Source organism: Streptomyces sp. BE303 (assembly GCF_036290945.1).
In the GTDB taxonomy this organism is placed as follows: Bacteria; Actinomycetota; Actinomycetes; order Streptomycetales; family Streptomycetaceae; genus Kitasatospora.
The window spans coordinates 1-56665 of record NZ_JAQYWZ010000593.1 but is presented as its reverse complement, the minus strand read 5'-3'; the positions used below and the strand labels follow the sequence as shown (position 1 = coordinate 56665).

The 56665-nt window shown below is 72.7% G+C and carries 48 protein-coding genes and 1 pseudogene (1 of these 49 cut by a window edge); 22 read left to right on the top strand and 27 right to left on the bottom strand.

Annotated elements, in window-relative coordinates; translation table 11 throughout:
- Both PUR56_RS13225 and PUR56_RS13220 read left to right on the top strand, forming a co-directional pair.
- Positions 1 to 255, top strand: the 3' portion of a protein-coding gene (locus tag PUR56_RS13225; protein WP_329879781.1) for a VOC family protein. Its footprint begins 165 nt before the window's first position; the window shows 255 of its 420 coding nt (coding positions 166-420); its start codon lies beyond the left edge, outside the window; it ends in the stop codon at positions 253 to 255.
- 132 nt (positions 256 to 387) lie between these two features.
- Positions 388 to 822, top strand: coding sequence for a YdeI/OmpD-associated family protein (locus PUR56_RS13220; RefSeq protein WP_329949047.1), 435 nt, complete (start codon positions 388 to 390; stop codon positions 820 to 822).
- 45 nt (positions 823 to 867) lie between these two features.
- Here PUR56_RS13220 and PUR56_RS13215 read toward each other — a convergent pair whose 3' ends face one another.
- Positions 868 to 1725 carry an alpha/beta fold hydrolase gene (locus tag PUR56_RS13215; RefSeq protein WP_329949046.1) on the bottom strand — a complete coding sequence of 286 codons (858 nt, stop codon included), beginning with the start codon at positions 1723 to 1725 and terminating at the stop codon, positions 868 to 870.
- A gap of 100 nt (positions 1726 to 1825) precedes the next feature.
- Between PUR56_RS13215 and PUR56_RS13210 the strand changes: the two genes are divergently transcribed.
- Positions 1826 to 2236: a winged helix-turn-helix transcriptional regulator gene (locus PUR56_RS13210; protein WP_329949045.1), complete on the top strand. Its 411-nt coding sequence runs from the start codon at positions 1826 to 1828 to the stop codon at positions 2234 to 2236.
- A gap of 443 nt (positions 2237 to 2679) precedes the next feature.
- On the opposite strand, the gene PUR56_RS13205 is transcribed toward PUR56_RS13210, so the two are convergent.
- A complete protein-coding gene (locus PUR56_RS13205; protein WP_329949044.1) occupies positions 2680 to 3753 on the bottom strand; it encodes a peptidase in 1074 nt (357 codons plus the stop codon).
- Positions 3754 to 5113: 1360 nt separating this feature from the next.
- On the bottom strand, positions 5114 to 5989 hold the full coding sequence (locus PUR56_RS13200) for an alpha/beta fold hydrolase (protein ID WP_329949043.1): 876 nt from the start codon (positions 5987 to 5989) through the stop codon (positions 5114 to 5116).
- A 47-nt stretch (positions 5990 to 6036) separates the two neighbouring features.
- On the opposite strand from PUR56_RS13200, the gene PUR56_RS13195 reads away from it, so the two are divergent.
- Complete coding sequence (locus PUR56_RS13195) at positions 6037 to 6639, top strand: TetR/AcrR family transcriptional regulator (protein WP_329949042.1); 603 nt, start codon at positions 6037 to 6039, stop codon at positions 6637 to 6639.
- Between the two features lie 472 nt (positions 6640 to 7111).
- Here the strand turns inward: PUR56_RS13195 and PUR56_RS13190 are convergent, their stop codons facing one another.
- The gene (locus PUR56_RS13190; protein ID WP_329949041.1) at positions 7112 to 8017 is read right to left on the bottom strand and encodes a phosphotransferase family protein; all 906 of its coding nucleotides are present in this window, start codon (positions 8015 to 8017) and stop codon (positions 7112 to 7114) included.
- Between the two features lie 289 nt (positions 8018 to 8306).
- On the opposite strand from PUR56_RS13190, the gene PUR56_RS13185 reads away from it, so the two are divergent.
- The gene (locus PUR56_RS13185) at positions 8307 to 9176 is read left to right on the top strand and encodes a hypothetical protein (protein WP_329949040.1); all 870 of its coding nucleotides are present in this window, start codon (positions 8307 to 8309) and stop codon (positions 9174 to 9176) included.
- 295 nt (positions 9177 to 9471) lie between these two features.
- Here PUR56_RS13185 and PUR56_RS13180 read toward each other — a convergent pair whose 3' ends face one another.
- Both PUR56_RS13180 and PUR56_RS13175 read right to left on the bottom strand, forming a co-directional pair.
- Positions 9472 to 10449: a hypothetical protein gene (locus PUR56_RS13180; protein ID WP_329949039.1), complete on the bottom strand. Its 978-nt coding sequence runs from the start codon at positions 10447 to 10449 to the stop codon at positions 9472 to 9474.
- Between the two features lie 647 nt (positions 10450 to 11096).
- A complete protein-coding gene (locus PUR56_RS13175) occupies positions 11097 to 12083 on the bottom strand; it encodes an alpha/beta fold hydrolase (protein ID WP_329949038.1) in 987 nt (328 codons plus the stop codon).
- Positions 12084 to 12269: 186 nt separating this feature from the next.
- On the opposite strand from PUR56_RS13175, the gene PUR56_RS13170 reads away from it, so the two are divergent.
- Positions 12270 to 12887: a helix-turn-helix domain-containing protein gene (locus PUR56_RS13170; RefSeq protein WP_329949037.1), complete on the top strand. Its 618-nt coding sequence runs from the start codon at positions 12270 to 12272 to the stop codon at positions 12885 to 12887.
- Here PUR56_RS13170 and PUR56_RS13165 read toward each other — a convergent pair whose 3' ends face one another.
- Positions 12888 to 13814, bottom strand: coding sequence for a LysR family transcriptional regulator (locus PUR56_RS13165; protein ID WP_329949036.1), 927 nt, complete (start codon positions 13812 to 13814; stop codon positions 12888 to 12890).
- A gap of 115 nt (positions 13815 to 13929) precedes the next feature.
- On the opposite strand from PUR56_RS13165, the gene PUR56_RS13160 reads away from it, so the two are divergent.
- The 5 genes from PUR56_RS13160 to PUR56_RS13140 all read left to right on the top strand — a co-directional run bounded on the left by PUR56_RS13160 (position 13930) and on the right by PUR56_RS13140 (position 17576).
- Positions 13930 to 14742: an inositol monophosphatase family protein gene (locus PUR56_RS13160; protein WP_329949035.1), complete on the top strand. Its 813-nt coding sequence runs from the start codon at positions 13930 to 13932 to the stop codon at positions 14740 to 14742.
- Positions 14743 to 14791: 49 nt separating this feature from the next.
- Positions 14792 to 15436 (top strand): NADPH-dependent F420 reductase, encoded by a 645-nt coding sequence (locus PUR56_RS13155; protein WP_329879769.1) that lies wholly within the window; start codon positions 14792 to 14794, stop codon positions 15434 to 15436.
- Positions 15437 to 15635: 199 nt separating this feature from the next.
- The gene (locus tag PUR56_RS13150; protein ID WP_329949034.1) at positions 15636 to 16283 is read left to right on the top strand and encodes a dihydrofolate reductase family protein; all 648 of its coding nucleotides are present in this window, start codon (positions 15636 to 15638) and stop codon (positions 16281 to 16283) included.
- A 4-nt stretch (positions 16284 to 16287) separates the two neighbouring features.
- Entirely contained in the window at positions 16288 to 17172 is an 885-nt protein-coding gene (locus PUR56_RS13145) for an alpha/beta fold hydrolase (RefSeq protein WP_329949033.1), read from the top strand.
- A 242-nt stretch (positions 17173 to 17414) separates the two neighbouring features.
- Positions 17415 to 17576: a hypothetical protein gene (locus PUR56_RS13140; protein ID WP_329879766.1), complete on the top strand. Its 162-nt coding sequence runs from the start codon at positions 17415 to 17417 to the stop codon at positions 17574 to 17576.
- A gap of 279 nt (positions 17577 to 17855) precedes the next feature.
- Here the strand turns inward: PUR56_RS13140 and PUR56_RS13135 are convergent, their stop codons facing one another.
- Positions 17856 to 18182, bottom strand: coding sequence for a YkvA family protein (locus tag PUR56_RS13135; protein ID WP_329879765.1), 327 nt, complete (start codon positions 18180 to 18182; stop codon positions 17856 to 17858).
- A gap of 204 nt (positions 18183 to 18386) precedes the next feature.
- Positions 18387 to 19727, bottom strand: coding sequence for a transcriptional regulator (locus PUR56_RS13130; protein ID WP_329949032.1), 1341 nt, complete (start codon positions 19725 to 19727; stop codon positions 18387 to 18389).
- 326 nt (positions 19728 to 20053) lie between these two features.
- On the opposite strand from PUR56_RS13130, the gene PUR56_RS13125 reads away from it, so the two are divergent.
- On the top strand, positions 20054 to 21340 hold the full coding sequence (locus tag PUR56_RS13125) for a L,D-transpeptidase (RefSeq protein ID WP_329949031.1): 1287 nt from the start codon (positions 20054 to 20056) through the stop codon (positions 21338 to 21340).
- Positions 21341 to 21819: 479 nt separating this feature from the next.
- Here the strand turns inward: PUR56_RS13125 and PUR56_RS13120 are convergent, their stop codons facing one another.
- A complete protein-coding gene (locus PUR56_RS13120; protein ID WP_329949030.1) occupies positions 21820 to 23058 on the bottom strand; it encodes an FAD-dependent monooxygenase in 1239 nt (412 codons plus the stop codon).
- A 123-nt stretch (positions 23059 to 23181) separates the two neighbouring features.
- On the opposite strand from PUR56_RS13120, the gene PUR56_RS13115 reads away from it, so the two are divergent.
- Positions 23182 to 23886, top strand: a complete 705-nt coding sequence (locus PUR56_RS13115) for a TetR/AcrR family transcriptional regulator C-terminal domain-containing protein (protein WP_329949029.1) — start codon at positions 23182 to 23184, stop codon at positions 23884 to 23886.
- 156 nt (positions 23887 to 24042) lie between these two features.
- Here PUR56_RS13115 and PUR56_RS13110 read toward each other — a convergent pair whose 3' ends face one another.
- A complete protein-coding gene (locus PUR56_RS13110; protein WP_329949028.1) occupies positions 24043 to 25473 on the bottom strand; it encodes an amidase in 1431 nt (476 codons plus the stop codon).
- Between the two features lie 108 nt (positions 25474 to 25581).
- On the opposite strand from PUR56_RS13110, the gene PUR56_RS13105 reads away from it, so the two are divergent.
- The 4 genes from PUR56_RS13105 to PUR56_RS13090 all read left to right on the top strand — a co-directional run bounded on the left by PUR56_RS13105 (position 25582) and on the right by PUR56_RS13090 (position 29888).
- Complete coding sequence (locus PUR56_RS13105; protein ID WP_329949027.1) at positions 25582 to 26184, top strand: TetR/AcrR family transcriptional regulator; 603 nt, start codon at positions 25582 to 25584, stop codon at positions 26182 to 26184.
- A gap of 235 nt (positions 26185 to 26419) precedes the next feature.
- Positions 26420 to 26806, top strand: coding sequence for a hypothetical protein (locus PUR56_RS13100; protein ID WP_329949026.1), 387 nt, complete (start codon positions 26420 to 26422; stop codon positions 26804 to 26806).
- Between the two features lie 396 nt (positions 26807 to 27202).
- Entirely contained in the window at positions 27203 to 27958 is a 756-nt protein-coding gene (locus PUR56_RS13095) for a DUF4230 domain-containing protein (RefSeq protein ID WP_329949025.1), read from the top strand.
- Positions 27959 to 28472: 514 nt separating this feature from the next.
- The gene (locus PUR56_RS13090) at positions 28473 to 29888 is read left to right on the top strand and encodes a DUF7507 domain-containing protein (protein WP_329949024.1); all 1416 of its coding nucleotides are present in this window, start codon (positions 28473 to 28475) and stop codon (positions 29886 to 29888) included.
- Positions 29889 to 29982: 94 nt separating this feature from the next.
- Here the strand turns inward: PUR56_RS13090 and PUR56_RS13085 are convergent, their stop codons facing one another.
- A complete protein-coding gene (locus PUR56_RS13085; RefSeq protein ID WP_329949023.1) occupies positions 29983 to 31497 on the bottom strand; it encodes a peptidoglycan DD-metalloendopeptidase family protein in 1515 nt (504 codons plus the stop codon).
- A 478-nt stretch (positions 31498 to 31975) separates the two neighbouring features.
- On the opposite strand from PUR56_RS13085, the gene PUR56_RS13080 reads away from it, so the two are divergent.
- Entirely contained in the window at positions 31976 to 32482 is a 507-nt protein-coding gene (locus PUR56_RS13080; protein WP_329949022.1) for a DUF6624 domain-containing protein, read from the top strand.
- Between the two features lie 51 nt (positions 32483 to 32533).
- Here the strand turns inward: PUR56_RS13080 and PUR56_RS13075 are convergent, their stop codons facing one another.
- The 7 genes from PUR56_RS13075 to PUR56_RS13045 form a co-directional block, all read right to left on the bottom strand.
- A complete protein-coding gene (locus PUR56_RS13075; RefSeq protein WP_329949021.1) occupies positions 32534 to 33241 on the bottom strand; it encodes a hypothetical protein in 708 nt (235 codons plus the stop codon).
- Complete coding sequence (locus tag PUR56_RS13070) at positions 33238 to 33858, bottom strand: SigE family RNA polymerase sigma factor (protein WP_329879752.1); 621 nt, start codon at positions 33856 to 33858, stop codon at positions 33238 to 33240. Before PUR56_RS13070 ends, PUR56_RS13075 begins: the two co-directional genes overlap by 4 nt.
- A gap of 229 nt (positions 33859 to 34087) precedes the next feature.
- Positions 34088 to 35416, bottom strand: coding sequence for an MFS transporter (locus PUR56_RS13065; RefSeq protein ID WP_329949020.1), 1329 nt, complete (start codon positions 35414 to 35416; stop codon positions 34088 to 34090).
- An 81-nt stretch (positions 35417 to 35497) separates the two neighbouring features.
- Positions 35498 to 36124 carry a pyridoxamine 5'-phosphate oxidase family protein gene (locus PUR56_RS13060; protein WP_329879750.1) on the bottom strand — a complete coding sequence of 209 codons (627 nt, stop codon included), beginning with the start codon at positions 36122 to 36124 and terminating at the stop codon, positions 35498 to 35500.
- 508 nt (positions 36125 to 36632) lie between these two features.
- Positions 36633 to 40328, bottom strand: a complete 3696-nt coding sequence (locus tag PUR56_RS13055) for a BTAD domain-containing putative transcriptional regulator (protein WP_329949019.1) — start codon at positions 40326 to 40328, stop codon at positions 36633 to 36635.
- 338 nt (positions 40329 to 40666) lie between these two features.
- On the bottom strand, positions 40667 to 41056 hold the full coding sequence (locus PUR56_RS13050; protein WP_329879748.1) for an ATP-binding protein: 390 nt from the start codon (positions 41054 to 41056) through the stop codon (positions 40667 to 40669).
- A 321-nt stretch (positions 41057 to 41377) separates the two neighbouring features.
- On the bottom strand, positions 41378 to 41548 hold the full coding sequence (locus tag PUR56_RS13045; RefSeq protein ID WP_191293723.1) for a hydrophobic protein: 171 nt from the start codon (positions 41546 to 41548) through the stop codon (positions 41378 to 41380).
- A gap of 132 nt (positions 41549 to 41680) precedes the next feature.
- Here PUR56_RS13045 and PUR56_RS13040 point away from each other — a divergent pair, with 132 nt between their 5' ends.
- A complete protein-coding gene (locus tag PUR56_RS13040) occupies positions 41681 to 41854 on the top strand; it encodes a CsbD family protein (RefSeq protein WP_329949018.1) in 174 nt (57 codons plus the stop codon).
- Between the two features lie 201 nt (positions 41855 to 42055).
- Positions 42056 to 43279, top strand: a complete 1224-nt coding sequence (locus tag PUR56_RS13035; RefSeq protein ID WP_329949017.1) for a phospholipase D-like domain-containing protein — start codon at positions 42056 to 42058, stop codon at positions 43277 to 43279.
- 221 nt (positions 43280 to 43500) lie between these two features.
- Here the strand turns inward: PUR56_RS13035 and PUR56_RS13030 are convergent, their stop codons facing one another.
- The 3 genes from PUR56_RS13030 to PUR56_RS13020 all read right to left on the bottom strand — a co-directional run bounded on the left by PUR56_RS13030 (position 43501) and on the right by PUR56_RS13020 (position 44973).
- Positions 43501 to 43875, bottom strand: a complete 375-nt coding sequence (locus PUR56_RS13030) for a hypothetical protein (RefSeq protein ID WP_329875138.1) — start codon at positions 43873 to 43875, stop codon at positions 43501 to 43503.
- Entirely contained in the window at positions 43872 to 44390 is a 519-nt protein-coding gene (locus PUR56_RS13025; protein ID WP_329949016.1) for a DUF4240 domain-containing protein, read from the bottom strand. Before PUR56_RS13025 ends, PUR56_RS13030 begins: the two co-directional genes overlap by 4 nt.
- Positions 44391 to 44598: 208 nt before the next feature.
- Complete coding sequence (locus tag PUR56_RS13020) at positions 44599 to 44973, bottom strand: hypothetical protein (protein WP_329875134.1); 375 nt, start codon at positions 44971 to 44973, stop codon at positions 44599 to 44601.
- Positions 44974 to 45343: 370 nt separating this feature from the next.
- Here PUR56_RS13020 and PUR56_RS13015 point away from each other — a divergent pair, with 370 nt between their 5' ends.
- On the top strand, positions 45344 to 46690 hold the full coding sequence (locus PUR56_RS13015; RefSeq protein ID WP_329949015.1) for an MFS transporter: 1347 nt from the start codon (positions 45344 to 45346) through the stop codon (positions 46688 to 46690).
- A 67-nt stretch (positions 46691 to 46757) separates the two neighbouring features.
- Here the strand turns inward: PUR56_RS13015 and PUR56_RS13010 are convergent, their stop codons facing one another.
- From PUR56_RS13010 to PUR56_RS12995, 4 genes are all read right to left on the bottom strand, one after another.
- Positions 46758 to 48833 (bottom strand): PIG-L family deacetylase, encoded by a 2076-nt coding sequence (locus PUR56_RS13010; protein ID WP_329949014.1) that lies wholly within the window; start codon positions 48831 to 48833, stop codon positions 46758 to 46760.
- A 213-nt stretch (positions 48834 to 49046) separates the two neighbouring features.
- Positions 49047 to 50798 (bottom strand): stealth family protein, encoded by a 1752-nt coding sequence (locus PUR56_RS13005; RefSeq protein ID WP_329949013.1) that lies wholly within the window; start codon positions 50796 to 50798, stop codon positions 49047 to 49049.
- 927 nt (positions 50799 to 51725) lie between these two features.
- Positions 51726 to 52388: a response regulator transcription factor gene (locus PUR56_RS13000; RefSeq protein ID WP_329949012.1), complete on the bottom strand. Its 663-nt coding sequence runs from the start codon at positions 52386 to 52388 to the stop codon at positions 51726 to 51728.
- A complete protein-coding gene (locus tag PUR56_RS12995; protein ID WP_329949011.1) occupies positions 52385 to 53545 on the bottom strand; it encodes a sensor histidine kinase in 1161 nt (386 codons plus the stop codon). The genes PUR56_RS13000 and PUR56_RS12995 overlap by 4 nt, the downstream gene beginning before the upstream one ends.
- Before the next feature lie 515 nt (positions 53546 to 54060).
- On the opposite strand from PUR56_RS12995, the gene PUR56_RS12990 reads away from it, so the two are divergent.
- Positions 54061 to 55551: an alpha/beta hydrolase family protein gene (locus tag PUR56_RS12990; protein ID WP_329949010.1), complete on the top strand. Its 1491-nt coding sequence runs from the start codon at positions 54061 to 54063 to the stop codon at positions 55549 to 55551.
- Positions 55552 to 55864: 313 nt separating this feature from the next.
- Here PUR56_RS12990 and PUR56_RS12985 read toward each other — a convergent pair.
- Positions 55865 to 56665 (bottom strand): annotated as a pseudogene (locus tag PUR56_RS12985) (hypothetical protein); the annotation flags it as partial.

Sequence of the window (56665 nt, the reverse complement as noted above, 5' to 3'; positions counted from 1 at the left end):
CTGGCCGGGCAGGTGGGCACGGACCCGGAAGGCAGCGGCTTCAGCGGGCTGGTTCTGACCTACGTCGTCCGCAGTGAGGCACGGGTCGACGAGATCATGGCGGAGGCCCAGAAGGCCGGTGCCACGATCCTCAAGCCCGCCGGCGCTCTGCCGTGGGGCGGGTACGGCGGCACCTTCGCCGACCCGGAGGGCTACATCTGGAGCCTCGGCTACAGCGCCCCGGGCCCGGGGGCCGACCAGCCCTACGCCGAGTAACCACGGTCTCCTGGCCTCACAGCCGTCACCGGGACACGGCGACGGTCCCGGTACGGGACGTGGGAGCGGCTGGATCGGAGCCGGGCGGGCGCCGGATCCACGGTGAGCCTGCAGAACGACAGGAGAAGGATCATGAAGTTTCGGGCCCACGTCGAACCACCCGAGCCCATGCGGGGCCTGGAGGTTCCGCCCGAGGTGGTGGCAGCGCTCGGCGGCGGCGCGCGGCCGCCAGTGACGATCACGGTCAACGGGCATTCCTGGAAGAGCCGGGTCGCCATCATGCGCGGCCGCCACCTGCTCGGCCTCAGCAACGCCAACCGGCAAGCCGCGGATGTCGCGATCGGCGAGGAGGTCGAGGTCGAGCTGGAACTCGACACCGAGCCGCGCGTCGTCGTCGAGCCCCCGGACTTCGTCCGGGCCCTGGACGGCGACCCGGTCGCCCGCGCGACGTACGACAACCTTTCCCAGAGCCGCAAGCACGAGCATGTGCGCGCCGTCGAGAGCGCGAGGAAGCCCGAGACGCGCCGGCGGCGCATCGAGAAGGCCATCGCCACCCTGCGGGACTGACCCCCGAGCGCAGCGACTCCGGCGGCACTGCCATCGCCGATCCGGTCACTTCGGCAGATCGGCGGACAGGAAGGGAGCAAGGAGCGCGAACAACGCGTCGGGGCGGTCGAGGGGGATGATGTGGCCGCAGTCCTGGAGGTGGTGTCCGACCAGGTCATCGGCGATGGGGCGGAGTTGGCGTTCGAGCCCGGTGCCGACGGGGTGAGAGCCGACGGCCATGGTGGGCATGGTCAGCCGAGCCGTCGCGGCGGCGTCCTGGATCTGCTGCGCGCTGGTGGGCAGGGCCCGGTAGTAGGAGAACGCGCAGCGGAGGGCCTCGCTCCCGGTGTACGCGTGAACGAAGGCCGCACGGATGTCGTCGGGTACTCCTCGTCCGAGCGTCCCCGAGTCGAGGAACCAGTCGATGTACGGGGCCTCGTTGCCGGCCAGGACGGTCTCGGCGAGGCCGGGGACGGCGTGGAAGCCGAACCACCACGGGGGGCCGCCCGCGACGACGTGTTCGGCTCCGGGCAGGCGGCCGAGCAGTGCCTCCATCACGACCAGGCGCCGGACGAGGCCGGGCCGGCGCAGCGCGAGCAGGACGGCGGGGGCGGTGCCCGCGTCGATGCCGACCACCGCTGCCGAGGGCTCGCCGAGTGCGTCGAGCAGCCCTTCGGCGTCGGCGGCCAGGGTGCCTGCGTCGTAACCCTCGACGGCACGTGCACTGGCGCCGAAGCCTCGCAGGTCCGGGGCGATGACCCGGTGCCGTCCGGCCAGTCGGCCCATGATGCCGCTCCAGAGCTGCCAGGTGTGCGGGAAGCCGTGCAGCAGGAGGACCGCGGGTCCGTCCCCGGCGATTGCGACGTTGAGTTGAACGCCGTTCGTCGCGATGCGGCGCAGGTGGTGTGCGGTGGTGACGGGCATGACGGCTCCTCCGACTGGTTACCATTGGTGACCACAGAACGATAGGTAACTGTCCGGCTGCTTCCTAGACGGCACTTTCAGGGAAGGTGGTGAGCCACAGGTGACCACCCCAGGAGCCGGGGCCGCCGGTCGTGGGGTACACGGCGATCTGTTCGATCCCCACTGCCCGACGCGGCAGTTGCTGGACCGCATCGGCACGAAGTGGACGTCCATGGCCGTCAAGACGCTCGCCGATGCCGCACCGGACGAGGTGCGCTTCGCAGAGCTGAGACGCCGGATGCCCGGCGTCTCGCAGAAGATGCTGTCCGTGACGCTGCGAAGCCTGACCCGCGACGGGCTGGTGTCGCGTCGGGTCGAACCGACCGTACCGCCGCGGGTCTTCTACCGACTCACCGGACTCGGGCTGTCCCTGGAAGCCGCGCTTGCAGGGCTGCGGACCTGGGCGGAGGAGCACATGGCCGAGATCGACCGCGCCAACCAAGCCGTCGACCAGGAGGTCGACGAGGGGTAGGCAGGCCGGTTCCGCGCCCGGTACCGGTTGGCTCGGGTACTCGGTGCGGCCGGCGTCGCCGCCCTGCCACCACGTAGGAGACGGAGGGGATGTCGCCGGCGCGCGGTGGTTGGTGACGAAGGAGCCGGCGATCGACGTCGTCCCCTGTCAATCCTTCCGTGCCTCCGGGAGAACGGGATCTGCTCCCCTGAATGACACAGATCCTCTGGGGGCCGATGTCCGTCCGGTCGACGTGGCCATCCTCGAAGAGTTGGGGATGGAGGTTTGCCACCTCCTCCCCTTCGATTCTTTCGATCGGGTGCTGATCACTTTCCGGCCGACACACTGTGCGGGTGATAGGGAATTCGTAGCCCGACGACCGCCCCCTCCCCTGCCATCCGTCAAGATCACTTGGCAGAGCAGTGCCGTCTGGCGCCGCCCGTGATCGCCAGGACAACGCCCGGCTAGCACGACAGGACGGGCGACTCCGGCTTCGCACCGGCCGCGCTCAGCCTGGCGAAGCCCTTCAGCCCGGGGGAGAACGCCAGGGTGGCCTGGACGGTGGCCCGCACGGCGGTGGCCTGGTCGAAGCCGGTCGAGTTGTACGGGACGGCGCCGCGCTGCTCCGGAGCAGCGGCGCAGCGCAGCTGGCGCGGCTCCAGCCACTTGAAGGCCCGGTATCCGCCGCTGGAGCCGACGGTGAACAGGGTGTGGGATGCCCGGCCCGTGGTCACGGCGTTGGGCTCGGTGGCGCCGGGGGACACGAAACCGCCGTCCGGGCGCTGCTGGTTGACCAGCCATCCCATGGCGTACCCGGAGGAGCCCGCGCCGTTTCCGGCGTTGAAGCCCTGGATGCCGAGCGCGGTGGCGTCGGGGTCGCCGGTGCAGGTGGTCGGGCCGAAGGCAGCGGGGTAACCGCCGGTCGGGCACTGGCCGGCGCTCAGGAAGCCGCGGGCGCTCTGCGGGATACCCGCCGCAGTGCGCGAGAGGGCGATCAGGGCGAACGACTGGCTGGCGACGTCGCTACGGTCGCCCGACTGGGAGCGGTCGGCGAAGCGGCCGTTCGGGGCCAGCAGCGAGAGGAGCCGGGCGACGAGGTCGACGCCGCCGAAGTTCGTCGGGTCCAGCCCGCGGACCTGGGCGAGCAGCAGCAGCTTCGCGGTGGGGCCCGCGTAGGCCTCGGTGGTGCCGTCGCCGAGGTAGTCGGCGAGGATGTCGGGGCGGGCCAGCCAGGCGGTGGCGCGGGCTCCGGCGTCGTCAGCGGTGGCCGCGGCCGCGAAGGCCAGCACGGCGTCGACGGTGAGGTCCTGGTCGGGGCGGACGGTACCGGCGACGACCCTCTCGAAGTGGTCGCCGTCCACGAGTTGCCGGGCCAGCCAGCCGGCCGAGACCTCGCGCGGCAGGAGGGTGGTGACCAGGGCCGGCGAACCACCACCCGCGGCGGGGACGGCGGTTGCGGGGGCGATAGAGAGCGGCAGAAGGACGGCGGCCAGCGCCGGTGTCGCGAGCAGGCGAACGAGCCGGTGACGCGGGGGCATGGGGTGCCTTTCCGGGCCCGGGCACGGGAGATCCGCCGGGCGAGGCGCGGTCCCGGGAACCCCGGTCCCGCGGACCACGACGGGAGGAGGGGACGACACACCCCGTCGACGGGCCCCGGCCCCGCCGCCGACCGGGGGCCGACAGCCCTACCCAGACGGGCCGGCGCCGGGTACGGGGCGGACGCCCCCGTCGGCGGAATCGTTATGTGACGGTCCATCATGTTCACGTCGGGGCAAGGGGGTCAAGACTCCTCCGTGTCCGGATGAGGCCAGCTCGAAGGGGTTCCTCCGCAGGCGACCGCACGGTGCCGAGCGGCTGGGCGGCTGGGCGGCCACCCACGGCGCACCCCACTGAGCACCGTGCCAAGCGCAGCCGCCCGCTGTCCTCCCCGCGCGGGCGGGGGTCGGGTCGGGCGGCCGGTATCGGCATCTCCCGGACGAGGTTCGAGCAGGTCCTCCCCGCGCGGGACGGGGGGTCAGCCTGTAGCGCGTCTGGTAGACGGCTTCGTGGGCCACGCGCATCTCCGGCCGCTCCGGGGAACTGCGCCCGCAGAGCCCGGCCTGTCTGCTCCGGACTCCGCCGTTCGTCCAGCATCACCCGGACCGTGTCCTTAGCTCCGGAGGGGAGCGACCTCGCGGCCCTCAGCGCTCGCGGAGCCGTGAGTCGGTCCGGGGGCGCAGCGCGGCGAATTCCCCGTCGGCGACTTCGAGATCTACGCCGCTCACCGCGTGAACGTCTCCGCTGCTCGTCGCATAGGTCCGGTGAACTCCGGAAAGACCGACGCTTGCCATTTCTTCTTCCTCGTTGATCCGGTGCAGAGTGGGCCGCCCCGGCGAGGCGGCCCACCGGGTGTGCCCAAGCCCGAGTCAGTGGATATTCCGCGTCAGCACCGAGTCGACGCCGAAAAGAAGCTAGCAGCGCAGGGAGCGCCATGCACTCACTGGCTTCATCACTCCGGCCGATTACTCGGAGTTATCTATTCCGCTTTTACTCCGTCCACTATCGCATGCCGCTTTTGCCTGATTGTTCCTGGAGGATTGCAGGGAACTTCCCTGCACGCCCCGTCGATCTTTGTGGAACTTCGCGACTCGGTGTGGTCGCACAGGCGGACCGACCGGGGAGTGGAGCCACGTGGGGTTGGCCCCCCGTAGCGCCCGTTCGTGCGGGCACTGCGCTCCCCGGACCGCGTCGAGGCCGCGAGGCGGCCGGCTCTCGTCGTTCAGCTGATGCAGGGGGTCGGCTGATCGATGGTTCCGTTCGCAAGGGACGAGCGGTACACGGATGTTGTACGCGCCGCCGCGTCCGCCCCGGGGAGGGGCGCGCTCGCGGCCACCCGGAAGAACGGCGCACCTGAGGGCACTACGCCCCGACGGTCCGCAGGACGCGGTCGGCCACCAGTTCCGGCCGGTCGGTCGGCAGGGCGTGGCCGGCGCCCGGCACGATCTCGACCCGGACCGAGGGCGCGACCCGGCCCAGGCGGTCGGCGACGGCGCGCGAGTCGTGCAGCGCGCTGCGCGCCCCGAGCAGGACCAGCGCCGGGACCCGGACGCGGCCCAACTCCTCGTCGGAGAAGACCGGAGGCACCGGGAGCGCGCGGCGGAAACCGGTCGAAGCGCGCATCAGGCGCATCAGCTCGCCCTCCAGGATCGCGCTGTTGCCGACCAGCCGGGCCAGGCCGGGGCGGAGCGGACGCGGCGCGGTGGCAGCGAGGGCGCCGACGATCAGCCAGCCGTAGAACCGAGGCCCGAACCCGGCGAAGCCCGCGGGGTCGACCAGGGTGAGCGAAGCGGTGCGGCCGGGACGGTGGATCTGGTGGCTGAGCGCGAGCCAGCCGCCGTAGGAGCAGCCGACGAGGTGGGCGGCCGGGATGCCCAGGGCGGCCAGGAGTTCGTCCAGCCAGGCGGCACCGTCGCGGCCGTCGGCCATCGGCGCGGTCTGCACGCTCGCGCCCGGTTCGCCGACGGTGTCGACGGCGAGGACCGGACGGCGCCGGGCCAGGACCTCGACGTACCGGTGCCACATCAGAGCGTTCCCGCCGGAGCCGGGCAGCAGCACGATCGGGTCCTCGTCGGGACCGTCGCTCGGTGGTCCCGTTCGGTAGACGCGGGTGGTCCCGAAGGTGGTCGGCACGTCGAGCGCGGTCCGCGCTCCGGGCCACAGTTCCGCCAAGGCCCGCTCGTAGGCGGTCCGGTATCGCGCCCCGGCCTGGTCGTTCTTGAACCGACTGATTCGCATGGTACAGGTGTATCACGGCATGATACGGATGTACCAGGGAGGTGTGGATGAAGGTCGACCACGAGGAACGCCGCCGACAGATCGCGGAGGCGCTGCTCCGGATCGCCGACACTCAGGGCCTGCAGTCGGCCAGCATGCGGGCGGTGGCGACCGAGGCGGGCGTCTCCCTACGGCTCGTGCAGTACTACTTCGAGACCAAACAGGGGCTACTCCTGGACGCACTGACCAGGATCGCCGCCCAACTCCAGGCCCGGATGGAGCGGTGGATCGCCGAGACGGCGGGCTCCCCGCCCACGCCTCGCGGCGTCGTGACCGCGATCCTGTCGAGCATCCTGCCGACCGACCCGGAGAGTCGCCGGATCACCCGGACCTACGCCGCCTACTACACCCTGGTCCTCAACGACCCCGAGGTGATGGAGAAGCACGGCGCCCGGCAGCCCGAGGTGCTGGAGGGCTTCCTCGCGAAGCAGCTCCGCGCGGCCCAGGAGGCCGGGGAGATCGCCCTCGGCCGGGATCCCGGGATCGCCGCCGCCGGGCTGCTCGCCATGGTCAACGGCCTGGGCTCCAGCGTTCTGGGCGGCCAGCGCACGGGCGACGAAGCGCTGGCGATCCTGGCCCGCCACCTGGAGGAGCTGTTCCTGACGCCATGAGGGCGGCGGCGGGGCCGGGTGCGGCACCCTCGCGGTGACCCGGCACCGTCCATGCGCGAAGTCCTCTGTTCGGGTGTGGTGTTGACGGCGCCGGGCGCTCCGAACCGGCTGCGGGCCGGCGGTAGGCTCGGGCAGTTCTGGACGGCCGCCCGGGCAGCGGGGCCGGGACACCCGCCCGTTACCCGCAGGTAGGTGATGACGGATCGTCGGTTCACTGTGAGGCTCCCGGCGAGGGTCCGGCAGCCGGGCCCCGCGCGCCGTCTGTCACCCGCCCGGAAGAGGGACAGGTGCCGGTGATCCGGAGGTCAGTGATGAGGATGGCCCGGGAGCGGAGCGGATCACGGTAGCTGTCGATGGACGAGAGGGTGAGGGCGCGAACCTGCCCATCCCTGCGTTCACATGACCAGCGGGTCGCCCGGCTGCGCAAGTTCGAGCGCCTCCGCAGGCGCTACGAGCGCGGGCGGCGGCCGTGTCAGCCGGGCGGGAGCAGGAACTCGCGCAGGGAACGCCGCACCTTGTCCAGGGACTCCTTGAGTTCCTCGGGGTCGTCGTGGCGCAAGGACCAGGTGACGCCCCGCAGTTCACGTCGGACTCCGGCGAGCCTGGTCTCTTCGTGCAAGACCTCGAAGTCACAGGCGTTCCGGGCCGCGTAGGCACGCACCGCCTCCTCGGCGAAGTCGCGGCCCAGGTACCAGACACCGCACAGATCGACCGCCCGCGGGCCGACCCTCGCCTCGTCCCAGTCCAGGGCACCGGACAGCCTCCCGGAGGTGTGCAGGAGGTTGCCGGGCCAGACATCACCGTGGATCGGCACGACCTCGGCACCGGCGAACCACCGCCGATAGGCGGTGGCCCATCGTTCGAACACCTGCCGCTCGCGACCGGCCAGCAGGTCCGCGGTGGCTGCCGCCGTCGCGGCGTCAAGGACGTCGACCGCCCGTCCGGCGCCGTCCGCTCGGAGGATGTCCAGGACCGGTTCGTCGCCGCAGTTGTGCAGCGCCGAGAGGAAAGCGGCCAGGTCACCGGTGAACGCTTCACGATCCGCGCGAGCGACGTCATCGTCCACGACAGCGCCTGGCAGCTTCCTGAGAAGCACGGCGCCGAACGGCAGCCGCGGCCCGGCCGGAAGCACTCCGAGCACCTCGGGGACGGCCAGCGGCAGGAGCGGCAGTCGCCGCAGGACCTCGGCAGTGCGCTGGCTTCTGTCCTTGGCTCCGGGAGTGCGCGGCACCCTGATGAGGACGTCGGCGCCGGCCCGGAGCACCACGTTCGAGAAGCCCCAGCCCACGATTTCGACGGGATCCCCGCTCCACGGGAACGGCAGGTCCTGCAGGTTTGATGCGACGGCTTCGAGCGTCGCGTCAGGGTCGAGGAGCATGAGCAGTCCTTGGTTGTTGAACGGTGCCGGTGTAGGCCGACGCAGGTCCGGCGGCGACGCCCACCCTGATGGTGCCGCTGATTTGGACACTACTGGTCGTTCCAGATTGCTGTCCGGAGCCGCCGTAGGCGGATCATGCTGCAGGGCCACTCGCGCGCCAACCGCACCCGCCCCGGCTCCGAGCACCACCTGCCCGTGGCGCACGCGCTGCGTCGCCACGACGCGGCAGACATCAGGGCATCGCCACGCATTTCTTACCAACTGGCTCGCCAGTAGCTACATTTGACTCATGACCCTGCGAAGCCCGGACCCGTTGGCGGGAGTGGTGTCGACGACGGCATCGGGTGAGCGGCTGGTGTTCGTGCCGAGGAGGATCCAGGAGCTGGGCCTCGCGCTCGGCGGCGGCGTCATGGTCCCGTTGTGGATCGCGGCCCCCATCCTGCTGCCGGTCCTACTGGTCGCAGCGCTCACCGGTTCCGGACTCCTCTGGGCCATCCTCTGGGCCGGCCTGGGGCTCGCGGTCGTGGCCGTGATCGCGCTCGCCACGGCCATGGTGTTCGTGTCGGCGGCCACGATGGTGCGGTGGATCGAGTTCCGCCCCCAGGGGGACGCGGCCCGCGTCGTGATCGCGCGTCTCCTTCGCTCCTCGACCGTTTCCGCAGCCGGCCTCCAGCGCGTCGTCGTCATCGAGCGGCTCAGGCTGGGGCGACGAAAGTCGATTGCCGTGGTCCTGCACACCCGCGAAGGGGCGGCAGTGAAGTGCGAACCGGCGTTCCGGGCCCCGCTGTGCGAGGTCCGCACGGAGGCACTGATCGACTGGCTGACCGCCCGACTCGGTCCGACCTCCGTGGCGGTGGAGCATCGGACGGAGGTCGACCGGGAATTCCTGTACCCCGACGAATGGTGGACGGGATCGGACCTGGCCGCCCTGTGGCACGTGCCTGTCAGCGCGGTCGACGAACTGGCCACCCGGCACGGCGTCCGCAGCCGCCGGTACACGCCCCGGGCCGGCGCGATGTACTCCGCGCCCGAGGCGGTGACGGTCTACCACCCCGGTCGGGCCCACGAAGTCGCCGGGGCACTCCGCGCGGAACGCGAGACCGGCCCGGAGACGAACGGGACTCCGCACCCGCCGGACCAGCCGCCCGACCACCGCTGAACACCGCTGAACACCGCTGACTTCCGCACGGCGAGTGGGTCTCCGAACCGGACAACGTCCAGGCGCTGACGCCCCCCGGCCGTCCTGGCTGTACGGGTGGTTCGCTCTCGGCACCGCGCCCCTCCAGCAGGTCGGCGACGACCTCGTCCACCGTCGTCGGCAGCGCGCCGCTCTCCCCCGTCACGGCGACGGTCCCCGTCTCGACTGCCGTGACCTGCTGACCGTACGGACTCTCCGACGGAGCCGGAGGGCGGCGACGGGCGCCGACCGGGGTGGCGCCCGTCGCCGCTGCGGGTCAGTCGAGCATGGGCCGGAGGTGCATCCCGGTGTAGAGGAGGAGCACGGCGATGCCGGACGCGAAGAGCAGGTCCGTCGCGTGGGCCGGGTCCGCAGTGCCGGCCAGCGAGGGGAGTGAGGCCAACAGGACCCCGCCCACCACCACCGCGTGTACTGTCTGGGCCACCGGCCGCCGGGCAAGGTCCTGGAGCCCGTCCTCCTCCGTGGCGAAGCCGATGGTGACCACGAACGACAGGACGAGCACGACGGCCAGGGCCAGTGCTGGAGCGTCGGCGCTTGTCAGACCCCAGTCGTGGTCGAGGTAGCGCGACATGTCGGTGGCGTAGTGCACGCGCCCGCCCAACTCCGGTGCGGAGGGCGCCCAGAGCACCTCGACCTTGGTGTCGGGCTCCGGTTCCTCGGGGGTGTACGCGCCCTCGGCCCGGACGGTGCCGCCGCCGGGCAGGGCCAGCGTCAGCTTCGAGAAGTAGCCGACCACGTCGCCGTCGCTGACGTTCTCGCTGATGCCGTCCGCCTGGATCACCGTCGCGGTGGAGACCGAGGCTCCGGCGCGGACCACCGAGCGGACGGTCTCGGACTCGTACGCCTGGGCGAACCCGGCCAGCGCGGCGCAGGCCACGGGAAGCAGCAGCCAGACCGCCACCTGCCGGGAGTACACCCACCCCTTGCTGTCGAAGTCGAACGGCTCGCGTGACGAGAACCGGGAGCTGAACCGCCTGCGCGGCGCGTCCTTGACCAGGGAGACGGACCGGCGGCGGGTCGCCGCCCGTGACAGCCACCCGTGGTTGTCGTCCGACCACCAGAGCCAGAGTGCGGCGACCCTGAGCCAGAGCAGTCCGAAGGCGATCCAGGCGGCCGTCGTCAACCCGCCCACCGGCAGGGCGACTCCCCCGGGCAGCCCGGCGGTCCAGAGGACCACCGTGGCCATCGCGGCGTACGAGAGCGCGGACAGTATTCGAACAAGCCAGGTCAACACGACGTCTCTCCCCCGGATGATCAACAGTCGGGGCGAGTATCCCAGCCACCCCGGACGAGGGGGTAAGGGGGTCGTGGCCGAGGGGTCGCCTGTATCAGCGGTCCGACTGCCGGGCGGGACGGCCCCTACTCCGGCACCGTTCCAGCAGCTCAGCGGCCGTCGGACACCGGAGCAGGCCCTCTGTGGTCAGGATGGTCCCACCACTCCCCCCGGCAACGGTCCATGGGGCGGCGGTGGTAGGACCGGCGGCACCGAGAACTCATCGCCCAGCACGCCATCTCCGGTCGCAGGCTCCGTACCGGCGCCGTCGACGATGCCGGTCGGTTGCCCGGCCGGGCTGCGCGGGCCGAGCCGGGACCCGCTGTCGAGGTACGGGCGGTACACACGCTCAGGCCGGTGCGGGCGTTGCCTCCTCGGCCGCGCAGCTGACGTGCTCCCAGGCAGCCCAGCTGTCCGTCCGCTGCGTTGAGTTCACCGTCCGAGTCGGATCGACAGAGCAGCGGGGAGCGAGCACTCGCCGGGACCGGTGCGAGGGCGGCCTCCGGGCGGCTCGTCGGTGGCTTGCCCGGGGCCCGACGAGCCGCTCCGGGCGTCACGCAGGAGCGCGTCACGGCCACGCCCGGGCGGGCCTCGGCGCGGTCGGCGGTTCAGCCCGTCAGGGTGGCGAGCCAGTCGGTCAGCAGACGGTTGACCTCCTCGGGGCGTTCCTGCTGGACCCAGTGGCCGCAGCCGTCCAGGAGGTGGGAGGCCGTCAGGCCGGGGAGGGTGGTGGGGAAGGCGGCGATCGCGTCGGACATCCAGGCGGTGGAGGCGTCCAGGGCGCCGCCGATGAACAGGGACGGCCGGGTGACCGGGGCTCCGCGGTGGGGGGCGAGGTCCTCCCAGTCGCGGTCCATGGCGCGGTAGCGGTTGAGGGCGCCGGTCAGGCCGGTGCGCTCGAACTCCCCGGCGTAGACGTCGAGGTCGTCCTCGGTCAGCCAGGCCGGCAGGGCGCCGGCGGGGAAGCGGTCGCGCAGCCGGCCGCCGCGGGCGACGAAGTGCGGGTCGGGCTCGCCCCGGGCGGGCATGGTGTCGGCGGACAGGGCCGCGTAGAAGCCTGCGAGCCAGCCCCGGACATCGAGCTCGATCTCCGCCTCGGCGCGGCCGGGCTCCTGGAAGTAGGAGACGTAGAACTCCTGCCCGGGGCCGCCGATCCGGTCGAACACCTCGGTGGGGCGGGGCCCGCCGGGCGGCGCGTAGGGGACGCTCAGCAGGCCGACCGCGCGGAACACCTCGGGGTGGAGCAGGGCGGAGGCGGCGGCGATGCTGGAGCCCCAGTCGTGGCCGACGACCACCGCGTCCTCCTCCCCGAGGGCCCGCACGACGGCCACGTTGTCCTCCACGAGGTCGAGCATCCGGTAGGCGTCGGTCGCCGCAGGCTTGGAGGAGCGGCCGTAGCCGCGTACGTCGATCGCCACCGCCCGGTAGCCGGCTGCGGCGAGGGCCGGTAGCTGGCGGCGCCAGGAGTACCAGGACTCGGGGAAGCCGTGCACGAGCAGGACCAACGGGCCGGTGCCCTGCTCGACCAGGTGCAGGCGCCCGGCCGGGGCCTCGACGATGCGGTGGCTCGGGGCGGCGGACGGCTCGGACTGCATGGGGAGTTCTCCTCGGTTCGCCGGTGATCGCGGGTCGTCGCGGGTGATCGCGGGTGGTCGCGGGTGGTCGCGGGTACCCGTCGAGCATGCGGCGCGGCGACCGCCCGAGGCGATCGGCGTTGCCGTTCTGGCAAACTCGCAGGACAGGGAGACGGTCGCCAGGTTCGTTCGGGAGGTGCAGCGGCGGTGGCAGATGACGACGTGGCCGGGACACTGGCGACGATGGGGCCCCGCCTGCGGGCCGTGCGCGAGCGCCGCGGCGCCACGCTCACCGGAGTCAGCTGTGCGACCGGCATCTCGCCGAGCACGCTGTCGCGGATCGAGACCGGCCGGCGCAAGCCCACCCTGGAGGTGGTACTGCTGCTGGCGAAGGAGTACGGCGTCTCCCTGGACGAGCTGGCCGGCACCGCCCCTGCCCCTGCCCCTGCGGCCGAACGCCGAGCCTCGGTGCCGCTGAGTCTCGGCGACGACAAGGCAGTCCTGCCGCTGACCCGCTACGTCGGCGGACTGCACGCCCACAAGCACGTCCTGCCCTCCGTCGACGGCCGGCCGGTGCGACCACGACAGGTCTCCCACGACGGCTACGAGTGGCTGTGCGTCCTGTACGGGCGGCTGTGGCTCGCGCTCGGCGAACAGGACCTCGTCCTGACCGCCGGGGACGTCGCCGAGTTCGACACCCGCACCCCCCACGGGGTCGCGAACGCGGGCTCGGGCGGGCCGGTCGAGTACCTGATCATGTTCGGGCCCCAGGGCGAACGCCTGCGACCGCGCACCCCGCCCGCCACCGGCCGCGGGGCCCGGTAGTCAGCGGGGCTGTCGAGGGACGGTCGGCGGCGCAAACGACGCCCGGACGGTTTCGGTGGCCAGGTCCCGCAGCCAGGTGTGGGCGCGGTCGTCGTCGTAGCGCTGGTGCCACAGCAGGTACAGGGGAACCTCGGGCAGCGGGAGTGGCGGCGGCAGCGTGACCAGGCCGAGCCCCTCCCGGGCTGCGCGGGTGATCGCGTCGGGGAGGGTGACGACCAGGTCGGTGTCGAGGGCGAGCTGCAGCGCGAACGCGGCGGTGGGCCCGGCGGCGACGACGCGTCGTCCGAGGCCGCGGGCCGTCAGGGCGTCGTCGATCGGGTCGCGCAGGCTACCGCGTCGCGAAACGGTGAGGTGTTCGGCTGCCGCGTAGCGCTCGACGTCCAGCGGCCCCTCGCTGAGGGGGTGGCCCGGGCGGACGGCGACCACCAGCCGGTCGGTGCCGACGAGGCGGTGCCGGATGTCGGGGAGCGTCGGAGCGCCGGAGCTCGATTCGAGGTCGACCTCGCCCCGGCGCAGCTCGGCGTCGTCCGTCCCGGGTTCGGCCGACAGGCGCAGCCGGACGCCGGGGGCCCGGCGGCGGACGGCGGTGAGCAGAGCGGTGCCGCAGGCGGCGGTCAGGGCGTCGTGCCAGCGCACGGTGAACACCCGGTCCAGCGCTGCCAGGTCGAGTTCCTGCTGCGCGGAGAGGAGGTGGTGGGCCTGCTGTACGAGGGCGTGGACCTGGGCGCGCATGGCCAGCGCGCGGGTGGTGGGAACCATGCTGCGGCCGGTGCGGACCAGGATCTGGTCGCCGGTGGCCTTGCGGATGCGGCCCAGGGAGCGGCTCATCGCCGGTGCGGTGACGTGGAGTCGGGCTGCGGCGCCGGCGACACTGCCCTCTTCCAGCAGTGCGTCAAGAGCGGTGAGCAGGTTCAGATCCAATTGCATGTCAGTAATTCTACAAGTGAATGGCATGCACTTGTTGTTAATGACTGGGAGCCATACCTTCGAAGTGCAGGCGCGAGACCGACCGCCCGCACACATCGAACCCGGGGAGCCCGCCATGAGCACCGCCATGCCTTTCGCCGCCGACACGACGCTCCTGCCCGAGGTGACCGCCGCGGTGAGGACCGCAGGCCTCACCCTGCGCGGGCGCCACACCCCGCACGCCCGGGGTGTGAGCCTGGACGAGGTCGTCGCCGAGATCCACGCCAACGACGACGCGGTGCTGGACGTGCTGCGGGAGCCGCTGCTGCGGGCCCGGCCCGGATCGCAGTGGGCGGAGGACGAGCTGGCCGGCGGCGCGCTCCCGCCCGGGGAGTGGTGGGTCGTCGACCCCGCCGAGGGCAACATCAACCACGTCCACGGCATGGACGACTGGTCCGTGACCGCCACCCTGGTCCGCGACAACCGGCCGGTGCTCACCGTCGTCCACCTGCCGCTGACCGGCGACACCTACACCGCCGTGGCCGGCGGGGGTGCGCACCTCGACGGCCGGCCGCTGCAGGTGTCCGCCAAGACCGACCTGGGCGCCGCGCTCGTCGGCACCGGCCAGGCCAGGCCCGGCGAGGACGAGCGCACCTTCCGGCGGATCGGCGACTCGGTCTCCGCCATGCTCGTCAACGGTCTGGTCGTGCGCGTGTCCGTTCCCGCCACCATGCAGCTCATCCACGTCGCGGCCGGACGCACGGACGCCTTCTGGCAGTTCTCCGACGTCCGCTCCGGGCTGGTCGCCGGTGCCCTGCTGGTCGCCGAGGCCGGAGGCACCGTCACCGACCTGGCGGGCGAGCCCTGGACCACGGGCAGCCGCGACTTCCTGGCCTCCGCCCCCGGTATCCACACCGCCGCCCTCGACGTCCTGTCCCCGATCGTCTGACCGGACACCCTCCGCCCCGCCCGCCTCACACCACAAGGAGCATCACCTCATGACCAGCATCGGCATCCTGGGCGCCGGCCGCGTCGGCGCCAACCTCGCCGGCAGGCTCTCCGCAGCCGGACACCGTGTCACCCTCGGGGTCCGGAACCCGGGAGAGGCCGCGGCCCTTGCCACCGGCAGCGCCCCGCGGACGGCCTTCGCCGACCAGCGCACCGCCGCCCGCACCGCGGACATCGTGATCAACGCGACGCCCGGCCACACCTCGCTGGACCGCTTGGCCGGCCTGCGCACCGAGCTCGCCGGAAAGCTCCTCGTCGATGTCTCCAACGCCACCCGCGACGCGGATGACGGCCTGCCCGGCGACCTGTGCTACCCCGGCAGCAGCCTCGCCGAGCAACTCCAGGCCGCGCTCCCCGACACCCGCGTGGTGAAGACCCTCAACACCATGCTGTTCATGGTCATGACCGCTCCCGAGAGCCTGGCCACCCCACCGACCGCCTATCTCTCGGGCGATGACGAGAACGCGAAGAGGACCGTCACCGGCCTGCTCGGCGACCTGGGCTGGCAGCCCGCATGGATCGAGGACCTCGGCGGCATCGCCACGGCCCGCGCCACCGAGGCCATGATCCTCGTGGTTCCCCACGTCCTGCGCCGACACGGCTTCAAGCCGTTCGCCGTCTCCCTGGCCCGCTGACCCGTCGGGGCCGGTTTCGGAGCAACGCCGGGAGCGGGCCCGTGCGAGGCGGCCGGGAGTGCGATCCGGGCACGGACGGCGGTGCGCCGGATGAGGCGGTCGGCGGGTACGAAAGCCCGGTACCGGCGCGGCGATGAGTTTTCCGGCTCCGACAGGTCTACATCTCGACCGGGACGACCAACTCATCGGGAGTACGGATATGGGCCTCATCCACATCGAGCTGTTCACGACCCTCGACCTCGTCGGGCAGGCACCCGGCGGCCCCGACGAGGACCCCGAGGGGTTCCCGTTCGGCGGCTGGCAGGCACCCCTGCTCGACGAGGTCACCGGAGCGCAGATCCTGGCCGCGTACGAGGGCACGGACGCCCTGCTGCTCGGCCGGCGGACGTACGACATCTTCGCCGCCCACTGGCCGCACCAGGAGGGCGGCGAGATCGCCGAGCTGTTCAACAGCGTCCCGAAGTACGTGGCCTCCCGCGGCAGGCCCGACCTCCCGTGGGCCGGGTCCACGCAGCTCGGCCCGGACCTGGCGGGCGCGGTGCGCGAGGTCCGTGACCGGCACGAGCACGTGAAGGTCGTCGGGAGCCTGGACCTGGTGCAGAGCCTCCTGCGCGAGAAGCTCTTCGACCGCCTCGACCTCTGGGTGCACCCGATCGTGCTCGGCGTCGGCAAGAAGGTGTTCGACGGCGGCGCGGTCCCCACGAACGTCACGCTCCTCGAACCCCCGGTGGCCGGCCCGCAGGGCACCGTGTACCTGCGCTACGGGCTCGCCGACGGCACACCCGCGACGGGCGACATGAGCAGGCCCGACCGCGGTCTCGGGCACGACGACGACAACGGCCGGTGATCCGATGACCACCCTCGACACCGACGAGGTCGCCCTGGGCATCGAGTCGTTCGGTGACCACGACGCACCGCTCGTTCTGCTCGCGGGAGGGCCCACGATGCTCTCCTGGCCCGACTCGCTCTGCGAGCGCCTCGCCGCCGGCGGGCACCGGGTGGTGCGCTACGACCTGCGTGACAGCGGGGAGTCCACGACGACGGATCCGCCGGCACCCGCCTACACCCTGCGCGACCTCGCCGCCGACGCCGCGGCCCTCGCTCACGCGCTCGGCGGTGCGCCCGCGCACCTCGGAGGGATCGGCGTCGGTGGGATGGTCGCCCAGGTGGCCGCGCTCGACCGTCCGGACGCTTTCCGCGCGCTCACCCTGGCCAACACCCGCGCGGTCGCCCCCGGCCCGCCCGACGACGACCTCCCCGACCACGACCGGGCGACGATGAGCCGGCTGTTCGCGCGTCCGATGCCCGACTGGACCGACCGCGAGGCGGTTGCGGAGTTCGCCGCCACCGGCGCGGCTATCCTCGGCGACGACCCCGACGGCGCGCGCGCCGTCGCCGCGCGCATCTGGGACCGCACGCCCGGCACCGCGCCCCCCGTCCAGATGGCCAACCAGATGGGCCTGGTCTTCTCCAAGCTGGACTGCACACCCCGCTGGCGCGAGCGCCTGCCCGGGATCGAGGTCCCCACGCTCGTCGTCCACGGCCGCCGCAACCGGTTCTTCCCGGTCGGCAACGGCGAGGCGATCGCGCGCGAGATCCCCGGTGCACGACTGCTCGTCCTCGACGAGGCCGCCACCGCGGTCCCCGACTCGGCCGCCGACGAGGTCGCCGGGGCGATGCTCACGCTCGGGCAGAGGACGGCGGGTGCCCCACGGGTCCGGCCTCCGGGCGCGTGACGGGCTGTGGCTCCGAAGGGCGGAACGGCGCAGGGCGGAACGGCGCAGCACCGGCGCGACGCCGCGCGAGCCTGGGAACCGACCAGCCACTTGGCATTCGATCAGAAGGCAAATTCCTGAACGGATCGTTAAATGCAAGGCCCTGGACCGACTTTGGGTGTAGAGTCTGAAGCACAGAGGGTGGCCCGAAGGGGCGGCGTCAGGGTGATGCCGCCGGATCACCCGTCGACAGGGGGAGCATCATGACCTACCACATCGACGTGGCGCGGGCGACGATAGACGACCGTCTGCGGGAGGCCGAGAAGCACCGCCTCGTGCGCGCGCTCCGCCTCAAGAGCCGCGCCGAGCGCAGCGCCCGACGCGCGCACCGGGCCCTGACGAGTCTGGCCGGCCCGACCGTATGAGCGCACCACCCCAGATGGGCCGTCACCACGACACCGGTGACGGCCCATCTGCCTTTCTGCAGCGGGAGCCCTCCGCGAACCGGCCCGGTGCCGCCGTGCGGCAATGCGCTCGGCTCGGGTGTCGGCGCCGTGGCGCCGGTCGGGAGTGAGCAGGTGGGCGGTCGCCATGTCGCCGAGCTCGTCGGCGTAGCGGCTACCGTCTGAGCGCGTCCCGCGGGGCGCTTCTCGTCTCGCGCCCGGCCGGACGGAAGGGTCGTTCCCAGGTGCGGCCCCGCGGGGTCACTGCTTCAGCCGCGGGACTTCCGTGCCACCCACGCCCGGGCCTGCCGAGCCGACGCCGGCCCGCAGCCCGGCCTTGCCCAGCGAGCGCAGGGCCACGAGCAGGAAGCCGATGTCGTCCAACAGGATGGGGTCGGGAAGCAGGTCCACGGGGCTGACCAGATAGGCGATGGACGCCCAGAACAGGACCTTCTTCGACATCGGGATCCCTGATGCCCCCAACAGCTTCCGGGCCCGGACCAGCTTCACCACCAGAACGCCCGCGACCACGAGGGTGGCCAGGACCACCCCGGCCCCGACCACCCAGAACACACCGTTTCCGTCCATCCCGGCCACCTCTCGCTCGAACCGCCTCCAGGAACCTGCTCCGTGCCCGCCAGACCATGCGCACCAGCCCAACAGCATCAAGCTTCGCATCCACGACCGGGGCGGGATCCGCGGCTGGGCGGCCGGGGTGGTCCCACGGCCCGCAGCGCCGGAACGCGGGCATGACCGCGGGCCCGTCGAGTCAACGGAAATCGCGTTCCGCTGTCACCCCTGGAACGAGCTCGGCTCCCAGGCCCGTCCGTCGGCCGGGTAGACGTACAGCGGCCGGCCCTTCACCGCGCTGGTGCGAAACGGTGTGCCGTGGCCGAGGTCGACGGGGAGCGTCCCCTTTCGGTCACCGCTCGACCACTCCAGTTCCAGGTACCAGCTCACGTCGTGGGAGTCGGTCACGGCGGTGACCTCGATGGCCTCCGGGTCGCCCTCGCTCACCTTGACCGGCAGGCCCTTGCTGCCCGCGGCCAGGACCGGCCGCGGGCGGGCCGCGTCCAGATCGAGGTCGTAGGAGTGGACGCCGACCCCACCGCCGCAGCCCTCGGCCATGGAATAGGCGTTCCAGGCGAGGGGACCCGCGATCCGGGTGACCCGGACGTTGAGGCCCGACAGGACCACGGTCTCCCTACCGGTGCCCTGCACGATGAGCTCGATCGACTGGTGGCGGCCGGCAACCGCGCCGATCCCGGAGGCCCAGCCCGCCACGTCCGGCACCGCGGGCGGTCGAGGGACCTCGGACGGCGGGCGGTCCACCAGGTACTGATCGCACGAGCTGTTCCACCCGGACGGCCGGACCGAGACCGTGATCGGAGCGCTCGTGTCCGTCCCGCCGGTCGGCCCCGGCGAGCCCGAGCCCGCACCGGTGGAGGCGGCGGCCGAGACGGAAGCGGGGGTGGAGGCGAGAGCCGGAGAGGGTGGCGAGTCGGGGGTGCCCGGAGCCGGGGATCCGGCGGCCGACCCGCCGTTCGGGGCCCGACCGGGACCGGTGTCACCGCCCGCGGCCGACTTCAGCCCCATGGCGACGGCGCCGGTGGTGGCCAGCACCGCGGTGACCGCCACCGCGGCCAGGACCGCACGGTGGCGGACAGGCCACCGCCGCGGCGCCGCCCCGGGGGCAGGGTCCGGTTCGGCGCGGGCGACGAGGACCCGCCCTGCCTCGACGCCGCCTCCCCCGTCCGGCGCCGCCTCCGCCTCCGCCCCGGCCTCGGGCTCCGTCCCTGCCTCCGTCGGGTCCGTCGGGTCCGCCGGACCCGTCTGACCTGCCGGTCCGGGGACGGGTGATGTCCTGCTTCCCCGCGCCGAGTGGACGACGGCCCACAGTCGGTACAGCTCGACGCGTTCTTCCGGCGTCGCCCTGCACAGCCTCGCAAGGTGGTCCAGCGGGGCGAACTCCGTCGGCACCACGTCTCCCCTGCAGTAGCGGTGCAGCGTCGAGGTGCTCAGATGCAGCCTCTTCGCCAGCGCGCCGTAGCTGAGCCCCGACCGGCTCTTCAGCTCCCCGAGCAGCCGCGCGATCTCGTCCCGCTCCCCCAACTCCCCGAACCCCTCTGGCACCGTTCCTCCGCCTCGCTCTTGCATCCAGCAGTGATCGCGCCCCGCCGTCTCCGGCCGCCACCGGCGGTCGGGCGCGGCGCTGTCGCGTCCTCCCGCGGCCGGACCGACGTGAAGCGATCTCCGGGACAGAAGCACGCCGCTGACGCTCCCGTGGTTCCCGCCGCCGGCCACGCCGTTCCCCGGTCGCACGGACGCGTCCCAGGAAGGTTACGTCTTCCCAGGTCAAAGCAGGTAACGGCGTCCCAGCGTCCCAGATCGGGCGCCGGCCGTTGCTCCTGGGACGAACCGGCCGACAGGCTTTCGGTGATCACCGAGAAGGAGCGACAGTGAGCACTGTTCAGGCGACCCGGACCGCGATACGCACGGGCGACCGTTTCAACCGCAGCGCGGTGGCGCTGACGATGGGCGGCATTCTGCTGATGACCGCGGCCTGCGGCGACGGCGAGGGCGACGGGGCCTCCCGGGCGACGGGCGCCGCTGCCGCCGGCGGGCCGGCGGCCACGACGACCGCCACGACTGCTGCCGCGCCTACCGCCGCGCCTACCGCCGCGACCGGGCCGAGGACGTCGGCCGCGGTGCTGAACGTCGAACCGAAGGACGGCGCCCGGGGCGTCGCGCCGAACGCGCTCCAGGTGTCCGTCTCCCACGGCAGGCTCACCACCGTCGACGTGACCGACAAGAACGGCAGGCCCGTCCCCGGCACGATCACCCCGGACGGCACCGGCTGGAAGCCCGCCGCCGCGCTCGCACCCGGCACGGCGTACACGGTGAACGCCCAGGCGGCGGACGCCGACGGTCTCGCGGCCGCCTCCACCACCGCGTTCACCACGCGCACGCCCGACAAGCAGGTCTCCACCAACGACAACATCGCCGACGGCCAGACCTACGGCGTGGGCATGATCGTCAAGGTGGAGTTCAGCACGAAGATCGTGAACAAGGACGCCGTCGCCAAGGGAATCACCTTCGAGACCGACAACGGCACCGAGGTGAAGGGCCACTGGTTCGGCGACAACCGGCTGGACTTCCGCCCGGCCGAGTACTGGAAGCCGGGCACCAAGGTCACCATCCACTACCGGCTGAAGAACGTCGAGGTCTCACCGGGCGTCTACGGCGACGTGGACAAGGACGAACCGTTCACCGTCGGCCGCTCGCAGGTGTCCACCGCGGACGCCGCCACGCACCGGCTCACGATCGTCCGGGACGGCAAGACCACCACCGTGCCCGCCACGCTCGGCGACGAGAAGCACCCCTCGTGGGGCGGCACCATGGTGATCATGTCCAAGGAGAAGGTCACCCACATGAACTCCCGGACCGTCGGACTCGGCGACGAGTACGACATCCCCGCCGCCCCGCACGCGATGCGGCTGACCGAGAGCGGCACCTACCTCCACGGCAACTACTGGTACAAGGGCGACCCGTTCGGCAAGGAGAACACCAGCCACGGCTGCGTCTCGCTCAAGGACGTGGAGGGCGGCAGCGACACCTCCGTCGCGGGAACGTTCTTCAACAGCTCGCTGATCGGCGACGTGGTCACGATCGTGAACTCGAAGGAGAAGACCGTCTCCCCCGACAACGGACTCGGCGGCTGGAACCTTCCCTGGGCGAACTGGTAGACCCGTCCACTCGACCGCACCGCCCACCCGCGCGCCGTCGTGGCCCGCGGCTCGGTCGAGGTCCACGACGCGCTTCACGTCCGGCGCCGCGGTGCCGCGCACCGCGGCGTACCCCGCGTGCCCGCCCACGGGCGCCGGACCGGCGTCGCGGTCGCCCATGAACCGGGCCGGGCCCCGCACTCGTCCATCGCCTCGTCCAGGCGCGCCCGCGACGGGGCCGGCCCGGTCACTTCTTCCCGTGCTTCGGGTCACCCGGCGGCAGGGGGACGGGCACCTGTCCGTCCGCGTTCCCGGGAGGCGGGGCCCCTTGACCCGGACTCGGCAGCTCCGGCTCCTTCTTGTGCTTCCCCATCAAGCCCCCTTCGCGCGCAGGACGACAACCCGGTCATCCTGACCCGCCCCCACACACAGGCGACAGAGGGTCAAGCAGCACGCAAGGGGCGCCGGACCGGCGCGCACGCCGGGCGAGAGCATGGTCATCACCGGTGACGTGCTGCGCGCAGGCCGACGCCTCCACCCAGGACGCCGGACGCCACGGCGTTCGACAGCTCGGTCGTGTAGTCAGGCAGATCGACGCTGCTGACCTGCTTGCCCATCTCCAGCATCCTGTCGAGGATCCAGCGCCGGTTCAGCAGCCCGTTGCGCACCCGCAGCCCGGTCGCGGTGCCGGGCGCCAGGAACGGGCCGGTCCGGTCGCCGCCCTTCTGACAGCCCTGGGCGTAGTCGCGCACGGTGTGCTCGTAGCGGGCGAAGGCGGTGCGGTGGTCGCCGCAGGCCCGGGCCAGCTCGCCGGCCAGGACGTACGCCGCCACCACAGCGGTGCCGGTACCCATCCCGCCGATGGTGGCCCCGCACGCGGCGTCGCCCAACAGGGCGATCCGACCGCTGGACCAGGCGGGGACGTCGGCCCGGCTGATCGAGTCGAAGTACAGCTCGGGGGCCTGCCTCAGGCTCTCCAGGAGCCCGGGCACCTCCCAGCCGAGGCCCGCGAAGGCGTCCTGGATCAGCGCCTTCTGCTGCGCCACGTCGTGGCGGTCGTAACGGAGTTCGGTCGAGGCGAAGACGAAGAAGGCGCCCGCCCGAGTCGGGTCGCGGTGGTCGGCGCCGACGGCGGCCAGCCGGCCGGGGACGTTGAGGCCGACTGAACCAGGAGGCAGACCGAGGTAGTTGGGAAGCTGCCAGGTGGCCGCGTAGTAGCCGAGGTGGCGGACGTAGTCCTCCTCCGGGCCGAAGGCGAGCCGACGGACGTTGGAGTGCAGTCCGTCGGCGCCGATCACCAGGTCGAACTCGCGCGGCGCGCCGTTCCGGAAGGCCACCCGGACGCCGGTGGGCGTCTCCTCCATGGCGGTGATCGAGTCGCCGAAGAGGTACTCGGTGTGCGGGAGGCTGCGCCGGTGCAACGCCTGGGCGAGCTCCCCGCGCGGGACCTCGACGTCCCCGCCCGCGAAGTCGGCCGGCAGGCGGAGGAGTTGACGGCCGCGCCGGTCGACGAAGGTCATCGGGCTGCCGCCGGTGTCGAGGGCGCGCAGCTCGTCGAGCACACCCATCCGCTCCAGCACCGTCAGGTGGGTCCGGCCTCGGAAGTCGACCGCCTGGCCGCCACCGCGCAGGGCGGGGGCCAGCTCGACGACGGTGGTCTCGAAGCCGTACCGCCCCAGCCAGTAGGCCAGTGCGGGGCCGGCGATGCTCGCGCCCGAGATCAGGACCTTGGTGCTCACGTGAACCACTCCATCCGAGCTGCCCGATTAACTGTGTCCCATGGACACTGTTTCTTGCTGTGTACGGTAGACGCAGTTGGGCCGCCCCGCAAGGGCAGCCGGAAGCACGAGACGGAGCGGGAATTGAGCGAGGAAGCGAACGAGGCGGTGCGGCTGCTCTGGGGACCGCCCGCCAGGCCGTCCCGGGGACCGAAGCCCGCGCTGAGCCTGGGGCGGATCGCCGCGGCGGGCGTCGCGATCGCGGACGCCGAGGGCCTCGGCGCCGTCTCGATGCAGAAGGTCGCCGGCCTGCTCGACTTCACCAAGATGTCGCTCTACCGCTACGTTCCCGGCAAGGCGGAGCTGGTCGCGCTCATGGTGGAGGCCGCGGTCGGCGAACCGCCGCCGGCCGTGGACGGACTCGGATGGCGCGAGCAACTGACCTCCTGTGCGGACCAGTTGGCGCAAATGCTCACCGATCACCCCTGGCTGCTCGACGCCACCGTCGGACCGCGGGTGGTGGGCCCCAAGGAACTCGGCTGGCTGGAGCGGGTGGTCGCAGCCCTGGACGGCCACGGACTGACCGGCCCCGAACGGATGGACTCCGCAGTGCTGCTGGCCGGGCACGTCCGGGGCATCGCCGAACAGGCCCGTGCGGCCCGGCCGGACGGCTCGCCCGAGGCGAAACTCCTGGCCGTCCTCGGCCCCCTGGTCCACCAGCACGCCGACCGCTTCCCCGCGCTCGCCGCGGCAATGGCCACCCAGGACGGCCGGGACCAGGCGCTGAACTTCGGCCTGGAGCGGATCCTCGACGGCCTGGAGGCCCTCATCACGCGCCGAGCCGGGTAACCCCCGGGGAGGATCAGCCTCGGCTCACCTCAGTGGGCCGCCCCTCGTCCGTGCAGCACCGGACGGCGCGGGCGGCCGCAGGTGGATTCGCGAGCCGGCGCCGTGGCGGTCGTGTCCCCGGGGATCGAGCACCCGGGTCCGGCGTGGACCAGGGGCTCAACCAGCCCCACCGGCCCAGACCGGGTCGACCGGGGTGAGGACTCCGAGCCGGTCCTCGATCGCCTCGGCCGCGGCCAGGCACAGGTCCTCGCGAAACGCGCGCCCGACGATCTGCACGCCGGACGGCAGCCCGTCGGCCGTCCCGGTCGGCACGGCCACCCCGGGCACGCCCACGAAGCTGGTCACGGTGCACAGCCGCATTCCCGACCCGACGCGGTCCCGCCCGGCCCGGTCGCGTGACTCAAGCCCCGGTTCGACGGGCGGTTCGGTGAACGACGGGCCGAGCAGGAGCGGGTACTCGTCGAGGAATTCGGCCCAGGAGCGACGGATGTTCATCCAGACGCCCATGAGCTTCATGAACTCCTCCGCGCTCGCGGGCGGCGTCTGTTCCATCATCATCCCGACGTAGCGGTCACCGCCCGAGCCGAGCAGCTTGCGCACCACCGGCCAGGTCGGGGCGAACTCGGTCACGGTGATCCGGCCGTAGGCGTCGAGCGCCTCGTCCAACCGTGGCACGTCCGGCACTTCGCGCACGTCGTACCCGGCGTCCCGCAGCGCGTCGGCCGCGGCGGCGACGGACGCGCGCACCGTGGGGTGGACGCCGTGCCCGCCGGGGTCCGCCACGACCGCGACCTTCACCGGCCCGGGGAGGGGCGTGCCGTACGCGGGCACCGGCACGGCGCGCGGGTCCCGTGGATCGGTGCCGGCCAACACCTCGTACGCCAGCCGGAGATCGCCCACGCTTCGGGCGAACGGGCCGTCGGTGACGAGCAGTTGGGATGCAGGGCCGGGGTCGTCCGGGCCGAGGATCCGGTGGTCGGCGGGAAACCGGCCGGTGGTCGGCTTCAGTCCGGCCACACCGCAGAACTGGGCCGGGACCCGCACCGATCCCCCGGAGTCGTTGCCGAGGCCGAGCGCCGCCATGCCCGTGGCGACGGCCACCGCGTCACCCCCGCTCGATCCGCCGGGAGTCCGGCCACGATCCCAGGGATTGAACGTGTCTCCGAACAGCTCGCTGCGCGTGTGCATTCCGGCCAGGATCAAGGTGGGCATGTTGCTGTGCCCGATGGGGATCGCCCCGGCCGCGCGCAGCCGGGCGACCGGGGGCGCGTCCGCCGGCGCCACCAGATCGCGGAAGCGCGGAGTGCCGAACGTGGTCGGCACCCCCTCGACGGCCGTGGACTCCTTCACCGTGAACGGAACCCCCGCGAGCGGCCCCAGCTCCTCGCCGGCGGTCCGGCGCCGGTCCGTCCGCTCGGCGGCCTCCCGGGCGCGATCCGCCAGAAGCCGGGTGACCGCGTTCACCTCCGGGTTGACCTCGGCGATCCGCTCCAGATGGCTCTCCACCAGCTCGACGGCGGAGACCTCGCCACCGCGCACGGCCTCCGCCTGCGCCGCAGCCGACAGCTTCCACAGGGCGTCACCCATGATTCTCGTCCTCCCCGTCCCACGTTCCGATGCGCTTGCATCGGAACTGTAGCCTGGGAACCGATACGACCGCATCGCATTACGCGTCGCCGCACGGAGGCCACGAGCATGCCCAGACAGGTTGATCACGAGGAGCGACGTCACCGCATCGCCGAGGCGGTCTGCCTCCTCGCCGACGAGCACGGACTGGAAGGCGTGACCCTGCGCGACGTCGCCGCCCGCGCGCAGGTGTCGATGGGCGCCGTGCAGCGCTGCTTCCGCAGCAAGGAAGAGATGCTCGTGTTCACTCTCGCGAACATCGGTGAGCGGATCACCGAACGCGCCCGGGCCCGTCTCGTCCGGAGCCCGGCCCAGTCGGCCGCCACCGCCCTGGGTCACGCGGTCACCGAAGTCGCGCTGCTCCGGGAAGAGCATCACTCCGAGGCACGGGTCTGGCTCGCCTTCGTCGCGCAGGCCGCGGTCAGTGAGCCGCTCGCGAACACGCTGAAGGCGAGCTACGCAGCCCTGCAGGAGGCGTTCACCCGGCTCATCCGGGAAGTCGGCGAGAGCGCCGGACACAGTGCGCCCGTCGACCCGCAGCACGAGGCCCGCACCCTCCTCGCCCTCGCCGACGGCCTCACCGTCCACGTCCTCATCGGCCGCCTCACCTCGCAGGAGGCCCAGGACGTCCTGCACGCGCACCTGGACAACCTCTGGGAGCGGCACTCCTGACGGGTCACACCACCCTCGACAGTCCAGGCCGCCGACCAGCCGCGAAGGCGTCGTCAAGGCGGTGCTGAGCGGTTCCGGCACCGTCGGCGAAAGGCCGATCACAGGTACACGTTCGAGCCTCTTTGCGCCAATCCCCGAAACGCCATGGACCGTCAATATCCCCTCTTGTCAGGATGATTGACGCCTGGTCGCGTCCGGCCGGGTACAGACCGAGGTTTCGCTCGAAGGGAAACAGATGCACATCGATCGCCAACGGCCCACCACCAGGCTCGTCACAGCAGTCGGGTTGGCGGTCCTGACGGCCGCCGGTATGGCGGCCCCCGCCGCCGCCGCGGATTCCGAACCGGCCGGCGCGCCACGGACCCAGATTTCGCGCATGCTGGGCGGCGTGGTCACGACATGGATCAACGGGAACGTCAGGTACGGACCGTCCACGGACTACGCCATCAACTACCCCGTGTCCGCAGGCTTCACTTCGTACGGACTCTGCTGGAAGACCGGCGGTTGGGTCAACGCCAACGGGGTCGCTCACGACAAGTGGGTCAAGCTCTCCGACAACGAGTGGATCTGGGGCGGCCTGCTCAACGGTGACGAGACCGGAGGCGTCAGCAACTACTGCTGACCACGGCAGCTCGGCCGCACACCCGGCGCCGGGCCTGAACGGCGCACCGCCGCGGTCCGTCCGACGCCCCAGTGGGCGGGTCGGACCGCGGCGGAAGTGTGCCGGCCCGGCCCGGCGTCACCAACTCGACCGGCGCCCCGGGTCCTGGGCACGGCTCCCCCGCCACCCGCTCCGTCCCCTCGTGCAAGCCCCCGGTCGCGCCGCGGCCCGTCCGCCCGCTGCGGGCCGCCCGCATGTGAACCCACCCCCGCTCCCCGGCAGATCAACTCAACCCGCACCGAGTGCAGTTCGCCGGGATTTCGGCGCCCGCACCGGCGTGTCCCCGTCGCCTCGGGGTACCCGCATGGCGCCGCGGCAGAGCGCTGCGGCGAGGGCGCACAGAGCGGAGAGAGCGAGATGGCACTCCTCAGACGTAGCCGGTCGGCCGGGTCCGACAGCGCCGGCGCACCGGAGCAGAACCCCGACGACACGCCTCGGCGCTCCCCGGGCGACAAGGCCCCGCCCCGCCGCGAGCGCCGCCGCACCCCCTGGTACGTCGGCCTGCCGGTGACCCTGGCCGCGATCGTCGCGTTCTTCCTCGCCGGGGCACACCTGGGCCTGTTCCCCTCGATCCCCAACCCCCTGGAGCGGCGCACGGTGGACCGCAGCCAGCCGGTGCTGCTGCGCTCCATCCAGGACATGAAGCACTTCACCGGCGCGCAGGGCAACTTCCAGCTCGTCGTCGACCTCGACCGCGAGGCCGCCTTCCTGCCTTCGGCCCTGCTCGGCCACCGCACCCTGTACGTGGCGGCCGGCACGGTGGACGCCTACGTCGACCTCGCCGCCCTCGAAAAGGGCGCCGTGACCGTGTCCGGCGACCGTCTGAGCGCCACCGTCGTGGTGCCGCACGCCCAGCTCGCCGCGCCCGCCCTGGACGTGGGCCGCTCCTACGTCTACCTCCAGCAGCGCGGTCTCTTCGACCGGATCGGCGACTTCTTCAGCTCAAACCCCGGCAACCAGCGGCAGGTCGAAATGCTGGCCACCCAGAAGATCGAGCAGGCGGCCAAGGACACCGAACTCGCCCAGCGCGCCGAGCAGAGCACCCGCAGCATGCTGGAGGGACTGCTGCGCTCGGCGGGGTTCACCACCGTGACCGTCACCACGGCCCCCTGACCCACTGCCGCCCCACCACGGCGGGCCGGACGCGCCGGCCGTCCGCCGTCGAGGCGGCCGGCCGGACCGGCGCCGGCGGCAACCCCGAGCCGGGGTTCCCGGAGGCCGTCGCCCTGGCCCGCCCAGGCCGGGGGCACGCGGAAGCGTGCCCCCGGCCTGCGGCGCCGCCTTGGCGCGGGCCGCGCAGAGCCGGGGCGTGATCCTCGCGGATCGCGCCCTTTCGCACTTCGGGAGCCTCGCTCCACGCTCTCGTGCGTACAGGAACCATTGCGCACGCTGGGATCGGGCGCCTCCTGCGACCGCCGCCTCCCGAGGCCCCGACAGACCGCGCGCGCCATAAGTCGCCGGCTCCCCCCTCCAGTCCCCGTGACCGACCTCGTCGAGGGACGGCTTCGCTCCCTGTCGCCTCGACCGGAGCCACCGCTCCCGCATGCCGGCCGCCCGCTCGTCCGCTCCTCGGGGCCTCCGGGCCGGCCGAACCTCCAGCACGCGACCTCGAACGAAGGGGAAGACCATGACCACCCCCGTCCCGTCCCGCATCACCCTGGTGAACGGCAGCTTCGAGCAGCCCCCCATCGGCAGCGGCAACGCGATCCTGCCCGACGCCTCCCAGGCCTCCAGCCCGAACCACGTCCCGGGGTGGCTGACCACCGCCACCGACCACCTCATCGAGATCTGGCACGACGGCTTCAACGGAGTCCCCTCCGCCGACGGCGCCCAGTTCGCCGAACTCAACGCCAACCAGGTCTCCACCCTCTACCAGGACCTGCCCACCACCCCGGGCGCCACGCTGTACTGGCGGCTCTACCACCGCGGGCGGCTGGGCCAGGACACCATGGCCCTGGACATCGGCAGGCCCGGCGCGGCCGTCCAGCAGCGACAGTTCACCGACGGCAACACCGCCTGGGGCTTCTACACGAGCACCTACACCGTCCCGGCCGGGCAGACCACCACCCGCTTCGCCTTCCGCTCCGTCTCCTCCGCCGGCGGCAACCAGTCGGTCGGCAACTTCCTCGACGGCATCTTCTTCGGCACCGCCCCGGCCGTCACCCTCACCAAGTACGCCGTCCCCGACGGGCCCCTCGAAGTGGGTGACATCATCACCTACCGCGTGGTCGTCAGGAACGAGGGCGGTGGCAACGCCGACGCCCTCGTCCTGACCGACGCCGTGCCGAGCGGCACCACCTACCTGCCCGGATCCCTGCGGATCGTCAACGGTCCCAACACCGGCGCGAAGACCGACCGGCAGGGCGACGACCAGGCCCACTTCGACCCGGCCGGCGACCGGGTGGTGTTCAACCTCGGCAACAGCGCCACCGCCGACCGGGGCGGCAGCCTGCCCAACACCGACGCCCTCCCGAACGGCACGACGGTGGAGTACCGGGTCACCGTCGACGAGGCCAGCGCCGGCGGGCACGTCACCAACACCGCCACCGCCGCCTACGAGAACCGCCTCGGCCCCACCCCCCAGGCCCTCACCACCACCTCCAACCAGACCGACACCCAGGTCCTGCCGGCCGCCGACCTGAGCGTCGTCAAGTCCGCCGACGCCACCACCGTCACCGTCGGCCAGACCGTCACCTACCGCGTCACCGTCCGCAACGCCGGACCCGACACCGCCACCCACGTGACCGTCGCCGACAGCCTCCCGGCCGGCCTGGTCTTCGTCTCCGCCACCGCCGACACCGGCACCTACAGCCCCGACACCGGCCTGTGGAGCGTCGGGACACTGCCCGTCGACGCCTCCGCCACCCTCGTCCTCCGGGCGAAGGCCACCGCCACGGGCCCGGTCACCAACACGGCCAGGGCGCACGCGACCGAGACCGACCTCCACCCCGCCGACAACACCGACTCCGTCGCCGTCTGCGTCGAGGCCGCCCCCACCTGCTCGCCCTGCCCGAAGCCCGGCTCCGAGAAGGCGGGCGGCTGAGAGCCGCCCGGCGACCGCGCGGGCGACGTGGCCGTCCAAGCCCGGACGGTCACGTCGCCCGTGGACCAGATCGCCGGTGCCCTGCGGTGTCAGGTCAACTCAGGTCGTACTCGTCGACGTTCGACGCCACGTCGTACCACGGGCCGTAGAGCCCGTCGTTCAGGTACAACTCGTGGCTGCCGTTGCGGTGGCCGATGCGCGTCCCCGCCACCTGGACATCGATCGCGTCGTTGGCGATCTGCACCCAGGCCGACGTCGGAGTCGACTTCCCGAAGAGGGCCGCACCCCGGCGCTGGACGATGAGGTCGGGGGTGAGCCCGAACTCGTCGACGTTGTCGGCGACCGCGTACCACGTGCCACCGATCCCGTCCTTGACGTACAGGCGGTGCGCGGCATCGCGGTTGCCGATGCGGTTGCCCGCGACCTGGAGGTCGATCGCGTTTTCGGCGAGGTGGCTCCACGCGTCGGCGAACCCGGCCTTGGCATAGACGTTCGCACCTTGGCGCTGGACGACCAGGCCCGGCGCGAGCCTGAACTCGTCAACGTTCGACGCCACGTGGTACCACGACCCGTAGAGCCCGTCGTTCAGGTAGAGCTCGTGCGCCGTGTCGCGGTGCCCGATGCGGGTCCCCGCGACCTGGACGTCGATCGCGTCATTGGCGATCTGCACCCAGGGGCCCCAGAGGTCCGCCTTGGCGGACACCTTCGTCCCCTGGCGGATGACCACCAGGTTCGCGGAGACCGCGTACTCGTCGACGTTGTCGGCCAGGGTGAACCAGCTTCCGCCGATCCCCTCCTTGGCGTAGATCGTGTGCGCCGGGTCGCGGGTGACGATCCTCGTCTCCGCGACCTGGACGTCGACGGTGTTCCCGGCGAGGTGGCTCCACGCCTCGGCGAACCCGGCCTTGGCATAGACGTTCGCACCTTGGCGCTGAACGATGAACTGGGGTGGCTGCCCCGGGTTCTGCGGTGGTGTCGAATCACAGGCCGCGCCCGTGATCGGCGTCCCGCTCCACGTTCCATTGCCGGCGCTCGGCCCGCCGGCCGTCAGATCGGGTGCACCGCAGATGCGGGCGTTGTGAGCGGCGTCGAACGGGATGCCCGAACCGTTGTAGCAGTTGGGAGCTCCCCACAGCTGAAAGTGGATGTGCGCGACGCCCCCGTTGTCGGGCGGGACGCCGGGGGGCGCGGCCGCGGACACGCTGCCGACGGACTGGCCCGCGCTCACCGTGGTGCCCGGAGTGAGCGAACTGTTGATGTGGGTCAGGGTGAAGCTACGCCCACCCGCCGCGTTGACGCACAGGTTGCCGTAGGCGGCCTGGAAATAGGAGACCGTGCCGTCCATCGGCGCCCGGACGGTGCGGCCGGTCGCCGAGTTGTCGCACCCGGCGCCCGTGAGGTCGAGCCCGAAAGTCGAGGTCCCCGTATGGGAGGCGTAGCCGTAGCCACGGCAGATGTTCCAGGTCTCCCCGACGTCGAAGGGCGGCAGGATGTTGCCGGCCGCCGCCCGGGCCGGATGCACCCCGACTCCCAGGACGCCACCGAGCACGAGGCTCAGCGCCACGAGGAAGGATCGCAGGTTGGTCAGTGCTCTTCGCCTGTGGTGCAAAGAACCCACCTTCTCCGAAGTGTTGACGCGTCGACCTACGGATTCCCACCGGCGCAGTGGCCGGGGTGCAAGGTGTCGGTCGCCGGTCGTCTCCTCCCCAGGAACCGGGAGGAAGCAACCAGGACGGCGGCACCGCGCGCCGATCAGGCGGACACCGGACCGCTGATCCGGAGCGCGCGGGCCGCCGTGTGCGGGACTCGGGGCACCCGGCCACCACAACGACAAGCCGCACATACCGGGGGAAAGGAGTCGGAAGGCCGTGAGGGCCGGCCACTGCGACGTGAGACAACTGGCGCCCACGTCACCCGGGGCCGGCCACCCCGGCTTCGATCCGGCTCCGGCTCCGCGAGTAGATCAAGTATCCCGATACCCGGACGTGCTTGTCACCCTGCGCCAGAACGATCTTTTGTGGTGATTTGCGCGCTTAGGGTTGCCAACGACGGGCATGACTCACCCCCTCGGGATTCTTGGAGCAGGAATGACACCCGAAGTCGCCGCGGTCGCGGCGCAGCTCGCGGACATGGCTGCGGCGGACCACCGGGCCACCGTCCAGGCGAACAGCGACGACTACGCGGAACAACTGGCGTGGCGTCGCCTGACCGCCCGGCACGCAGACCGTCTCCACGAACTCATGGACGCGTACGGCTGGCCCACCGCGGACCTGGTCGGCGAGGATGCGGCGCGGGCAGCGTGGCTGATCGCCCAGCACGCCGACCGGCAGCTCGACGTCCAGCGCCAGGCGCTCCGGCTGATGGAACAGGCGGTGGCAGCGGGCTCGGCGAGCCCACGGGAGCTGGCCTTCCTGCGCGATCGCACCCTCGTGAACGAAGGACGCAAGCAGATCTACGGCACGCAGATCGCCGGGATCCAGGACGGCTCGCCGATCCCGTGGCCCTGCGAGGACCCCGAGCGCATGGACGACCGGCGGGCCGAGGCAGGCATCCCACCGTTCGGCGAGTACGTCGCCCAGTTCTCGGTGTCCTGACTCGCCCCGGCCCCGCCCGGCGGATCACGCCTCGGCCCGATCCGGTCCGAGTCAGGAGGACAGCGTCTTGCTCGCCAGCACCCTCCCCTGGGCGTCGTAGGCGGCGAGTCGGATGCCGTCGAGCGGGTGCGCCGCCTTCGGGGCGTCGGGGCTCTTGCTACTGGGGCCCCAGACATAGCCGGTGGCGTAGCCCGGGTCGCCGGGGAGGGACGCGACGGTGGCCCAGTACGCTCGGCCCTCCACCTCCATGGTCATCCGGGCCACCTGCCCGGGCCCGTGGTAGACGAGGTTGTACAGGCCCTCGCGGTACTGCGGCGGGTTCCCGTAGTACTGCATGGTGATCTCGGTGGCGCCCGCCGCCCAGGAGTACCCGCTGCAGCCCGGGCCGCTGCCGTAGGCGGGAGCGTCGTGGACGCAGATCTCCTGGTCCTTCAGCTGCATCCACCAGTCCTGGCGGCCCAGCGGCAGCTGCGTGCCGGGCTCCACCACCACGGCCTCGGGAGCCGGCCCCTCCGGCACCTGCGGAGCCTGCGAGGCCGGCGCGACGGCCCGGGAGTCGTGCCGCTCGGACAGTACCGCCCCCGTGCCGGCCACCACCGCGAGCGCGGCCGCCACCGCCGACGCGCCCATCGCCACCCGGCGCCCGCGCCGCTGTCGGCGCACGTGAGCCCGCACGGGCCCGGCCGACCAGTCCGCCACCGCGACGCGGGCCGCCTCGTCCCGCAGAGCGCCGCGCACCATGTCCTCGGTGTCCCTCACTTGTTGCCCCCGTCCGTGCCGTCGATCGTTGAACCGGTACCCACCGCGTACGAGACCAGCGCCGGGTGGCCGCGCAGTTTCGCCAGGCCCCGACTGGCCTGGCTCTTCACGTTGCCCGGCGAGCAGTCGAGCACCTCGGCGACCTGGCCCTCGCTCATGTCCTCCCAGTAGCGCAGGACGACCACGGCCCGCTGGCGCGGCGGCAGCTCCGCCAGCGCCTGGAGCAGCACCGAGCGCTCCTCGACGCCGCCGTGCCCACCGCCCGCGGTGGACGCCCGGTCGGGAAGGACGGGCACGAGCAGCTGCCTGACGCGACGCCGCCGGTGACGGCTCAGGTTGTTGTTCACCAGCGCCCGGTGGATGTAGGCGTCCGGCTCCTCCAGACGGCTGATCCGGGACCAGTTCCTGAAGACCTTCGCGAAGGTCGCCTGCACCACGTCCTCGGCCTCGTGGTAGTCGCCCGTGAGCAGGTAGGCCGTGCGCACCAGCCGTCGCCAGCGCGTGGCGGCGAACCCCTCGAAGTCGAGCTCACGCGGGCCGGGGCCGCCCGCAGTAGCCGGTGCCGTCACGGGCCTCGGCCCGTCCTCCACCGGGATGTGCAATACGCTCGCGGTCATCCAAATCCTCTTCGCCTCCGCGCGACGACCCGATCGGACCGTCGCTCTGCCCTATTCACCGCCGCGCCGCCGCAAGGGTTGCACGGCACTGTCCGCGACTACGGGCTGCGGCTCACCTTCCGGGCGCTGTCGCCGTGACCCAGCGGCCCCCTGCCGGTCGGTCACGGCGACGGGGAGAACGGCACGCCCACACGGCCCCGCCCCGGCCGAACAGGCGCACGGGGGGTCCTCAGCTGCGGACGGGGACACGGCCGAGGGTGCGGACCGGGCGGGTGAGCAGGAGGGCGACGGCGGTGAGGAAGGCGACGACGACGCCCACCAGGAGGACCCGGTCGGTACCGAAGGCGTCCACGGCCGGGCCCGCCAGGGCGCTGCCGATCGGGTACATGCCGACGGATCCGGCGACCTCGTACGCGTGGACGCGGTTGAGGACCTCCCCCGGGACCTGGGTCTGCACGCTCGTGGCCCACATGACGCCCCAGACGCCGATGCCGACACCGACCGCGACCTGGGCGGCGGCGAGCGCCCAGACCGGCCAGCCGAGCACGATGCCGAGCGGATAGAGCGGGTAGGTCGTGATCGCCACGGCTCCGGCGGCGAGTGGGCGTCGCGGCTTGTAACGGATCGCCAGCAGGCCGCCCGCCACGGTGCCCGCGCCGAGGGCGGCGTTGAGCAGGCCGAAGGCGGACGCGCCGTACTCGGGCACGACGACACCGGCGGCCACCGTCAGTTGCGGCCCCCAGGAGAGCACCGCGAAGACCATCCAGATCACGATCACGCCCCAGAGCCAGGTACGGGCGCGGAACTCCCGCCAGCCGACCGCCAGGTTGTGCCACAGACCACCGCCGGACGGCGGGGCGGGCACGGCGCCGAGCCGCAGGGCCGCCAGGCACACCGCGCTCGTGCCGTAGGCGACGGCGGAGAGCGCCATCACCCAGCCGGTGGCCCCGAAACCCACCAGGACACCGGCCAGCGCCGGGCCGCCGAGCCCGGTGAGCGCCTCGGAGGTGCGCAGGATCCCGTTCGCGCCCTGCACGTCACGGGCCACCAGGGGGACGGTCGAGGCGGAACCCGGCTGGAACATCGCGTTGGCGGTGCCGGCCGCCACCAGGAGGGTGTACAGCTGCCAGAGGTGGTCGATGCCGTGGAGGAACAGCAGGGCGAGCAGCACGTGGGCGACGAGGTTGGCCAGGTCGGCGGCGATCATCAGCCGGCGGGCGGTGAACCGGTCGGCGAGCACCCCGCCGAACAGCACCAGGCCGGCGAACGGGCCCACCAGGAAGGCCATCGCGTACCCCGCGGTGTCCAGGCCGTACCCTCCGCTGAGCAGACCGGCCGAGATCGCGACCGGCAGCATGGCCCAGCTGAGCAGACCGGCGCTGCGGGCGGTGAAGTAGTAGCGGAAGTTGCGGGACCAGATCGCCGGTTCCCCGGACGGCCGGGCCACGGACCCGGGCCTTCCGTCCTCCGGTGCGCCGGCGGACGGTGCGCCGGAGAGGTGGTCCTGGATCTGTACGGATGTCGCCGCCGCTGGGTGGTCGGTGGTGCGGTCTGCCATGGCTGTTCAACCTCAGGTCGTGGGTCGGGCGGTGCGGGTCGGGCGGTGTGGGTCCGCGCCGGGCGGGACGGGTCTGTGCGGTCAGGCGCGGGCGGCGAGCTCCGCACGCAGGGCGGCGTTCTCCTGCTCCAGCCGCGCCAGGCGGTCGCGGACCGGGGCCAGGGCACCGGCGAGCTCGCGATCGCTGAAGCGGGGGGTGATGTGGTTGGGGCAGTTCCAGGCGGTGGCCTCGACCCGGATGGTGACCAGCTGCTCGACCGTGCCCTCGGTGCGCGGCGAGTCCAGGCGCTCGGCGAGCACGGGGTCCTCACCGGGCAGGACGGCGCTCGCACGGCCGAACAGCTTGAGGCGGGTCTGCCGGGCGTGGTCGATGAAGAAGAGCGCCACTCGGTCGTCGCCGCGCAGGTTGCCGGTGGTGATGTACTGCCGGTTGCCCCGGACGTCCAGGTAACCGAGCGTGAACGCGTCCAGGACGTGGACGAATCCGGGCGGGCCGCCCCGGAACTGGATGTACGGCCAGCCGGTCTCGCCCACGCTGGCGAACAGGAAGCCGTCGAGGCCACGGATGAAGTCGGCCTCGGACCCGGTGAGCGGCTCCGGCTGCTCGGCCGGGTCCCGCAGCCGGCGGTCGGCCGCCGTGGCGCTGCCCATCTGCTGCTGTACCCGGCGCACCGGGGCGGTGTACGCGAGGCGGTCGAAGCGGCTCATCCGACGCTCCCCGCGCGGGATTCGGTCCGGGGGCCGGTCGAGGTACCGGTCCGGGGGCCGGTCGAGGTACCGGTCCGGGGGCCGGTCGAGGTACCGGTCCGGGGGCCGGTCGAGGTACCGGCCGGGGCGGCGGTCCGGGAGCCGCGCCGGGCTGCGGGGCGGGGTGCTGGGGGCTGCGGCAAGGTGTCACCTCGTGGGTCGGCGGTCGGGGCAGGTCGGCCGGGCGCTCGGGGGCGGAAATCGTCCGACGGCGCGGGAACGGCCCTGCGGTGCGACCACCGTACGGAGCCCGCCTGGTCAGGCACCTGCATCCCGGCCAGAGGACCGCGGCCCTGCGGACCGCCCGGAACAGAACGGCCGCACCCCCGCCGACCTGTGGTTCTGCCGGACGGCAGCGGTCAGGACCGGCCCCACCGGCAGAACTACGGGAACTGCCGCAACCGGTCCTCCTGCCGCCGGGCCACCGACAACAGCCGCCCCACGCCCGGCGGACCCGTCCTGCCTGTACTCAGCGGATCCGGGCCGCGCCCGTCGCCCGGGAGAGCCTCAGCGCCTCGCGCCAGTGCCCGACCGCGCCGCCCGGCTCGCCGAGCACCGACCGCGCCCGGCCGAGCACCAGCCGGGCGCGCGCCTCGCCCGGGCGGTGCCCGGTCGCACGGTGCAGGGCGAGCGCCTCGTGGCCGTGCTCCAGGGCGGTCCGCGGCTCGCCGAGCCGCACCCGTAAGCACGCCAGGACGGTGAGCGCGCTGCCCTGGAGCATCCGGAACCCGCAGGCACGGCCGAGCGCGACGGCGCGTTCCGCAGTCTCCAGGGCGGCCTCCGGTTCCAGGTACGCCTGGGCCGTGGCGAGCCCGACGAGGGCGGCGGTCTGCCGGAAGCCGTCGTTCGCGGCCCGGGCGAGGCGGAGCGACTCCCGGTAGCTGCCGGCCGCGTCGGCGAAGTCGTGGGCGCGCTCCTGCACGCAGGCCAGTGCGAGGAGGGCGTCGGCCTCCGGCGCCCGGTCCGCCAGGGCCTGGGCGGCGGCGAGCGCGGTGTGGGCCAGCAGCCGTCCGGTGGAGTGGTCGCCCAGGTCGGTGTAGGCGCCCGCGAGGCAGCTCAGCGCCGCGCTCTCACCGTGCCTGTGACCGTGCTTCAGGTGGACCGGAAGGGTCTCGCCGAGCACCCGGACCGCCTCGCCCGGACGCCCCAGTGCGCGGTGGACGACGGCCAGGGCCGTCCGGGCGACCGCCTCCTCGCCGACCGATCCGGACGCCCGGAGCAGCCGGGCGGCGTGCGCGAAGTGCCCGGCGGCCTCGTCGAGCCGGCCGAGCTTCCAGCAGACCTGCCCGAGATCGGCGAGCTCTTCGGCGACCCCGGGTCCGCTGTCGCGCCCGCCGAGCGCACGGGCCTGCACGAGGTGCTCGTACGCCGCCAGGACGGCGCCGTTGTCGTGGTGGGCGGCGCCGATGCGGCGCAGGGCGAGCGCCTCGCCGTCGAGCCAACCGGACTGCCGGGCGAGTTCCAGTGCCCGGCCGACCAGTTCCATCGCCCGCTCGTTGTCGGCGAGCACCCCGTGGCACTCGGCGCGCCGCAGCTGGGCGGCGGCCTGGGCCCGGACCTCACCGTCGGCGACGGCGGCGAACAGGCTGGCGGTGGCGACCTTGAGGCAGTCGCCCGTGTACATCCCCGCCGAGAGGTAGCCGTGGAGGCTCTCGGCCAACCGCCAGGCGACGGCGGTGAATCCCGCGCCGGACGCCTCCAGGACGGCGCCGGCCAGGTTCTCCCGCTCGCTGTCCAGCCAGTGCGCGGCCTGACCGTGGTCCGAGATGGCCGGGGCGGCGACGGGTCCGGACGCGGGGACCGGGGCGAGGGCGGGCACAGACGGGGTGACCGGGGTCGGCGGCGCCGCCGGGAAGGCCGTGGGGGCGGACGGGCCCGCGGCCGGCTCGGCGGGGTAGAGCAGCCGGGCCGCGGCGTCGGTGTGGTCGAGGTACCAGTCGAACAGCCGCTGGCGGGCCGTGTGTGCCTCCTCCTTGCCGACCAGCTCGCGGGCGTAGGAGCGCAGCAGGTCGTGCAGCCCGAAACGGCCGGCCGCCCGTTCCTGCACCAGGTGGGCGTCGGCCAGGGCGACCAGCAGTCCGGCCGATTCGGCCGGGGCGGCGTCCGCCAGCGCGGCGGCGCCGTCCACGGTGAGGTCCGGTCCCGGCATGAGGCTGAGCAGCCGGAACATCCGCCGGACCGGCGCCGGGAGGGCGCTGTAGGAGAGGTCGAAGGCGGCTCGTACGGCCGAGCTCCGGTCGCCTTCGACGTGGAGCCGGCTGAGCATGTCGTCGCCCGCCAACTCGGCGTACTGGTCGGCGATCGTGGCGTTGCGGGCCACCAGGTTGGCGCCCGCGATCCGGATGGCCAGCGGCAGGCCGCCGCACACCCGCACCAGCTCGCGGGCGGCCTCCTCCTCGGCCGCGACGTTGCAGTCGCCGATGGTGCCGCCGAGCAGCCGACGGCCCTCATCGGGGTCGAGCACGTCCAGGGCGAGCCGGCGGGCACCGTCGCTCGCGACCAGCCCGGCGAGCCGGCTGCGGCTGGTGATCACCACCGCGCTGCCCTGGGCACCCGGGATCAGCGGCCTGACCTGCTCGGCGTCGCGCGCGTCGTCCAGCAGGACCAGCATCCGCCGGTCGGCGAGCAGGGTGCGGTACAGCGCCGCGGCCTCGTCCTCGTCCGGGGGCAGCCGGTGCGGCGGGGTACCGAGGGCCCGGAGGAACTGTGCGAGGACGTCGCCCGGCCGCAGCGTCGGGAGCCGGGAGCGTCCGCGCAGGTCCACGTAGAGCTGGCCGTCCGGGAAGTGCTCGCGCCGGGTGTGCGCCCAGTGGATGGCGAGGGCGGACTTGCCGACGCCGGGCGCGCCGACCACGGCCACCATCTGGGGACGGCGGGCCGGGTCGGGGTCGACGAGGGCGTCCAGGTCCAGGATCTGCCGCTGCCGCCCGATGTGGGGCCCGGTTCTGGCGGGCAGTTGGGCGGGTGCGGGGTGCGGGACCGGCGGTGTCCGGAGGCCGGCCACGACGGCGTCCCCGGGTACCCCGAGCTGCCCGGGGAGCTCGACACCCTCGACACCCTCGGGGCGCTCGGGGCGGGGAGGGGGGCCAGGGAGCCCGGGGTGCCGGTGGTCGGGCGGCAGTTGGCGGCGCAGCACCCGCAGATGGGCGTCACGGACCTCCGCGCCGGGCCCGACCCCCAATTCCTCGTCCAACCGGGCCCGCAGGCGGTCGAACACCCGGAGCGCGGCGGCCTGCTCCCCGCTGCCGGCCAGGGCGAGGATCAGCCGGGCGTGCAGGCCCTCGTGCAACGGCTCGGCGTGCACCAGATCCCCCAGCACCGGGACGGCCTCCCCCGCGCGCCCCAGCAACATCGCGGTGTCCGCGTGCGACAGCGCCGCCGCCACCCGCCGTTCATTGGCCGCGACCGCGGCCGGGTGCTGGCGCAGCACCAGGTCCGCGTCCGCGAGGACCGGGCCGCGCCAGCACCGCAGCGCCTGTGCCAGCAGCTCGTACCCGGTCTCCCGCTCCGGCCCGCGGTGGACGCGCTGCGCCCGGTCGACCAGCTCGTCGAACGCGCCGAGGTCGATCCGGCTCCGGGAGTCCTCCAGCCGGTAGCCGGTCGGCGTGCGGACGACGGCGGGCCGCGGTACGGCGCGGTGGCCGTCCGGTTCCAGGAGGTGGCGCACCTGGCTGACGTAGGTGTGCACCAGGCTCTGCCGGGACCCGGGCGGCCCGGACGGCCAGAGCGTGTCGGTGATCTCCTGCTGGGTGGCCGGCTCGGGGTGTTTGAGGGCGAGCAGTCCGAGCAGCCGGCGCAGCATCGGGCTGGTGACCGGGACGGTGACCCGGCCGCGCCGGAGGTCGAGCGGGCCGAGGATCAGCAGGCGCGGCCGGAGGGCTCCGCGCGGCGCGGCGTCGCCGGCGGCGGCAGACAGCCCGTCCAGCTCGCGGTCGGTCAGCCCCAGCACCTCCGCCAACCGCTGGAGGGTACGCGCCTGCGGCCGCTGGACCCGGCCGTGTTCGATGTCGCGCAGTGCCCGCGTACTGATCCCGGCCCTCGAAGCGGCGTCCTCCTGGCTGAGCCCGGCGCGTCTGCGGAACGAGCGGAGCCTCGGACCGTACGGACCCGGCTCGCCCGACGGACCGTCCAGGGCCGGCCCGGTGGCCGTCACCCTCTCCGACATGACATCCCCTCACCCGCCGGCCACACACCACCGTCCCCCGGACGGCGGCAGGCGAAGGACGCGCGCGGCCGCTACCGCGGGAGACCTCGGCCATGATCAGTCTGGACCAGACCATTGCCCCGGACAAGGGACGTCCGCCACGATCCCGCCGGGATCACGGGTTCGGACGGCGCTCGGTGAACACCAACAGGTTCTGGATGCGCCCGTGCTGCCCGCCGCCCGTTCCGGGGGCCTGCGGAATCGCCGCCAGGCGGCGGGGCGACATCGCGCGTCGTCACCGGCGCAGCGGCCCCGGGCCGTCACGGAGGGCCCGGGTCCGTCACGGAGGCCCGGGGCCGTCAACGGGTGAGCAGGGCGCTGACGGTCTTGCCACCGGCGTCCCGGTGGGTGACGGCGGTGGTTCGGGCGAGGCGGTTGACCATGGGCCAGCCGAATCCGCCGGTGCCGTCGTCGAGGTCGGGGGTGCGCATGCGCGGGGCCTGCGGGCTGTGATCGTGCACGGCCACTTCGACGCTGTCCGTGTAGGCGGTCAGTTCCAGGGTGAACGTGCCGCCGCCGTGGCGCAGGGCGTTGGTGACGAGCTCCGAGACAACGAGGACCACGCTCTCCGCAGCCCCGGGAGCGGGCACCGGCACAAGGCTCCCGAGGAATCTGCGCGCGCGCTCGCGCGCACCGGCGACGGACGAGGCGGAGTGGAGGGCTTGGACCTCGACGCACATCAGGTCCATCAGGTCACCTCTTCCTGGGGCGACAGCCCCGCTCCGGCCTACCCGGCCCTTGTTCCCCGGTATCGCAGCACCAACCCTTCCACGGCGATCATTCGGACCGAACCCGTCTCTCCCCGGGCTGCGGGCCGCCGAGCGGTGGGGTCGGGACGGCGGGACGGGTCGTGGAGGTCGCGCTGGTTCAGGGCCCAGCGAGTGCCCCGCCCCGCCCCGCCGTCCGGTCGTCCGGCCGGCGACGCAGGGGTCACATCCGAGGGAGGGGGTGGGACCCGACGCTCGCGCGTCGGGTCCCACCCCCTCCCTGGATGCGGATGTTCCTACCGGTCACCAGCGGTACCAGCGGTGACGGCGGCCGGAGGAGTGCGTGCCGCGGGCGACGAACCCGACCAGCCAGAGCACCAGGACGACGACGGCCACCCACCAGAGGATCTTCACCGCGAACCCCGCCCCGAACAGGAGCAGAGCCAGCAGCAGGACGAGGAGAAGCGGAACCATGAGTCGACCTCCGTAGTCAGTGTCGGAGGACCGGCTGCCCCGCCGAACAGCTCATATTCCTGGGAATCTTTCCGCCCGACGAGGGCAGACGACCCCACGTCAGCACCGAACCACCACGTCGAGGAGATCACGATGAGCACCGGCGACAAGATCGAGAACACCGGCGAGAAGGCCAAGGGCGCGATCAAGGAAGGCGTCGGCAAGCTGACCGGCAACAAGCGCCTGGAGAACGAGGGCAGGACCGACCAGGCCAAGAGCGACGCCAAGCAGGCCGGCGAGCACCTCAAGGACGCCTTCAAGCACTGAACGTCCCACGAGACACATCGTGGTGGCGGGCCCCGACCAGACCCAAGGCCGGGGCCCGCCACCACGTCCGCGGTCCGGACGGGGCTCCGGGCCGGGTCGCCGGGTACAGTCGCCTAGCCGTTCAGCCCCGCCGTTCGGCCCGCGCCGAACCGGGCGCGGCTACCGCCGACCGTTTCCTTCTCGTCCGGGCCAGAGGATGTCATGATCAGTACACAGGAACCGCCCGAACCGGATTCGAGGGTTCTCGGAGCCCCGGGCCTGCCGTCCGCCGAGGAGCCTACGGCGCGGATACGCCGGCGCCTGGAGCGCCTGATCGGGATCGCGGCGACCGAGGGCAACGCACTGACGCCGTTGCGCAACGGGGACGAGATCTTCGCCGCCATGCTGGCCGGGATCCGCCGTGCCCGGCACACGGTGGACATGATGACGTTCGTGTACTGGAAGGGCGACATCGCCCGTGACTTCGCCCAGGCGCTCGCCGAGCGGGCCCGGGCCGGCGTGCGGGTGCGGCTGCTGCTGGACGGCTTCGGCAGCCGGCTGATCGAGGCGGATCAGCTCGGCGCGATGGAGCGGGCCGGCGTACAGGTGGCCTGGTTCCGCAAGCCGCTGTACCTATCGCCGCTCAAGCAGAACCACCGCTGCCACCGCAAGGTCCTCGTCGTCGACGAGGAGAGCGCGTTCACCGGCGGGGTGGGAATCGCCGAGGAGTGGTGCGGCAACGCGCGCAACGAGCACGAGTGGCGCGACACGCACGTGGAGGTCCGCGGGCCTGCCGTGGACGGTCTCGCTGCGGCGTTCGCACAGAACTGGGCGGAGTGCCACGACGAGCTCTTCGACGAGCGCGACCGGTTCATCGACCACCGCCCGCAGGGCGACGCGATCGTGCAGGTCGTACGCGGCTCGGCCAGCTTCGGCTGGCAGGACATGCAGACCCTGATGCGGGTCATGCTGGAATCCGCCGAGGAACGCTTCCGGCTCTGCACCGCGTACTTCTCCCCCGACACCTACTTCATCGAGCTGCTCTGCGCCACTGCCCGCCGCGGAGTGGAGGTGGAGATCCTGCTGCCGGGACCGTTCACCGACAAGCGGGTCTGCCAGCTGGCCGGCCAGCACCACTACGAGGCCCTGACCGCCTGCGGCGTGAAGATCTACCAGTACCAGCCGACGATGATGCACGCCAAGGTCATCACCGTCGACCGCGTGGCCTCGCTGATCGGGTCGACCAACTTCAACCGCCGCTCCCTCGACCACGACGAGGAGGTCATGCTCGCCGTCCTCGACGCGCGGTTCACCGCGCTCCTCGACCAGCACTTCGAGGAGGACGTCGCGCTGAGCGAGCCGATCAGCGCCGGCCGGTGGAAGAGGCGGCCCGTCCTGCAGCGGGCCCGCGAACTGGCCGTCCAACCCATCCGCCGGTTCCTCTGACCCCCGCGCACGCCCGGCCCGGTCCCGTTCCAGCCGTCCGTTCCAACCGCCCGTTCCACGGCACTTCGGACGGCGCCGGTGTCCGCCGGACCTCGTCCGGGGTGCATCTCCGCTGCCTCGGGGCCGGGACGTCCGGGACGCCGTCGCGGCCGGCGACCGACCGGGTCGGCCTGTCCAACTACCCGAGGGGGCAGGGTGGTTCCCCGTCGGACAGGGCGTCGCTACCCCCGGGCCACCCGGTTCGGGCCGGGCCAACTGCCGAGGGACGCGCGCAGCGAGCAGTGGTGACACTGCAGAACCGCGACCGACTCCCGGGAACGGATCACTGCGAGGGCCTTCGCGCACCAGCCCGCCGACAGGGCGGACGCGGCGAGAGCGGCAGCCGCGGCGTTCGGGTTTCCCCGGAGAAGGAGTTCGACGCCCATGACCGCGAGGACCACCGCGGCCAGGAACCGGACAACACCCCTGCCCCGGGCGACCGGCCTGCGGTTCTCCCGGAACACGCTGACGTCCGCCGCCTCCTCACAACGCGGGCAGGTCGTTCCGTGCATGCCGGCAGAGCCGGCCGGAGTGGCGCCGGCGCCCGTTGCTGTCATGCGAACACCATAGGCCAGCCGGCTTCGTTCGAGCAGGTCTCGTAGTCGTGGAAGGTCACGTGCCCGCACTGCTCGCCGGTGGCCTGCTCGTACGCCTCCTCGTGGATGCAGAGGACGGCCTCGGCGTGCAGGTCGGTGAAGGGGGCGAAACGCTCGGGGTGGCCGAGGACGCTCTCGTAGGTGCGGCGGCCGGCGGCGACGACGGCGGCACGCGAGTAGAGGAAGCCGTCGTCGGACTGGGGGAAGGGGGAACCGCCCGGCTCGGTCATGCCGAGGACCGGGAGGGTGCCGAACTCCGCGCGGTCGAGGGTGAAGAGCGCCTCCGCGATGCGCTCGCCGAAGCCGAGGATCTGCTCGACCGGCTCCTCGGCAAGGACGGCGGCGAGGTCCTCGCAGGCGTCGTCCAGGTCGGCGCAGTTCACGCGGCCGCCCTCGGCCACCCCGAGCCGTTCGACGAGCTGCCAGAAGCGGTCCCAGGACATGGCGGGCCGGTACTGCTCGGAGACGGGGTTCACGGGGCGCGCTTCGCTCTCGGTCGGGCTGTCGGGCTGTCGGGGTGTTCCGGCACAGATCCTGCCACGTCGGTCCGACAGGCCGGGGCACGGTGACCGGAGCCCGGCCTCGACGCCCCGGCGTTCCTCGGCCGCACGACGTCCTCGAACTCGCCCGGACCGGCCGAGGAGACGAGCTCACCTGCTACCGGACCGAACACCGGGAAGAACATCACTCACAGATTCGAGTGTGTGCCGGTCCCGAGTCGTAGCGGTCGAGGAATTCGTGCGCCGGAAGGTCGAGTGCATGCAGCACGGAGAACACTTCCGTACCTGCGCCCACCTCCTCGTCGCCGTCGCAGATCCGGTAGACCTGCACCATGTCGAGGACTTCGAAGCCGCCCTCCCCTGCGTACTCGGCCGATTCCCGCTCGGCCAGTTCGACCGCCTCGTCGAGCGACCGCGCCCGGAACAGCACGACACGTTCCTCGTAGGGCCGGTTCTCCGAAGTCGGCCATCGATAGAAGGTTCTGGCGCCGTACCAGGCCTTCGGCTCATACGTCATTGCCGGGCCGCCGCATCCCTTCTCACACCAGACCACGATCACCGCAGAGGAAGATCTGCTTTCGCATCGGACCCTAGACCAATCGAGACGCCGTGTCGCCGGGAATCTCCGTCGGTCCGGCCCCGCCTCCGACGGAGGCCACCGCACTTCACGTGTGCGCGATCACGAGGAGGACTCTCCGCCTTCCGCACCGACGGGTTCGCGGCTCCGGCCCCCCGTGGACCGCGGACGTACGCGACCTCGCAGCCCGTGCGGCTGCGACGGAGCGGGACCACTCCACCGGCCTGCCACCTAGGTTGCGGATTCAAACCCACTACCGCTAGCGTTCCGCCCCGTGGACATAGTTGGAATATCAAACCCAGTAGGCGCACCGACCGACCGGGACCGGCCCCACCGCCGAGCCGCGTTCCTGGTGGTCGCCGCCGCGGTCTTCGTCTCGAACCTCGACCTGTTCATCGTCAACGTCGCCGTCCCGGCGATGCAGCAGCACTTCCACGGCAGCAGCCTGGCCACCCTGTCCTGGGTGCTGAACGGCTACGCCATCGTCTTCGCCGCGCTGCTGGTCCCCGCCGGACGGCTGGCGGACCGCATCGGCCACCGGACGGTGTTCCTCGCCGGACTGACCGTCTTCACCATCGCCTCCGCGCTCTGCGCGCTCGCCCCGTCCGTCGGTTGGCTCGACGCCGCCCGGGTGGTCCAGGCGGCGGGCGCGGCCGCGCTGATGCCGACCTCACTGGCGCTGCTGCTGGATGCCACTCCCCCGGCCGAACGCCCCGGCGCCGTCCGGGCCTGGGCCTCGATCGGCGGGATCGCCGCCGGACTCGGACCGGTCCTCGGCGGACTGCTGGTCGAGACCGACTGGCGCTGGATATTCCTCGCCAACGTCCCGGTCGGCATCGCCGCCGTCGCCGCAGGGGCCCGCGTACTGCCCGGGCTGCGCGGCAAGGAGGACGGACCACTGCCTGACCTGTTCGGCGCCGGACTGCTCACCGCCGCCATCGCCACCCTCGCCGTGGCCCTGGTCAAGGGCGACGAGTGGGGCTGGGGCTCACCCCGAGTCCTGGGCAGCCTGCTCGCAGCCGCCCTGCTGACCGGCTGGTTCCTGCGCCGCTCGGCGCACCACCACGCCCCCATCATCGAACTGCCCCTGCTGCGCGTGCCCAGCTTCGCCGCCGCCAACACCGCAGCGCTGCTGTTCACCCTCGCCTTCGCCGGCATGCTGCTCACCTCGGTCCTGTGGTGCCAGCAGGTCTGGGCGTACTCGGCGCTGCGCACCGGCCTCGCCATCGCCCCCGGACCGCTGCTGGTACCGCCGGTCGCGCTGGGCAGCGCCGCGCTGGTACGCAGGCTCGGCCCCGGACGGCTGGCCGCGCTCGGCACCCTGCTCTTCGCCGCAGGCATCGGCTGGTGGACCGCCACCATCGGAGTCCGGCCCGGCTACACCACCGAACTGCTGCCCGGACTGCTGCTCACCGGCCTGGGCGTGGGGCTGACCCTGCCCACCCTCGTCGGCTCCGCCGCGGCGGCGCTGCCGCCCACCCGCTTCGCCACCGGCTCGGCGATCACCACGATGGCCCGGCAGATCGGCGCGGTGGTGGGCGTAGCGCTGACGGTCAGCCTGATCGGCACCCCCGACGGGCCACAGGCCGCGCTGGACGGCTTCCGACGCGGCTGGGCGGCCGTGATCGTGGCAGCACTGCTCGCCTGCACGGCCGCCCTGGTACTCGCCGCCGCCCAACGCCGGGCCGCAGAGAAATAGCCGCGCCCCCCGGGCGGTACAGCTTTCTCCCGCCCGGGGTCGACCGGCTGGGACGACCGTAGGGAGATCAGGGATCTCCGACGCTGCTCCACGCGCCGAACGAGCCGTCCGTCCGCTGCCGGTTGTGGTGGAGACGGCCGTCCGGGCCGAGCACCACCAGGTCCGTGAGGCCGTCGCGGTCGATGCCCGCGGCCGGCACGCCGATGACGAAGCCGCCGAGGTCGGTCCAGTCACCGAACCGGCCGTCGGTGCCCTGGCGGTTGACGCTGAGCCCGCCGTTCCTGTTGCGCACGGCCACCACCGTTCGCCGCTCGGTCGTGGCGCCCGGGGACACGACGGCCGGTTCACCGGTGCCGCCGTGATCGGGTCCGTTGCCGACCGGCCCGGCCCCGGGCGTCCACCGACCGTCCGGGGCGGCCTGGACGAGGCTCATCGTGTAGGAGTACGCGTTCCGCCCGGGCACCGGGTCGGTACCCGAGACCTGCCGGTAGTACAGCGCCAGTCGACCTCCGGACGTCGTGGCCGCGCTGATGCCGCCGACCGGGGCGATGTCGGGGAAGTCGCGGTCGAGGACCAGGGCACCGTCGGGCTCGGGCTGGGACCAGTGCAGCACCCTCGGGCGCGAGGCGGCTTTCACGGTGACGGCGAACACCTCGATCCGACCGTCGTGGGTGGTCACGGCCGTGGGTGCGCCCTGCACTCCGGTCCCCCCGAGCTCGGCCCAGTTGCTCCATGCCCCGTTCGGTGCGGTCTGTCCCTTGGTGCTGATGCCGCCGCTCCGGTTGCGGACGAACATCTGCAGCCGTCCGTCGCCGTCGGCGGTCACGACGGGCACGCTCACCTGGAGGGCGCGATTGGCGAGCTTGGAGGTCTGCGGGCCCGCGACGACGTCGGGGCTGCCGTGGCTGTGCCAGACCCACCCGCCGGCGGGACCCTGCACACAGGAGACGATCTCGCCGGTGTCCGAGCGCTGGCCGAACACCTCCAGCCCGCCGTCCTGGCGGCGGGCCACCGTCACACCGGCCGCCAGCGGCCCCCCGGGGCCGCCGTCCACGACCGGGCCCTGCCACGTCTTGTCCGCGTCCTCGGCCCACTCGTGGAGCGAGCCGCTCTCCACCGCGAAGGCGTGCAGCGCGCCCGTGCGGTCGGCGGCCACCGCCTGGGTGGAGCGCGGGTAGCGCAGGTACTGTCTGGATTGCCAACTCGCGTACGGGCTCACGGCGAAGGCCGCCCCGGTGGGGATGTTGGCGTCCCGCTCGGTGTAGGTACGGAAGGTGGCCTGCTTGGTGGCGGTCTCCGTGAAAGGGAGGACGGCCGGGGAGGACCAGGTGTTGTAGTCGCGGTAGTGCTCGACCACCACCCCCCTGCGTCCGGTCGCCGTGTAGGCCGCGACGGCCGCGTCCGCGAACCACGCGGCGGAGATGTGGTCCGGGTGGTCGTGCTCCGCGTGGTGGTTCCAGAGCGTCGGATCCGGCGCCGGATCCTGCACCCGCACCAGCGTGGGGTCCTGGTCGACCAGCACGGCCCGCAGGACGTCGATGAGCCGCGCACCGTTGTAGGCCTGCGGCCACAGGGTGGCGGGCCCGTCCATGTCCAGCGTCGTCGTCTCGGCGGGCTCGGCGCTGTCCCGACTCTCCCACAACCGGCGCAGGGCGTTCCCGCCCAGGTAGGCCGAATCCGCGTACTCGGGGAGGCTGAGGAAGACGAGCTGCAACGACCGGTCGGCCCGCAGGGTGAAGCGCTCGGCGACCGGACCGCCCGGCACGGGCCGGTAGTCCTCCCGGTCCCAGCAGGCCGCCCCCGGATCGTCGGCGCAGCCGCCGGCCCCGGTTCCGGCCGCCTCGCCCGCCATACGAGCGTAGGCGAGCCGGATGCCGTCCTGCCGGTGGGCGGCATACGCCGCCCCGGCCCCGGCGGCGCCGCCGGTGATGTAGACGGTGGTCACCTCGAAGCCGGCCCGGATGCTGCTGGACAGGTCCGGATTCATGAAGAGCAGGTCGTCGTCCTGATGCGCGACGATCTGGACGACCGTCGCCGGCCGACCGTCGGGGCGCGCGGTCGGCGACCCTGACGCGCCGTCCGGTGCGGAGGACGGTGCGGGCGGGACAGTCCACGTCTGCGACACCGCGACGACCAGGGCCACCGCAGCCGTCGTTACCCGCCCCACCCTGTACCCCGTTCCCCGCAAACGCCGGATGCGTCCGCCCTCGGGGCGTTGACCGGGGGAATTATCGCATTGTCGTCAGGCGCGAAAGCCGCCGGCCGCCGGTACCGGGTCGGCGCGGGTCCGCCCCCCCATCCGGAATGCCGGGCCGCCTCGGCGTCCGGTGGTCTCCCCGCCGGGGCGAGTACGAGGTCACACGGATGCTGGTGCGGTTCGGTGTGCGGGCTGCCCCGATCTGTCTGTTGCGGGGGCCGGTTCGGACACCTCGAAAGGCGAGGGAACGGGGAAGTAGTCCTGGAGGAAGCCCGTGACGGCCGCGTCCTGTTCCTGCGGCGACAGAAGGTCCCGGGTGCCGTCCGCGAGGCAGAAGTAGTCCGCCCAGCGTTCCTCCTGCAACTGTGCGAGCCCGGCGAGGTCCTCGGTGCTGTCGGTGACGAAGTAGCCGTCGTAGAGGTGTCCTTCCACGGTGCGGGCGGTCGCATGGGCGTAGTGGACCGCCAGGGTGACCGGGGCGAGGTCGGTGGCCGCCCGGAACGCCGAGCGGACGGTGTCGTGCAGCTCGGCCGCGAACCGCTCCGCGCTCTCTGCCAGCACACTGCGCAGCAGCGGGTGCGGGGCGTGCTTGAGGGTGCGCGGGTAGGTCTTGCCCACGGCGGTGGCCAGGGTCGTCCGGGTGTTCTTCTGGGCGGCGGCGTAGACGGAGTCGTCCGGTGCGGCTTCGCCGGGCGGGATGATCCGGTTGTCCGGGAAGTACCTCGGCATGCCGTTGCCGAGGAAGAAGTCCTCAGGGACCAGGGCGCGGCCGAGGAAGACGTCGTCGTTGATGTAGAGGAAGTGCTCGGCGAGCTCGGGGAGGAGGTGCAGCCGGGTTTCGATGGCGTGGGAGTTGAACACCCCGTCGGCGCCGGTGCCGGAGAACAGTTCGCGGTGCGACACGACGGTCAGGCCCGGTCGGCCGGTGTCCAGCCAGTGCGGGACCTGGTCGTCGGTGACCAGGAAGATGCGGCGGATCCACGGCGCGTGGGAGGCGAGCGCGCGCAGGCAGTACCTGAGTTCGTCGCGGTTGCGGAAGCGCTGGTCGGCGTCGCCCGCGATGCCGCTGGCGGCCACGCCGTCCTCCGGCGCGATGGGCGCGGCGGTGTGGGCCAGTCGGGCTCGTGCGGCGGCCCGGCGTTCCTGCCAGGCGGGGTCGGAGTCGTCCACCCAGGTGATCACGGCGTCGACCGGGAAGTCGACCTGGTCGGGCAGGGCGGTGGCGAAGACGTCGAGCAGTGGATAGGTCCGGCCGGCCACCGTGGCGGTGGCGGTGGCCGCGAGGGAGGGCACCCACCAGCCGAACGGGGTCTCGCCGATCGAGGCGATCGCGCCCGGCGAGGGGGCTGCGGAGTCCCAGAACTCGACGTCGCAGCCGATCTCGGGACCGTACAGCAGGGAGCCGACGGCGGCGGGCCGGTAGACCCGTACGCCCTTCACCCGGTCCGGGGGCGACTGCTCATCGGCATCCGTGTCCGCGTCCTGTCGGCCGTCCTCGTCGGCACCGGCGGAGGATGCGGTGTGGGCGGAGCCGTCCCGGGTGTCCGCAGTTGCCCGGGGCGGGGCCGGAGGCACCTCGAACGCGGTGAGGGCGCCGGGCAGTTGCTCGGCCAGGACGGTGCCCAGCGTACGGCCGTGTTCCAGCAGGTCGGCGTAGACCGCCTGGCCGGCGAACGCCGCGGCCAGGGCGCGAACCGCCGCCGCCCGGTCACCCGGCGCGATCGCCAGTCGGTGGCGCAGACGCCGGCCGGGCACCAGACCGTACGCGACGCCGGCCTCCTCCAGCGCATCGGCCACCTCGGCCAGGTTGCCGTTGCGGCGGGCGTCGGGCAACAGGTCCCTGTGCGACTCGACGACGTGGTCCCGGTACCGGGTGACGCCGGCGAGCGAGCCGAGCAAACTCCTCCTCACGCTCACGCCGTGCCCACACCATCAGATCCGGTGCCGTCAGCACGGCCGGTTCCCGGGGTTCTGCGGCTTCGGCGGCCTCCTCGTCCGGAATCTGCGATTCCTCCCGCTGCACGGCCTCGCCCACGGCGCCCTCCACCTGCCGCGGATCCACTGCTCCGGACTCGAACTGTGCGGTGGCGAGCGGGCAGGGAGGAGCAATGGTCAGCAGCGCGCGAACCGCCGAGGAGATGGATATTTGACGGATCGACATGCAAACTCTTTTCCCGGGAATCCCGCTGTCAGCTGCGGGATCAAAAAGGGATGCAGCATCAGGAATTCCTTCCTGCTCTGCATCGCAATGAGAGTGTCGGGAGTGGTTCGCACATGCCACACGACCATGAAGACAGCTCCTCCCCGGACTTTCTGGGCACGGGTGAAGCCGACGTGAAGGGATCGTACACGCCTGCACATCGATTACCTAGTCGAGTTGGCAAGGATCTGACAACCACTCGGCGCCGCTTCCGGCAGTGCAGGTGAATGCGATTAGTATGTCCGATATGGATTTGCTTTTCAGAGTTCATGATTGAGTGTCCAACTCGCAGCCATCGTGGGTAATCATGCGGATTGGGCCGTGGATCACCCCTTTGGGCGTTGTCGCCCCGCAGGGGGTAGGGGCCGCCGCAGGGCGGGGCGCGGCAGGCCGGGCGGCGCCGACGGCCGGGACACCGGACGCGGACGGCCACGCCGCTCGGCGCCGATCATCCCCGGCAGGACCCCGACAGACTCCGGCAGGCGCGGCAGACCCCGTCCGGACGACCTTGATCACGATCCGCAGCCGCCGTTCGGTGCACCGCACTTCAGGGCCCCCCGGTCACCACGGGCCGACACCACGGGCCGAAGACGCCGCCGTCGGGGCTGCGGTGCCGAGGTCACGCCGAGTGAACCGTGTCACGCCGGGTGGATGAGGCGGCTCTCGTAGGCGAAGACCACGGCCTGTATCCGGTCGCGGAGTTCGAGCTTGTGCAGGATGCGCCCCAGATGGGACTTCACGGTCGCCTCCGCGAGGTGGAGGGTGGCCGCGATCTCGGTGTTGGACAGGCCGCGGCCCACCTGGACGAGCACCTCGCGTTCACGGGCACTCAGCCGGTCCAGCCGCTCGTCGCACTCGGTGCTGCCGCCGTCGGGCAGGTGTGGGCGGAGGCTCTCCAGCAGGCGTCGGGTGATCCGCGGGGAGACCACCGCGTCGCCTGCGGCGATGCTGCGTATCGCGGTGAGGAACTCCTCGGGCCTGGTGTTCTTCAGCAGGAAGCCCGAGGCTCCCGCGTTGAGTCCGGCGAAGGCGTACTCGTCCAGGTCGAAGGTGGTGAGGATCAGCACCCTGGTCTGCGGGGAGACCTCGATGACCTGCCGGGTCGCCTCGATCCCGTCGGTCCCGGGCATCCGGACGTCCATGAGGACGACGTCGGGGCGCAGTTCCCGGGCGAGGCGGACGGCCTGGAGGCCGTCCGCGGCCTCGCCGACCGGTGCCATGTCGGGCTGGGCCTCCAGGACCGTGCCGAAGGCCATCCGGAGCAGCGCCTCGTCGTCGGCGATCAGGATGCGGATCGTCATGCGGACGCCGCTCCGCCGCTGTCGAGGAGGAGACGGGTGTGGACTCCCCAGCCGCCGCCCGGGAGCGGTCCGGCCCGCAGCCTCCCCCCGTAGGCGGTCGCACGCTCGCGCATGCCGGGGATGCCGTGGCCGGAGGGTGTCGCGGCGCGGGGCGGCCGGCCGGGACCGCTGTCCGTGACGTCCACGGTGACGGTCTCGGCCGAGCACTGTATCCGGACCGTCGCGTGGGTGCCGGTGGGGGTGTGCTTGAGGGCGTTGGTCAAGGCTTCCTGTACCAGGCGGTAGACGGCGAGTTGGGCGGTGGCGGGGATGTGGGTGTGGCCGCCCCGGACTTCGAGGCGGGTCGGCAGCCCGGCTGTGCACATCTGGTCCGCGAGGGTCTCCAGTTGGGCGATGCCCGGCAGCGGGTGGCGCTCCGCGTCCGGTTCGTCGGTCCGCAGGAGGCCCAGCGAGCGCCGCATGTCGGTCAGGGCCTGGCGGCCCGTCTCGGAGACCTGGAGCATCGCGGTGGTGGTCTTGTCGGGTGCCCGGTGCTGCGCGTAGACGGCGGCGTCGGTGAGCGCGACCATGACGGACAGGTTGTGGGTGACGATGTCGTGCATCTCCCGGGTGATGCGGGTCCGTTCCTCGGCCACGGCCAGCCGGGCCTGCTGTTCCTGTTCCTGCTCCAGGCGTGCGGCCCGCTCCTCCAGAGCCGCGAGGAAGGCGCGCGAGGTCCGCACGTTCACCCCGAGGACGGCGGCGGCGACGGCCATCGCGGTGAGCGCGACGAAGGGGGTGAGGAACGCGCCTTCCGAGGCCCAGCGCAGGCAGGCCAGGAGGGCGCCTGCCTCCACGACGGCAGCGGCGACAAGCGTGCCGCGCCGGCCCGTGTGCGCGGCCGCCGTGTAGAGGGCCACCAGCAGGGCGATGTCGGCGGGCAGTTGGACGTCCACCAGCAGTTGGACGAAGGCTGCCGCCGTCACGGCGCCGAACACGGTGAGCGGGGCCCGGCGTCGCCACACCAGGGGCAGCGCGAGGGCGGCGGTGAGGGCCAGGTCGGTCGGCAGTTCCTGCGGCGCACGGGTGGTGACGACGTTGAGGAGGAGGAGCGTCGGCAGCAGCGCGTCCCATGCCGTGGGCGGCAGCCGGGAGCCCCGGCGCCTGGCTGCCGTCACCGGTCGCTCCGCTCGTGCGGAGGTCGGGCCGGTGTCCCCGGGGGGCCGGGAGCCTGCCCGCGCCCGTCGCACCGGCACCCGGTCCCGCACCCGTACACGGTCCCGCACCTGGTCCCGGTCACGGGTGTGGTCCCGGTCCCGGTGGCGTACCCGGTGGGCCTTGCCGGGTTCCGCAGCCACCTCGGTCATCACACGTCCCTGTCGATTCGGCATCAAGGGCGGCCCCGGCCGGGGCCGCCGGCGCGCACCACCGGATCGGGGCGGGTCACGGGGAACGTGCGCCTCGCGCTGCCCGGCACGTACCGCAGCCCTGCCACCGTAGGCCGCCGGCCCCACGGAGCACATGAGTCCACCGTCGGAGGGAGCCGTGGCGACGTACGACCCCAGGAGGAGTCCCGTTACCTCCCGGGGTCGCAAAGCGGCCACCCGTCCGGCGTGCTCGACTGCTGCTCCGGTGGCACGCGGACCCGCCGCGGATTGCGACCCCGGTCGCACACGGCGGCGACCCGGGAGCGATGTGGCGACGCATGCCCGGCGCCGAGTATGGCCGGGTGAACGAGATCATCCCGGGGCTGAACATGTCCCTTCCGGAAGTCCTTGCCGTACTGAGTGCCGTCGTCCTGGTGGTGGCGCGCTGGATACCCCCCGCCGCCCGCCCACGCGTCACGATCGCGGCGGGCGCGCTCCTCCTGCTGTCCGCGACGGTCGTGAGTGCGGCGGGGATCCGCTGGCAGGTAGTGCCGGTCCTGGCGGGCGCCGCCCTCGCGCTGCCCTTCGCCGTCTCCCCCCTGCTACGACGCCGAACCGCCAGGCCAGCGTGGCGGGCCCGCTGGTGGCTGGCGTTGCCGGGATCGGCGGTCTGCATCGGTCTGATCTCCTGCGGCCCGGTGGCCGCCTGGGCCTTCCCCGTACCCGTGTTCCCCGAACCGTCCGGCGACTTCGCGGTCGGCACCCGCGTGGTGCAGTGGACCGACCCGCGCCGCCCCGAGACCTTCACCGCCGATCCGGACGACCTGCGCACCGTCGTGGTCCAGCTCTGGTACCCCGCCCGGAAGAGCCCCGCAGGGACGCAGCGCGCCCAGTACCTCGGACGCACGGAACAGGAGGCGCGCACCGTCTCCGACGCCCTCGCCCACGGGGTCGGCCTACCGGGCTTCCTGATCGACGGCGTTCCGCGCGCCCGCACCCATGCGGTCGTCGACGCCCCCGTCGAGGGTACGGGGGGACGGTTCCCCGTCGTGCTGTTCTCTCCCGGGTCGGGCGGCGTACGCACCCAGAACACCGCCTGGGCGGAGGAACTGGCCAGCCACGGCTATGTGGTCGCCGCCCTCGACCACCCGTACGACTCCTCCGCCGTCGTCCTCGCCGACGGCCGGACGATCACCACCGAGATCTCCTCCAGCGGCGACCGGGACAAGGACGAGGAGCTGGCCGCCGGCTGGACGGCGGTCCGGACCGCCGACCTCGGCTTCGTCCTCACCCGGTTGGAGGGTCTGGACCGGGGTGAGACCGCCGACCCGCTGAACGGACGTCTGGACACCGGCCGGGCCGCGGTGACCGGCCACTCCATGGGTGGCGCCGCCGCCCTGCAGGCGGCCCGGAACGATCGCCGGTTCGACGCCGTCGTCGATCTCGACGGCTACCCCCACGGCCCCACCTCCCCCTCGCTCACCCAGCCGGCGCTCGCACTCACCCAGGCCGTCACCCCCGGAACCGACTCGCGCTACCTCCCCCGCCTCACCGAGGCCCTCGGGTCCGCCACCGCGACGAGCTACCGGCTCACCGTCCCCGGCGCCGCGCACCTCACGTTCATGGACGGCCCCCTGTACCTGCCGCCCGTGCCCGCGATCGTCGGCTCCCTGGGCCGCACCGAGAGCCCGCGCATCGTCGCCGCAGCCACCCTCGCCTTCCTCGACACCGTCCTGAAGGAGAAGCCCGGCGACCTGGCGGGCGTCCTGCCGGCCTACGGCGACCTCACCGTCCACCGCCCCGTCCAGCGGCCCTGATCAGCCGTCGCCGGACACGTACGGCCTCCGGGCGAGAACGGAACGGGCCCGCGGCAACACGCCGGGCCCGTTCCCGTTCGTTCGTTCCCCCCGTTCCCGCCAGACCCCTTGGTCACCCTCGGGAATCACGACGAGCGCGCCGGGCAGAGCGGCACCACCCGGGTCGGGGGACACAGGTACCCCTGGTGGCACCGCGTACCGGCCCGGCTCCTGGGAACGGAGCCGGGCCGACGGTTCGGAGCGGGGCGGTTCGGGGCGGGCCGGCCCGGGGGCGCGGCGGTTCGGGGCGCTTGAGGTCGGGGCGGTCCGGGGGTCAGGACACGAGCTTGATGACCGCCTCGGCCGCGGCCTTGCCCGCCGCGGACACGATCGCCTTCACGAGGTCGCCGAGGGCTCCCGTGACGCCGGCCGCGAGGGTGTCCGTCGCATCCAGGTCGGCCTTGAAGGTGCCGTTGAGGATGCCGTCCCACTTCTCGGTGATCTGCGGGTTGTTGCCCACGAACGTGAAGTCGTCGTTGCGGTCCGGCGTGCCGAAGGGGAGGCCGGCGACGGTTCCCTCGGTGTGGCCGGAGTGCTGGAAGGTGAACACGGTCCCGTCCGGCGTCATCACGGCGGCGCTGATCGTGTAGTCGATGTTGTCGAAGCCGCTGTCGTGCGCGTGCGTGCTGAACGAGAAGAAGCCGTCCTGGCGCATCACGACGTGCGCCGAACCTCCGATCGCGATGTCGGTGGTGACGTCCTGGTCGAAGTTCCTGCTCGACGTGTCGTACCAGAAGTGGTCCCGGACGGAGGCGTCGCCACCGACGAACCAGAGCTCCATGCTCCCGGGGATCCGGGAGACGGCCGCGATGCCGCTGGTGACGGAGGCACTTCCGGGCGGGGCCAGCTCGAACCCCTGCCAGGCACTTCCCTCGTACCAGAACCGGTCCTGCACCGAGCCGTTGGGCCCGACGAACCAGACCTCCATACTGCCGGGAATCCGCGAGACCGCAGCGACACCGGTGTGGGTGGAGGCGCTACCGGCGGGAGCCAGCTCGAACCCCTGCCACGTGCCGCCCTCGTACCAGAACCGGTCCTGCACCGAACCGTTCCCGCCGACGAAGAAGACCTCCAT

What these genes read in the sequence shown, in the direction of transcription:
- PUR56_RS13070 (WP_329879752.1), bottom strand. Translation starts at nt 33,858, where the DNA reads ATGACCGCGAGCGTATTGCACATCCCGGTGGAGGACGGGCCGAGGCCC.
- PUR56_RS13220 (WP_329949047.1), top strand. Translation starts at nt 388, where the DNA reads ATGAAGTTTCGGGCCCACGTCGAACCACCCGAGCCCATGCGGGGCCTG.
- PUR56_RS13140 (WP_329879766.1), top strand. Translation starts at nt 17,415, where the DNA reads ATGACCTACCACATCGACGTGGCGCGGGCGACGATAGACGACCGTCTG.
- PUR56_RS13050 (WP_329879748.1), bottom strand. Translation starts at nt 41,056, where the DNA reads ATGGACCTGATGTGCGTCGAGGTCCAAGCCCTCCACTCCGCCTCGTCC.
- PUR56_RS13205 (WP_329949044.1), bottom strand. Translation starts at nt 3,753, where the DNA reads ATGCCCCCGCGTCACCGGCTCGTTCGCCTGCTCGCGACACCGGCGCTG.
- PUR56_RS13065 (WP_329949020.1), bottom strand. Translation starts at nt 35,416, where the DNA reads ATGGCAGACCGCACCACCGACCACCCAGCGGCGGCGACATCCGTACAG.
- PUR56_RS13190 (WP_329949041.1), bottom strand. Translation starts at nt 8,017, where the DNA reads ATGCTCCTCGACCCTGACGCGACGCTCGAAGCCGTCGCATCAAACCTG.
- PUR56_RS13100 (WP_329949026.1), top strand. Translation starts at nt 26,420, where the DNA reads ATGCACATCGATCGCCAACGGCCCACCACCAGGCTCGTCACAGCAGTC.
- PUR56_RS13035 (WP_329949017.1), top strand. Translation starts at nt 42,056, where the DNA reads ATGATCAGTACACAGGAACCGCCCGAACCGGATTCGAGGGTTCTCGGA.
- PUR56_RS13155 (WP_329879769.1), top strand. Translation starts at nt 14,792, where the DNA reads ATGACCAGCATCGGCATCCTGGGCGCCGGCCGCGTCGGCGCCAACCTC.
- PUR56_RS12990 (WP_329949010.1), top strand. Translation starts at nt 54,061, where the DNA reads ATGTGGCGACGCATGCCCGGCGCCGAGTATGGCCGGGTGAACGAGATC.
- PUR56_RS13195 (WP_329949042.1), top strand. Translation starts at nt 6,037, where the DNA reads ATGAAGGTCGACCACGAGGAACGCCGCCGACAGATCGCGGAGGCGCTG.
- PUR56_RS13185 (WP_329949040.1), top strand. Translation starts at nt 8,307, where the DNA reads ATGACCCTGCGAAGCCCGGACCCGTTGGCGGGAGTGGTGTCGACGACG.
- PUR56_RS13135 (WP_329879765.1), bottom strand. Translation starts at nt 18,182, where the DNA reads ATGGACGGAAACGGTGTGTTCTGGGTGGTCGGGGCCGGGGTGGTCCTG.
- PUR56_RS13165 (WP_329949036.1), bottom strand. Translation starts at nt 13,814, where the DNA reads ATGCAATTGGATCTGAACCTGCTCACCGCTCTTGACGCACTGCTGGAA.
- PUR56_RS13040 (WP_329949018.1), top strand. Translation starts at nt 41,681, where the DNA reads ATGAGCACCGGCGACAAGATCGAGAACACCGGCGAGAAGGCCAAGGGC.
- PUR56_RS13060 (WP_329879750.1), bottom strand. Translation starts at nt 36,124, where the DNA reads ATGAGCCGCTTCGACCGCCTCGCGTACACCGCCCCGGTGCGCCGGGTA.
- PUR56_RS13030 (WP_329875138.1), bottom strand. Translation starts at nt 43,875, where the DNA reads ATGACAGCAACGGGCGCCGGCGCCACTCCGGCCGGCTCTGCCGGCATG.
- PUR56_RS13145 (WP_329949033.1), top strand. Translation starts at nt 16,288, where the DNA reads ATGACCACCCTCGACACCGACGAGGTCGCCCTGGGCATCGAGTCGTTC.
- PUR56_RS13055 (WP_329949019.1), bottom strand. Translation starts at nt 40,328, where the DNA reads ATGTCGGAGAGGGTGACGGCCACCGGGCCGGCCCTGGACGGTCCGTCG.
- PUR56_RS13110 (WP_329949028.1), bottom strand. Translation starts at nt 25,473, where the DNA reads ATGGGTGACGCCCTGTGGAAGCTGTCGGCTGCGGCGCAGGCGGAGGCC.
- PUR56_RS13175 (WP_329949038.1), bottom strand. Translation starts at nt 12,083, where the DNA reads ATGCAGTCCGAGCCGTCCGCCGCCCCGAGCCACCGCATCGTCGAGGCC.
- PUR56_RS13095 (WP_329949025.1), top strand. Translation starts at nt 27,203, where the DNA reads ATGGCACTCCTCAGACGTAGCCGGTCGGCCGGGTCCGACAGCGCCGGC.
- PUR56_RS13200 (WP_329949043.1), bottom strand. Translation starts at nt 5,989, where the DNA reads ATGCGAATCAGTCGGTTCAAGAACGACCAGGCCGGGGCGCGATACCGG.
- PUR56_RS13105 (WP_329949027.1), top strand. Translation starts at nt 25,582, where the DNA reads ATGCCCAGACAGGTTGATCACGAGGAGCGACGTCACCGCATCGCCGAG.
- PUR56_RS13160 (WP_329949035.1), top strand. Translation starts at nt 13,930, where the DNA reads ATGAGCACCGCCATGCCTTTCGCCGCCGACACGACGCTCCTGCCCGAG.
- PUR56_RS13080 (WP_329949022.1), top strand. Translation starts at nt 31,976, where the DNA reads ATGACACCCGAAGTCGCCGCGGTCGCGGCGCAGCTCGCGGACATGGCT.
- PUR56_RS13045 (WP_191293723.1), bottom strand. Translation starts at nt 41,548, where the DNA reads ATGGTTCCGCTTCTCCTCGTCCTGCTGCTGGCTCTGCTCCTGTTCGGG.
- PUR56_RS13000 (WP_329949012.1), bottom strand. Translation starts at nt 52,388, where the DNA reads ATGACGATCCGCATCCTGATCGCCGACGACGAGGCGCTGCTCCGGATG.
- PUR56_RS13215 (WP_329949046.1), bottom strand. Translation starts at nt 1,725, where the DNA reads ATGCCCGTCACCACCGCACACCACCTGCGCCGCATCGCGACGAACGGC.
- PUR56_RS13150 (WP_329949034.1), top strand. Translation starts at nt 15,636, where the DNA reads ATGGGCCTCATCCACATCGAGCTGTTCACGACCCTCGACCTCGTCGGG.
- PUR56_RS13090 (WP_329949024.1), top strand. Translation starts at nt 28,473, where the DNA reads ATGACCACCCCCGTCCCGTCCCGCATCACCCTGGTGAACGGCAGCTTC.